The 57,671-nt window shown below is 37.5% G+C and carries 58 protein-coding genes, 1 other RNA gene and 3 pseudogenes (1 of these 62 running past the window's edge); 52 read left to right on the top strand and 10 right to left on the bottom strand.

The annotated features are described in order from the left end of the window. Positions 1-55 precede the first annotated feature (55 nt). From CP352_RS07720 to tsaD, 20 genes and pseudogenes are all read left to right on the top strand, one after another. Positions 56-502: pseudogene (locus CP352_RS07720) on the top strand (ion channel); the annotation flags it as partial. A gap of 5 nt (positions 503-507) precedes the next feature. Then, a complete protein-coding gene (locus CP352_RS07725; RefSeq protein WP_005720447.1) occupies positions 508-1,128 on the top strand; it encodes a class I SAM-dependent methyltransferase in 621 nt (206 codons plus the stop codon). 127 nt (positions 1,129-1,255) lie between these two features. After that, on the top strand, positions 1,256-1,438 hold the full coding sequence (locus tag CP352_RS07730) for a hypothetical protein (RefSeq protein WP_005720449.1): 183 nt from the start codon (positions 1,256-1,258) through the stop codon (positions 1,436-1,438). 74 nt (positions 1,439-1,512) lie between these two features. Then, positions 1,513-2,013, top strand: coding sequence for a tRNA adenosine(34) deaminase TadA (gene tadA, locus CP352_RS07735; protein ID WP_005728621.1), 501 nt, complete (start codon positions 1,513-1,515; stop codon positions 2,011-2,013). A 51-nt stretch (positions 2,014-2,064) separates the two neighbouring features. Continuing rightward, positions 2,065-2,162, top strand: an RNA gene (ffs, locus tag CP352_RS07740) — signal recognition particle sRNA small type. Positions 2,163-2,218: 56 nt separating this feature from the next. Then, positions 2,219-4,024, top strand: a complete 1,806-nt coding sequence (gene dnaX / locus CP352_RS07745; RefSeq protein ID WP_089146148.1) for a DNA polymerase III subunit gamma/tau — start codon at positions 2,219-2,221, stop codon at positions 4,022-4,024. Positions 4,025-4,127: 103 nt separating this feature from the next. Further along, positions 4,128-4,783: pseudogene (locus CP352_RS11360) on the top strand (GT-D fold domain-containing glycosyltransferase). A 15-nt stretch (positions 4,784-4,798) separates the two neighbouring features. Beyond that, positions 4,799-5,134 carry a YbaB/EbfC family nucleoid-associated protein gene (locus CP352_RS07760; RefSeq protein ID WP_005720596.1) on the top strand — a complete coding sequence of 112 codons (336 nt, stop codon included), beginning with the start codon at positions 4,799-4,801 and terminating at the stop codon, positions 5,132-5,134. Then, positions 5,135-5,734, top strand: a complete 600-nt coding sequence (gene recR / locus CP352_RS07765) for a recombination mediator RecR (protein WP_005728617.1) — start codon at positions 5,135-5,137, stop codon at positions 5,732-5,734. Beyond that, positions 5,734-5,973 (top strand): YaaL family protein, encoded by a 240-nt coding sequence (locus tag CP352_RS07770; protein ID WP_005720594.1) that lies wholly within the window; start codon positions 5,734-5,736, stop codon positions 5,971-5,973. Before recR ends, CP352_RS07770 begins: the two co-directional genes overlap by 1 nt. Before the next feature lie 102 nt (positions 5,974-6,075). Then, a complete protein-coding gene (gene tmk / locus CP352_RS07775; RefSeq protein ID WP_005728616.1) occupies positions 6,076-6,714 on the top strand; it encodes a dTMP kinase in 639 nt (212 codons plus the stop codon). Positions 6,715-6,726: 12 nt separating this feature from the next. Further along, positions 6,727-7,047, top strand: a complete 321-nt coding sequence (locus CP352_RS07780; RefSeq protein ID WP_005728615.1) for a cyclic-di-AMP receptor — start codon at positions 6,727-6,729, stop codon at positions 7,045-7,047. Continuing rightward, complete coding sequence (locus CP352_RS07785; protein WP_013085853.1) at positions 7,047-7,904, top strand: DNA polymerase III subunit delta; 858 nt, start codon at positions 7,047-7,049, stop codon at positions 7,902-7,904. Before CP352_RS07780 ends, CP352_RS07785 begins: the two co-directional genes overlap by 1 nt. A 9-nt stretch (positions 7,905-7,913) precedes the next feature. Further along, a complete protein-coding gene (yabA, locus tag CP352_RS07790; protein ID WP_005721578.1) occupies positions 7,914-8,264 on the top strand; it encodes a DNA replication initiation control protein YabA in 351 nt (116 codons plus the stop codon). Continuing rightward, positions 8,264-9,115, top strand: a complete 852-nt coding sequence (gene rsmI / locus CP352_RS07795; protein ID WP_013085854.1) for a 16S rRNA (cytidine(1402)-2'-O)-methyltransferase — start codon at positions 8,264-8,266, stop codon at positions 9,113-9,115. The genes yabA and rsmI overlap by 1 nt, the downstream gene beginning before the upstream one ends. A gap of 2 nt (positions 9,116-9,117) precedes the next feature. Continuing rightward, the gene (locus tag CP352_RS07800; protein ID WP_061204444.1) at positions 9,118-9,852 is read left to right on the top strand and encodes an acyl-[acyl-carrier-protein] thioesterase; all 735 of its coding nucleotides are present in this window, start codon (positions 9,118-9,120) and stop codon (positions 9,850-9,852) included. Positions 9,853-9,906: 54 nt separating this feature from the next. Next, entirely contained in the window at positions 9,907-10,425 is a 519-nt protein-coding gene (locus CP352_RS07805; protein ID WP_013085856.1) for a folate family ECF transporter S component, read from the top strand. A gap of 29 nt (positions 10,426-10,454) precedes the next feature. Then, entirely contained in the window at positions 10,455-11,189 is a 735-nt protein-coding gene (tsaB, locus tag CP352_RS07810; protein ID WP_089147390.1) for a tRNA (adenosine(37)-N6)-threonylcarbamoyltransferase complex dimerization subunit type 1 TsaB, read from the top strand. Continuing rightward, positions 11,173-11,745 (top strand): ribosomal protein S18-alanine N-acetyltransferase, encoded by a 573-nt coding sequence (gene rimI / locus CP352_RS07815; protein ID WP_013085858.1) that lies wholly within the window; start codon positions 11,173-11,175, stop codon positions 11,743-11,745. The genes tsaB and rimI overlap by 17 nt, the downstream gene beginning before the upstream one ends. Then, positions 11,742-12,791, top strand: coding sequence for a tRNA (adenosine(37)-N6)-threonylcarbamoyltransferase complex transferase subunit TsaD (tsaD, locus tag CP352_RS07820; RefSeq protein WP_098034904.1), 1,050 nt, complete (start codon positions 11,742-11,744; stop codon positions 12,789-12,791). Before rimI ends, tsaD begins: the two co-directional genes overlap by 4 nt. 239 nt (positions 12,792-13,030) lie before the next feature. Here the strand turns inward: tsaD and CP352_RS07825 are convergent, their stop codons facing one another. Further along, entirely contained in the window at positions 13,031-14,257 is a 1,227-nt protein-coding gene (locus CP352_RS07825; RefSeq protein ID WP_087284763.1) for an IS110 family transposase, read from the bottom strand. Positions 14,258-14,523: 266 nt separating this feature from the next. On the opposite strand from CP352_RS07825, the pseudogene CP352_RS07830 reads away from it, so the two are divergent. Next, positions 14,524-15,694, top strand: a pseudogene (locus CP352_RS07830) (IS3 family transposase). Between the two features lie 47 nt (positions 15,695-15,741). On the opposite strand, the gene CP352_RS07835 reads toward CP352_RS07830, so the two are convergent. Then, entirely contained in the window at positions 15,742-17,664 is a 1,923-nt protein-coding gene (locus tag CP352_RS07835; RefSeq protein WP_098034905.1) for an ABC-F family ATP-binding cassette domain-containing protein, read from the bottom strand. Between the two features lie 174 nt (positions 17,665-17,838). On the opposite strand from CP352_RS07835, the gene CP352_RS07840 reads away from it, so the two are divergent. Further along, complete coding sequence (locus CP352_RS07840; protein WP_005720571.1) at positions 17,839-18,474, top strand: redox-sensing transcriptional repressor Rex; 636 nt, start codon at positions 17,839-17,841, stop codon at positions 18,472-18,474. A gap of 37 nt (positions 18,475-18,511) precedes the next feature. On the opposite strand, the gene CP352_RS07845 is transcribed toward CP352_RS07840, so the two are convergent. Continuing rightward, a complete protein-coding gene (locus CP352_RS07845) occupies positions 18,512-19,498 on the bottom strand; it encodes a LacI family DNA-binding transcriptional regulator (protein WP_013085865.1) in 987 nt (328 codons plus the stop codon). 15 nt (positions 19,499-19,513) lie between these two features. Further along, positions 19,514-20,971, bottom strand: a complete 1,458-nt coding sequence (locus CP352_RS07850; protein ID WP_089142860.1) for a sucrose-6-phosphate hydrolase — start codon at positions 20,969-20,971, stop codon at positions 19,514-19,516. A gap of 211 nt (positions 20,972-21,182) precedes the next feature. Here CP352_RS07850 and CP352_RS07855 point away from each other — a divergent pair, with 211 nt between their 5' ends. The 20 genes from CP352_RS07855 (at position 21,183) to trxA (ending at position 45,610) form a co-directional block, all read left to right on the top strand. Beyond that, complete coding sequence (locus CP352_RS07855; RefSeq protein ID WP_005720565.1) at positions 21,183-23,132, top strand: sucrose-specific PTS transporter subunit IIBC; 1,950 nt, start codon at positions 21,183-21,185, stop codon at positions 23,130-23,132. A gap of 155 nt (positions 23,133-23,287) precedes the next feature. Continuing rightward, a complete protein-coding gene (locus CP352_RS07860; RefSeq protein ID WP_081307130.1) occupies positions 23,288-24,256 on the top strand; it encodes an NlpC/P60 family protein in 969 nt (322 codons plus the stop codon). Positions 24,257-24,301: 45 nt separating this feature from the next. Further along, complete coding sequence (locus CP352_RS07865; protein WP_089142861.1) at positions 24,302-24,817, top strand: hypothetical protein; 516 nt, start codon at positions 24,302-24,304, stop codon at positions 24,815-24,817. A gap of 181 nt (positions 24,818-24,998) precedes the next feature. After that, on the top strand, positions 24,999-25,283 hold the full coding sequence (gene groES / locus CP352_RS07870; protein ID WP_005720560.1) for a co-chaperone GroES: 285 nt from the start codon (positions 24,999-25,001) through the stop codon (positions 25,281-25,283). A 53-nt stretch (positions 25,284-25,336) separates the two neighbouring features. Then, complete coding sequence (groL, locus tag CP352_RS07875; protein ID WP_005720558.1) at positions 25,337-26,962, top strand: chaperonin GroEL; 1,626 nt, start codon at positions 25,337-25,339, stop codon at positions 26,960-26,962. A 258-nt stretch (positions 26,963-27,220) separates the two neighbouring features. After that, positions 27,221-29,797, top strand: a complete 2,577-nt coding sequence (gene mutS / locus CP352_RS07880; protein WP_089142870.1) for a DNA mismatch repair protein MutS — start codon at positions 27,221-27,223, stop codon at positions 29,795-29,797. Beyond that, complete coding sequence (mutL, locus tag CP352_RS07885) at positions 29,797-31,722, top strand: DNA mismatch repair endonuclease MutL (RefSeq protein ID WP_089142862.1); 1,926 nt, start codon at positions 29,797-29,799, stop codon at positions 31,720-31,722. Before mutS ends, mutL begins: the two co-directional genes overlap by 1 nt. After that, a complete protein-coding gene (gene ruvA, locus CP352_RS07890) occupies positions 31,722-32,309 on the top strand; it encodes a Holliday junction branch migration protein RuvA (RefSeq protein ID WP_013085870.1) in 588 nt (195 codons plus the stop codon). Before mutL ends, ruvA begins: the two co-directional genes overlap by 1 nt. Positions 32,310-32,348: 39 nt before the next feature. Further along, positions 32,349-33,368 (top strand): Holliday junction branch migration DNA helicase RuvB, encoded by a 1,020-nt coding sequence (gene ruvB / locus CP352_RS07895; protein WP_013085871.1) that lies wholly within the window; start codon positions 32,349-32,351, stop codon positions 33,366-33,368. Positions 33,369-33,427: 59 nt separating this feature from the next. After that, positions 33,428-33,820: a preprotein translocase subunit YajC gene (gene yajC, locus CP352_RS07900; protein WP_013085872.1), complete on the top strand. Its 393-nt coding sequence runs from the start codon at positions 33,428-33,430 to the stop codon at positions 33,818-33,820. Between the two features lie 103 nt (positions 33,821-33,923). Next, a complete protein-coding gene (gene zwf, locus CP352_RS07905; RefSeq protein ID WP_023488879.1) occupies positions 33,924-35,375 on the top strand; it encodes a glucose-6-phosphate dehydrogenase in 1,452 nt (483 codons plus the stop codon). Next, on the top strand, positions 35,368-36,486 hold the full coding sequence (gene dinB, locus CP352_RS07910) for a DNA polymerase IV (protein WP_005720544.1): 1,119 nt from the start codon (positions 35,368-35,370) through the stop codon (positions 36,484-36,486). Before zwf ends, dinB begins: the two co-directional genes overlap by 8 nt. A 63-nt stretch (positions 36,487-36,549) precedes the next feature. Continuing rightward, on the top strand, positions 36,550-37,506 hold the full coding sequence (locus tag CP352_RS07915) for a bifunctional oligoribonuclease/PAP phosphatase NrnA (RefSeq protein WP_023488881.1): 957 nt from the start codon (positions 36,550-36,552) through the stop codon (positions 37,504-37,506). Beyond that, positions 37,499-38,860, top strand: coding sequence for a DEAD/DEAH box helicase (locus CP352_RS07920; RefSeq protein WP_005720540.1), 1,362 nt, complete (start codon positions 37,499-37,501; stop codon positions 38,858-38,860). The genes CP352_RS07915 and CP352_RS07920 overlap by 8 nt, the downstream gene beginning before the upstream one ends. A 242-nt stretch (positions 38,861-39,102) precedes the next feature. Then, positions 39,103-41,742 carry an alanine--tRNA ligase gene (alaS, locus tag CP352_RS07925; RefSeq protein ID WP_089142863.1) on the top strand — a complete coding sequence of 880 codons (2,640 nt, stop codon included), beginning with the start codon at positions 39,103-39,105 and terminating at the stop codon, positions 41,740-41,742. 60 nt (positions 41,743-41,802) lie between these two features. Next, positions 41,803-42,060 carry an IreB family regulatory phosphoprotein gene (locus CP352_RS07930; RefSeq protein ID WP_003549189.1) on the top strand — a complete coding sequence of 86 codons (258 nt, stop codon included), beginning with the start codon at positions 41,803-41,805 and terminating at the stop codon, positions 42,058-42,060. Then, the gene (gene ruvX, locus CP352_RS07935) at positions 42,060-42,488 is read left to right on the top strand and encodes a Holliday junction resolvase RuvX (RefSeq protein ID WP_005720532.1); all 429 of its coding nucleotides are present in this window, start codon (positions 42,060-42,062) and stop codon (positions 42,486-42,488) included. The genes CP352_RS07930 and ruvX overlap by 1 nt, the downstream gene beginning before the upstream one ends. A 1-nt stretch (position 42,489) precedes the next feature. Further along, the gene (locus tag CP352_RS07940; RefSeq protein ID WP_005720531.1) at positions 42,490-42,801 is read left to right on the top strand and encodes a DUF1292 domain-containing protein; all 312 of its coding nucleotides are present in this window, start codon (positions 42,490-42,492) and stop codon (positions 42,799-42,801) included. A gap of 57 nt (positions 42,802-42,858) precedes the next feature. Further along, on the top strand, positions 42,859-45,216 hold the full coding sequence (locus tag CP352_RS07945; protein ID WP_098034906.1) for an endonuclease MutS2: 2,358 nt from the start codon (positions 42,859-42,861) through the stop codon (positions 45,214-45,216). A gap of 82 nt (positions 45,217-45,298) precedes the next feature. Further along, positions 45,299-45,610: a thioredoxin gene (gene trxA / locus CP352_RS07950; protein ID WP_005720529.1), complete on the top strand. Its 312-nt coding sequence runs from the start codon at positions 45,299-45,301 to the stop codon at positions 45,608-45,610. A 53-nt stretch (positions 45,611-45,663) separates the two neighbouring features. Here the strand turns inward: trxA and mscL are convergent, their stop codons facing one another. Together mscL and CP352_RS07960 are read right to left on the bottom strand one after the other, a co-directional pair. Beyond that, on the bottom strand, positions 45,664-46,038 hold the full coding sequence (gene mscL, locus CP352_RS07955) for a large-conductance mechanosensitive channel protein MscL (protein ID WP_005720528.1): 375 nt from the start codon (positions 46,036-46,038) through the stop codon (positions 45,664-45,666). A gap of 78 nt (positions 46,039-46,116) precedes the next feature. Next, positions 46,117-46,539, bottom strand: coding sequence for a YslB family protein (locus CP352_RS07960; RefSeq protein WP_005720527.1), 423 nt, complete (start codon positions 46,537-46,539; stop codon positions 46,117-46,119). Between the two features lie 76 nt (positions 46,540-46,615). On the opposite strand from CP352_RS07960, the gene murI reads away from it, so the two are divergent. Beyond that, the gene (murI, locus tag CP352_RS07965) at positions 46,616-47,422 is read left to right on the top strand and encodes a glutamate racemase (protein ID WP_065990000.1); all 807 of its coding nucleotides are present in this window, start codon (positions 46,616-46,618) and stop codon (positions 47,420-47,422) included. Beyond that, a complete protein-coding gene (locus tag CP352_RS07970) occupies positions 47,422-48,042 on the top strand; it encodes an XTP/dITP diphosphatase (RefSeq protein WP_089142865.1) in 621 nt (206 codons plus the stop codon). Before murI ends, CP352_RS07970 begins: the two co-directional genes overlap by 1 nt. A gap of 55 nt (positions 48,043-48,097) precedes the next feature. On the opposite strand, the gene CP352_RS07975 is transcribed toward CP352_RS07970, so the two are convergent. After that, positions 48,098-48,943, bottom strand: coding sequence for a mechanosensitive ion channel family protein (locus CP352_RS07975; protein ID WP_089142866.1), 846 nt, complete (start codon positions 48,941-48,943; stop codon positions 48,098-48,100). A 108-nt stretch (positions 48,944-49,051) separates the two neighbouring features. Here CP352_RS07975 and CP352_RS07980 point away from each other — a divergent pair, with 108 nt between their 5' ends. Together CP352_RS07980 and CP352_RS07985 are read left to right on the top strand one after the other, a co-directional pair. Further along, positions 49,052-49,477, top strand: coding sequence for a DUF948 domain-containing protein (locus tag CP352_RS07980; protein WP_005720512.1), 426 nt, complete (start codon positions 49,052-49,054; stop codon positions 49,475-49,477). Between the two features lie 17 nt (positions 49,478-49,494). Further along, positions 49,495-49,863, top strand: coding sequence for a hypothetical protein (locus CP352_RS07985; RefSeq protein ID WP_005720511.1), 369 nt, complete (start codon positions 49,495-49,497; stop codon positions 49,861-49,863). A 58-nt stretch (positions 49,864-49,921) separates the two neighbouring features. Here the strand turns inward: CP352_RS07985 and CP352_RS07990 are convergent, their stop codons facing one another. Beyond that, positions 49,922-51,028 carry a Xaa-Pro peptidase family protein gene (locus CP352_RS07990; protein ID WP_005725547.1) on the bottom strand — a complete coding sequence of 369 codons (1,107 nt, stop codon included), beginning with the start codon at positions 51,026-51,028 and terminating at the stop codon, positions 49,922-49,924. A gap of 150 nt (positions 51,029-51,178) precedes the next feature. Here CP352_RS07990 and CP352_RS07995 point away from each other — a divergent pair, with 150 nt between their 5' ends. Further along, positions 51,179-52,180 carry a substrate-binding domain-containing protein gene (locus tag CP352_RS07995; RefSeq protein ID WP_013085886.1) on the top strand — a complete coding sequence of 334 codons (1,002 nt, stop codon included), beginning with the start codon at positions 51,179-51,181 and terminating at the stop codon, positions 52,178-52,180. A gap of 41 nt (positions 52,181-52,221) precedes the next feature. Here the strand turns inward: CP352_RS07995 and CP352_RS08000 are convergent, their stop codons facing one another. Then, positions 52,222-53,592 (bottom strand): glycerophosphodiester phosphodiesterase, encoded by a 1,371-nt coding sequence (locus CP352_RS08000; RefSeq protein ID WP_089142867.1) that lies wholly within the window; start codon positions 53,590-53,592, stop codon positions 52,222-52,224. A 113-nt stretch (positions 53,593-53,705) separates the two neighbouring features. On the opposite strand from CP352_RS08000, the gene CP352_RS08005 reads away from it, so the two are divergent. From CP352_RS08005 to CP352_RS08025, 5 genes are read left to right on the top strand one after another with little or no spacing between them, the layout of a single operon-like run. Continuing rightward, the gene (locus CP352_RS08005) at positions 53,706-54,026 is read left to right on the top strand and encodes a hypothetical protein (protein WP_005720507.1); all 321 of its coding nucleotides are present in this window, start codon (positions 53,706-53,708) and stop codon (positions 54,024-54,026) included. A 15-nt stretch (positions 54,027-54,041) separates the two neighbouring features. Beyond that, positions 54,042-55,424: a bifunctional UDP-sugar hydrolase/5'-nucleotidase gene (locus tag CP352_RS08010; protein WP_005726619.1), complete on the top strand. Its 1,383-nt coding sequence runs from the start codon at positions 54,042-54,044 to the stop codon at positions 55,422-55,424. Continuing rightward, a complete protein-coding gene (locus tag CP352_RS08015; RefSeq protein WP_005720505.1) occupies positions 55,417-56,007 on the top strand; it encodes a YutD family protein in 591 nt (196 codons plus the stop codon). Before CP352_RS08010 ends, CP352_RS08015 begins: the two co-directional genes overlap by 8 nt. After that, the gene (locus CP352_RS08020; protein WP_013085888.1) at positions 56,007-56,777 is read left to right on the top strand and encodes a TIGR01457 family HAD-type hydrolase; all 771 of its coding nucleotides are present in this window, start codon (positions 56,007-56,009) and stop codon (positions 56,775-56,777) included. The genes CP352_RS08015 and CP352_RS08020 overlap by 1 nt, the downstream gene beginning before the upstream one ends. After that, positions 56,774-57,382 (top strand): TIGR01906 family membrane protein, encoded by a 609-nt coding sequence (locus CP352_RS08025; RefSeq protein ID WP_005721551.1) that lies wholly within the window; start codon positions 56,774-56,776, stop codon positions 57,380-57,382. The genes CP352_RS08020 and CP352_RS08025 overlap by 4 nt, the downstream gene beginning before the upstream one ends. Positions 57,383-57,393: 11 nt before the next feature. Here CP352_RS08025 and CP352_RS08030 read toward each other — a convergent pair whose 3' ends face one another. Beyond that, a protein-coding gene (locus tag CP352_RS08030; protein ID WP_005724245.1) for a VTT domain-containing protein crosses the window boundary here: on the bottom strand, positions 57,394-57,671 show its 3' end. The gene runs 373 nt beyond the window's last position; 278 of the gene's 651 nt are visible here — the last part of the coding sequence; its start codon lies beyond the right edge, outside the window — the gene reads right to left on this strand; the stop codon is at positions 57,394-57,396.

Raw genomic sequence — 57,671 nt, forward strand, 5'->3', positions numbered from 1 at the left:
TCCCGAAAGGCATCCTAAATCTCACAGCCGTTTACACAAGAATTTATACTGAACCATCTTTTTTACAATTACATTTTTGTTGGTAGGAGCGGAAGCATTCGCAATCACTGAACATGTAACGCTGGATACTGCTTTTTGGTGGGTCATTTCAACAGCTTCTACTGTCGGTTATGATGCAATTTTTGGCAAAACAATTCCACCGCATAGTATTGTAGGAAAATTCGTTACATTAGTAATGATGCTTTTAGGAATTGGAATAGTTGGTATGTTAACGTCATCGATTACTTCGTATTTGATGAGGAGAACGAATGGCGCGAATACGTTAAAAACGCATGATAATATTCAATTAATTTTGAAAAAGCTTGATAATTTAGAAAAGCAAAACAAGGATTTGGCTGATCAAAACAAAAAGATGCAAGCACAGATTAATGAATTGAAAGATGTACAGAATACAACGGAGCTGCATAAGATAAAAGAATGGTTTGAGAAAAAGAAAGGTTAGTTAAAATGAGTGAAGAAAAAAATCAAATGTATTTTGCGACTGATCCTACTGCCAAGCATGATCAACATGTTGTTGATTATCATGTGGATAATATTGATTTGAAATTCACAACAGACGCAGGTGTCTTTTCTAAAATGAGGGTTGATTATGGCTCAGGCGTATTGATCAAGGCAATGAAAGATGTTGTTTTTCCTAAGGATAATATCTTGGATGTTGGTACCGGTTATGGTCCGATTGGTTTATTTGCGGCTAAGTTTTGGCCTGATCAAACTGTAGATATGGTTGATGTAAATGAGCGTGGATTAAGCTTGGCAAAGCAGAATGCACAAGTTAATCACATAGATAATGTAAATATCTATTCCTCTGATTGTTATGAACATGTGGATAATGATAAAAAGTTTGGTCTAATATTAACAAATCCGCCTATTAGAGCAGGAAAAAAAGTGGTTAATGAGATTTTACTGGGAGCAAATGAGCATTTGGTTAATGGCGGTATCTTATTAGTAGTTATTCAGAAAAAGCAGGGAGAACCTAGTGCGCGTAAGCTGATGACCAATACATATGGTAATTGTGAAATTTTAACAAGAGATAAAGGCTATTATATCTTAAAATCAACTAAGAAATAACTAAATAAAAAATGCTTGAAAGTACTATTAAATAAGCATTAGACTTTATAAAAGTGCTTTCAAAACTGGATTTATCCTCGTATAATAATCTTGTAAATATCAAGAGTATGTGAAGAGGATAATTATTATGAAAAAGGCTTGGAAATACATTGTTGCAGTATTGATTGTAATTGTTGGTGTGTTTATGTTAGGTATGATTTCCGGTGATAACGAGACTGCTGCTCCAGCTGGAATTGCTGCATTATACTTGATCTTGTCAGGAATCTTTTTCTACCACAACTTTAGAAATCGTAACATTGAACCATTGTAAAAAGTAAGCAGCTAGTCGCAAATAGCTGCTTTTTTGATACAATAAATAAAAACGATGAATTGAGAAGTGATAAAATGCTGTCTGGCGAAGATAAAAGGAAATACATGCAATTAGCCATTGACCAGGCAAAAGAAGCTGAAAAGCAAGGAGAGGTGCCGATAGGGGCAGTTGTTGTTGATCCTGATGGCCGCGTAGTTGGTACTGGATATAACAGGCGTGAACTTGATGAAGATGCTACCCAACATGCAGAAATGATTGCGATTAAAGAAGCTTGCAGTAAGTTAGGCATGTGGCGCTTAATTGACTGCAGCTTATTCGTGACTTTGGAACCATGCCCGATGTGTGCAGGGGCAATTATTAATTCTAGAATAAAAGACGTTTATTTCGGTGCACTTGATCCAAAAGCCGGAGCTTGTGGATCAGTTGTGGATTTATTTAGCGTAGAAAAATTTAATCATCATCCGCATGCAATTCGTGGACTGTATCGTGATCAATGTGCACAAATGCTAAAAGATTTTTTCAGAGCGATTCGTGAGAAACAAAAAGCAGCTAAATTAGCTCAAAAAGAAGTATAAAATCAGTAATTTTTAAAACAAGATGCTGGTAATATTTACTGAAATACGTTAACATAGTTGTTGGGCAATGTTTGACCTCTGAATTGTGTCAGGACCGGAAGGTAGCAGCACTAAGGTTGTTCAGGCATGTGCCTTTTTTGTTAGAATATTAACAGCTCTTAGCTCTTCGAGAGCTAGGAGCTTTTTTACTTAGGAAAGAGAATTTATGGCTTATCAAGCGCTATATCGTAAGTGGCGGCCGCGGACTTTTGACAGTGTGATTGGTCAAGAAGCGATTACCGATACCTTAAAAAATGCGATTAAACGTGGTAAGGTTTCCCATGCGTTTCTTTTCGCAGGACCCCGCGGAACTGGTAAAACATCTTGTGCTAAGATTTTTGCTAAGGCATTGAATTGTACTAATTTGCAAGATGGTGAACCATGCAATGAGTGTGCTAACTGTATTGCAGCTGATCAAGGTTCAATGCCAGATATCATGGAAATTGATGCCGCTTCAAATAATGGGGTTGATGAAATTCGTGAAATTCGCGATAAGGTAAAATATGCTCCAACGGAAGGTAAATACAAGGTATATATCATCGACGAAGTTCATATGTTGTCGATGGGAGCTTTTAATGCTTTGCTGAAGACATTAGAAGAGCCACCAGAGCATGTAGTATTTATTTTAGCAACGACTGAATTGCAAAAAGTGCCTGCGACAATTATTTCTAGAACGCAGCGCTATAATTTTAAGCGAATTTCCAAAGAAGACCTTGAGAAGAGAATGAAATACATTCTTGATCAAGAAAATATTAAATATGAAGATAAAGCTTTAGCAGTCATTGCTCAAGTAGCCGATGGTGGGATGCGGGATGCTCTTAGCATTTTGGATCAACTGTTGAGTTACGAGAAGGAAAGCGTCAACTATGATGATGCTTTGCAGATTACAGGCTTTGCAGATCGAGAAAATATTGAAAAAATTCTTTTAGCTTTGTTAAATCAGGATGCAGGTCAAGCCTTGCAGCTTACACAAGATGAGTTGGCTAAAGGAGCTAGTTCAAAAAACATTTTAGATGAAATCATCGATCTAACTACTAAGAGTTTATTAATCGTCAAAACCGATGAAAATAAACAGGAAACTTTTTTAACAAAAGACTTTATTGAAAAAATAAAGAGCGTTTCTACAGATAGTTATTATCGACTGATTAATTTGGCTAATAATGCCTTGAATGATTTACGCTATACTAATCAGCAACAGATACCACTGGAAGTGTTCTTAGTAGAAGCAAGTAGTCCTGCACCAGTGCAGACAAGCGCTGCCCCAGCTAAGACAACACCAGCTCAACCTGCACAAGGTAATACTGATTTGCAGGCTGAACTAGCAGCGTTGAAGAAGCAAGTCGTTGATTTAACACAAAAACTTAGTGAAGTATCCAATAAGCCAAGTTTATCAACAAATCAGGTATTTCACTTGGATACTGCGGTACCTAAAGTGGCTCCTAACCCTGCTGTTAAACCAAAAGAGAAGCAAACTAAAAAGCCGGTTAGAAAAGTCAAAAAAACTACGGCAGAAAATCGCAAACAAGTATATCATGTTCTTGAAAATGCTACTCGAAACGATTTAGAGACAATTAAGAATGTCTGGCCTGATTTACAATCTGTTTTAGCTGTCTCTGAAAAAGCACTGCTTGATGTATTAGAACCAGTGGCTGCTAGTCCTGAACAAGTTGTCATGAAATGCAAATATACTTTATGGTTTGAAAATGCGAGCGCAGATAATGATCTGTTAGGGCGCTTAACGGACTATATTGAAAAGTTTGCTAAACATTCTTACGGCATTGTTTTGGTGCCAGATAACGATTGGCTGGCAGTTAGAAAAGAATTTGTTGAAAGCCATAAGGATGAGCTACTTGCTAAGAAAAAGCAACAGATTGAGATTCAAGAAGAAAAGTCAGATGAACCAGAAGTTGATCTAGAAGTGATTAATAAGGCAAAGGATCTTTTTGGGGATGCAGTCAATATTAAAGACTAAAGTACTATGAGCAATGATTATAATATTAAAGTTTTAAATAAAGAAACAACATTACAGATCTTACTAGAAGATCATAATTCTAGCTGGTTCGCTAAAAGAGCTCCTGTTAGAAGGCAGCAATCGCCGTTTATTAGTAGGATTATCTGATGTTTTTGAAAAGTTAGATCGCTATAATGATTATTGCCGTAATTTTTATCAAAATAGTTTCTTCCCGAATAATCATGACTTGTTAAGAGAAGTTGAATTGCAATACAATGTATACGTTTCTACTTTCTTTTCACGGCCATATATTGATTTAGTAGATAAAAGTCACGCTAAAGATTATTTTGCTAAAATGAAACAGCTTTGGCAGGATCATGATCTTTTAATTGTAGAAGGTAAATATAGTCGCTCAGGCGAAGGCATGACTTGTTTTCTAATGCTAGATCAATTAGTAGACTCATTTGTCCGCCAACTAATGCATATAGTCGCAAAAAAGTTATTGAAGATGAAATTATTAAAAATGCAGCTAATAGGTTGATTTTACTGATGTTAAGTCCTACTGCAAAAGTGATTGTGGCTGATTTGATAGCTCAGCTTAATAATCAAATGATTGATATAGGGCACATCGATTCAGAATATGAATGGATGAAAATGGGCGTAACTAATAAGGTGAAGATACCGCATAAGCATACTGCTGAGTTTAATTTTGATGATAAACAAGTTAAACTAGAGAAAGACGACAATTTTGATAAGCAGATTATTAGTATAATAGAATAATAAAGGAGAAAAATTATGAGTAGAAGACCTAATTTTGGTGGTATGGGCATGGGCGGCATGAACATGCAACAAATGATGAAGCAAGCTAAGAAGTTGCAAGCACAAATGGCAGAAGAGCAGGAAAACATTACTGCTCAAGAATTTACTGGTAAGTCTGCCGATGATTTAGTAGTAGCTACCTTTACTGGTGACCGCAAGTTGAAGGACATCAAGATTGATAAGGAAGCAATTGATCCAGACGACCCAGATATGTTACAAGATTTGGTAATTGATGCGGTTAACAAGGGCTTGGCCAAAATTGATGAGGCAACTCAGGCAAGCTTAGGTAAATACACGAAAGGTTTGATGTAATTGCAATATCCATTACCAATTGCTCATTTAATTGATGCTTATATGAAGCTACCTGGAATCGGTGAAAAAACGGCGACTCGGTTGGCTTTTTATACGATGGATATGCCTGATCAGGATGTCGATGATTTTGCTAAGTCTTTAGTTCAAGTAAAAAAAGACATTCATCAATGTCCGATCTGTGGCAATATTACCGAAAAAGATGTCTGTGATATTTGCTCTAATCCTAATCGCGATCAAACAACTATTATGGTAGTTGAACAACCAAAGGATTTGATGGCTTTTGAGGAAATGGGCGAATATGACGGACTTTATCACGTGCTTCATGGTGTTCTTTCACCAATGGATGGAATTGGACCAGAAGAGATCAATATCAAGTCTTTAATTACGCGTTTGCAAAAAAATGATGCTGTTAAAGAAGTGATTTTGGCGCTTAATTCAACTCCAGAAGGCGAATCAACTGCGATGTATATCAGCAAATTAATTAAGCCAGCTGGTATTAAGGTAACCAGATTGGCCGCTGGTTTGTCAGTTGGTAGTGACATTGAATATGCTAATTCCATTACTTTAAAGCGCGCAGTGCAAGGAAGAACGGCATTATAATGGCTAATAAAAAGCAAGCAAAGATCAAAGCAATGGGTGATCAAAAGTTGGTAGCCGAGATTGAAAAGCTACAAAATCAAATTGCATTAGAGCAAGATCTCGATCAAACAACTTTAGATTTATCCGAAGATAATTATGTGCAAAATCGAATCTTAAAGGCAAAGTATACTTTTTTGTATAATGAAGCTCGTCATCGAGGCACAAGATTTAGTGGTATTACTAATGCTATTACCCAGTAGAAAAAGACCGAATATTGGTCTTTTTTTATTTTGAATAAATAAAAAATAGTAGGACTGTTAATCTCTATGAAACTTCTGTAGAATAGACATATGGAGGATTTTATGAGAGGTTATTTTGTTAGTTTTGAAGGCCCTGATGGCGCCGGGAAAAGTACAGTTTTAAAAGAAGTATTGAACCAAATTGGTTCAGAGCTTAAGACACAATATCTTGTGACGCGTGAACCAGGCGGTTCAAAAATTGCAGAAAAAATTCGCGACATTATTTTAGATCCTGCTAACGACAAGATGGACAATAAGACCGAAGCGCTTTTATATGCTGCATCACGTAGTCAGCATGTGGAAGAGATTATTCGTCCAGCTTTAAAGGAAGGCAAAGTCGTATTTTCAGATCGCTATGTCGATAGTTCTTTAGCTTATCAAGGAGCGGGACGTGATTTAGGAATTCAGGAAGTTAAGCAAATTAATGATTTTGCAACGGATAAATTAGATCCTGATCTTACTTTTTTCTTAGATCTTGATCCTGAGGTAGGGTTAAAACGAATTGAAAAGCTGCGTCCGGGTCAGGAAGATCGTTTGGAACAAGAGAATCTTGCCTTTCATAAAAAGGTTTATGCCGGTTTTCTCAAGGTAAAAGAGACGTATCCTGAACGCTTCGTAACTGTTGATGCTACGCAGCCAATTGATCAGGTAGTTGCTCAAGTTATTGCAACATTAAAGCAAAGAATGCCAGAGTTATTTTAAGGATTGATTTAGATGAAGTTAGTAATTGCAATTGTGCAAAAAGAAGACTCTAATGATTTACAACGGGCCTTTGTTCAAAATGATTTTCGTGCTACTAAGTTAGCAACTTCAGGTGGTTTTTTAAGTCAAGGAAATACTACCTTTTTAGTAGGTTGTGATGACGATAAAGTAGACGATGTATTAAAGATTATTAAGGAACAGTCCCGAGCAAGAGAGGAAATTGCAACACCACATATGGTTTCAACTGGGTATGAAATTACACAGCCTTTGAAAGTGACAGTCGGTGGTGCAACTTGTTTTGTTGTTCCAGTTGATGAGTTTAAACGCTTCTGATGATTGATCTTAGTAATGTTGGGAAAAAGCAAACCCAATTTTTAAAAAGAGCATATGACCAAAAAAAGTTAGCTCATAGTTATCTTTTTGTTGATAGCGATGAGGCACGGGCATTGAATACTGCATACTGGCTAGCTTGTTTGTTTAATTGTACTGGTGAAAATAAGCCGGATGGCAGCTGTCAAAATTGTCGGCAAATTTTGTCAGGTAACCACCCAGATGTATTGCTAGTAGCGCCTGATGGAAAACAGACTCTAGGGATTGATCAAATTCGTCCCTTAAAAGAAGAATTAGCCAAAAGCCCAGTTGAAAGTACTCGCCGTTTCTTCTTTATTAATGAAGCACAAAAGTTAACTTTAGCTGCAGCAAACGGTTTATTAAACTTACTAGAAGAACCAGTAGCGCCAGTAGTTACGATTTTGATTACTAACAATAGTGATCAGATTTTACCAACGGTGCGTTCACGGACCCAGATCATTAATTTTGACAATGGTGAGAGAGCTAGTGGTAGGACTGCAGTCTTACTGGAGAATGGTTTTTCAAAAGCAGAGATTGAGGAACTGGGTAATCTTGATAAATGGAATCAGGCAATTAAATATTTTTATCAAGAAATGCTGGAACACAACAGCTTAGCACTTGTCAGTGCACACAAGCTAGCTGCTGATGCTAAGCTAGTGTCAGAGCAGGGTTACATCTTGCTTCAGTTAAAATTATTGGCCGAGCAAGATTTGCGTAATCCTGCTAAAAGAATAATGGCGGCGACAATGCTTAAGAATTTAATTGAAATAGACAAAATGCGTTTGAGTAACGTAAATTTACAAAATGCGTTAGATTATCTCGCCTTAAAATGGAAGTAGGTGTTTAGATTGGATCCATATTCAAAACTGAAAAAGATTGAAGAAACAACAGAAAATATGACCAAGACGATTGCCAGCTTGGAAAATGATATTTTAGAAACATTAAAAGAAAACACGGAGTTGAAGGTAGAAAATCAATTACTCCATGAGAAGCTGGACAAGTTAACGGCAAATCAGCCTGCACCTGAGACTAAAACGCAGAGTGGCTTGGAATCATTGAAGAAGATTTATGATTCAGGGTATCACATTTGCAATATGTACTATGGCTCGCATCGTGATCCAAGTGCAGATTGTATGTTTTGTCTTGATATTTTGGACAATTTTGGCGAAAAAAAGGGCAAGAAAAAGGACGGTAGATAATGAAACGTCAAAGCAGTTATGCAAAAGATGAAGGAAAGCTTTATTTAGTGCCAACTCCGATTGGTAACTTGGAAGATATTACTATTCGTGCTAAAAAAGTTTTAACTGATGCAGATTATGTAGCCGCAGAAGATACAAGAACTAGTGGGATTTTACTGGAAAAAATTGGGGTTCATAATAAAATGATCTCTTTTCATAAGTATAATTCCAAAGAGCGGGCGCCGGAATTGATCAAGTTGATGAAGGAAGGGGCTGTGATTGCCGAGATTAGTGATGCGGGGATGCCAGTGATTTCTGATCCAGGTTATGTGTTGGTGCAAGAATGCATTAAGCATGATATTCCGGTTGTACCACTTCCTGGTCCAAATGCTTTTTCAACTGCTTTGATTGCTTCCGGTTTTAATCAGCCATTTACTTATTATGGCTTTTTACCAAGAAAATCGTCGGAACAGAAGACATATTTTGCACAGATGCGCGATAATAGAGCAACATCAATTTTTTATGAAGCCCCGCACCGTCTAGCAAAAACCCTCAAAACATTGGCTAGTGTGCTACCAAAAGATCGTCAAATTGTTGCTGCACGTGAATTGACCAAAATCCACGAAGAGTTTATCCGGGGTAGTGTGGAAGAAGTCACGAATTACTTCAGTGAGAATGCTCCACGCGGGGAATTTGTGATTCTAGTTTCACCTAATACAGAAGCGCCTCAGCAACTATCTTGGACAGAATTAATTGACTTAGTTAATGACTTGGTTGAAAAAGGTGAATCCAAGAAAGATGCAATTAAACAGGTAGCCAAGCAGCATCATGTTTCTAAGAATGAATTGTATGATCAATATCACCAGGATTAATTATGAAGTATACCGAAGAATATCAAATTGAATTTAAAGATTGTGATGAAAATCGGCGTTTAAAATTACCAGCACTAGTTGAGTTAATGATGCAGGTTTCTGAGCATCAATTAAGTCAAGGCGGTGCCGGGACCGATGATTTGGTCAAGCGCGGTCTCGGCTGGGTCGTAACGCAATATCATTTTGAGATTAGTGACCTACCTAAACCCGGTGATCAAGTTATCTTGAGTACTGAAGCTAGTGGCTATAACCGCTTTTTTGAATATCGTGATTTTGGCGTTAGTACGGCAGACGGCAAGCCATTAGTAACTGTAAAAAGTCAGTGGGTAATGCTTGACTTGAAGAAACGGCATATGGTGCCAGCCGATACTAAAATGATGGAAGATTGGGGTGCACTACTACTTAAAAAGATGCCGCGTTTTCCACGTTTGCGTGCGCGCGACAATTATGAACATATTCGTCCGTATCGCGCACGCTATGATGATTTGGATACCAATCATCATGTAACTAATAGTCATTATTTCAGTTGGTTTGTTGATATGTTGGATCGTAACTTTTTAAAAGAACATATCGTTACAGCAATTGATATTAAATTTGATAAAGAAGTTCATTATGGTGAGAGTATAAATTCTTGCATGGACTTGGTTCAAGATGATATTGTTACTACATATCATGCAATTGAAGCAGAAGATGGGACAGTTAAGGCTGTCTGTGAATTAAGTTGGCGTAAGATATAGTAATAACATGACGCTATTAGTCATGCTTTTTAATTAGGGGGAGGAATCGGTCGAATGAATACAAAGAAAATTTTACGAACGGATTTACAGCAACTAGTCTTTTTAGGTATTGTTGTTGCAATGAAAATTATTCTAAGTCAATTTTCTTTTGGTCCAGTCATGGTTAAAGTAGGACTGGGGTTCATTGGGAGTGTGCTATTAGGATATCTCTTTGGTCCGCTCTGGGGAACAATTGGCGGTGGAATTAGTGATTTAATTTCATCTGCACTTTTTGGCAATCAAGGTGGCTTTTTCATTGGTTTTACTTTAACAGCAATGGCAGGCCCATTTATTTACGCCCTGTTTTTATATAATAAGCCAGTTAAAATTTGGCGGATTATTGCTTCTACTATTCTGGTGACTGTAATTGTCAATATTGGCATGAATACCTTATGGCTACATATTATGTATGGTATGAATTTCAATGCGGCTTTGATCCAACGTTTACCTAAGGAGACGATCGTTCCTTGGATTCAAATGGTTATCAGCTACTTTGTTTTACAAGCAGTTTCTCGTGTTAAAATAAAAAAGTGATTTAAAGCGAAAAGAGAAAAATATATAAAATGAAAATTTTAAGTGTTTCGACAGCTACTAATCATTTGAGCGTGGCCTTGAATGATGGTCAACAAATTATTGTTGAGAAAAATGAACGAGATGAGCGTAATCATAGCGAACATCTTGATCCTTTGATTGATGAAATCTCAAAAGATAATGATTTAAGCTTAAAAGATATTGATCGTTTTGCAGTTGCTATTGGGCCAGGTTCTTATACTGGACTAAGAATTGGAATCACTACTGTTAAGATGTTTGCCAGCATTTTAGATAAAGAGGTTGTAGGAATCTCAACTTTACAAGCTTTGGCTAAAGGCGTTCAAGAAGACGCTTTGGTAATTACTGGTTTAGATGCAAGAAATGACAATTATTTTGCGGCCGGTTATTTAAGCGGTGCTGTACCAGAGAATGTCATTCCAGACGGTCATTACAATATCGACGTTTTAGTTAAGGTGATTCAAGATTATGCGGCCAAGCATGAAGTTAAGAAAATTGTTTTTGTGGGCTCAGGTCTTGAAAAGCAAGATGAAAAATTTAAAGCTTTGAATATTCCATATGTTTATGGAACTGAAGAAGAGAATGTCATCCATGCTGGGCTAATTGGACAATTAGCTGAAAATGCGGTTCCAGTTGATCCAGATAAATTATTGCCACGTTACTTGCGTCGAACTCAGGCTGAAGTAGACTGGCATAAAAAGACAGGCAAACCATTCGAGCCAGATAGTCATTATGTTGAAGAAGTTTAATCAATTTTTCCATCAACAGTTAAATCGGATTGATATGAGTTTTACCCCGTTTATTGCGAATGTAAACGGTAAGAGACTACAAATTATGCAAGCTACAGATGACAATATTCCTGACCTGCTTGTATTAGAGGAGCAAGTTTATTCAGGTCGGACACCGTGGAATAAGTTTTCATTTGAGCGAGAACTAGAGAAGCGGCATAATTGTCTTTATTTGGTAGTGTATTATGAATCGATGCTAGTTGCATTTATTGGTGCGCGTTTTACTCCAGAAGAGACGCATATTACTAATATTGCAGTAGCGCCGGCTTTTCAAAATATGCATATTGGTCGTTACTTAATGCAATTGATTATTGATCGGGCGCGTGAAAATGACAGTGATTGCGTTAGTCTAGAGGTAAGAGTAGATAATGAGATTGCCCAAAAGCTATATCGTTCCTTAGGTTTTGAAGGTACCTTCATTCGTAAAAACTATTACCATGATACTCATACCGATGCTATGAACATGGTTTTATGGTTAAAACCACATCAAATTAAAAGAAAGAAGTTTACGTTTTGAGTGAAAAAAAAGATGTTCGCATTTTAGCTTATGAGAGTTCTTGTGATGAAACTTCCACTGCTGTCATTAAAAATGGGCGTGAGATTGAAAGCTTAATCGTAGCAACGCAGATTAAGAGTCATCAACGCTTTGGTGGTGTAGTCCCTGAAGTTGCTAGTCGTCATCATATTGAAGTGGTTAGTCAGATTACTAAAGAAGCTTTGGCTGAAGCTAATTGTACTTGGAAAGATATCGATGCAATTGCTGTGACTTATGGCCCTGGCTTAGTTGGTGCTCTTTTAATTGGTGTAAGTGCAGCTAAGGCTGCTTCAATGGCAACGGGTATTCCTTTGATTGGTGTTGATCATATTATGGGGCACATTATGGCAGCTCAACTAAAAGATGAGATTGAATATCCAGCTCTTGCATTACAGGTTTCAGGTGGACATACTGAAATAGTTTTACTTAAGGATCCTGTTCATTTTGAAATTATCGGTGATACGCGCGATGATGCTGCTGGCGAAGCATACGATAAGATTGGTCGTGTTCTTGGGGTAAACTATCCAGCAGGTAAAACTATCGATGCCTGGGCTCATGAAGGCAAGGATACCTTTAACTTCCCACGAGCAATGATGGAAGATGATGACTATGACTTCTCATTCTCAGGTTTAAAGTCAGCTTTTATTAACACTTGTCATCATGCTGATCAGATTCATGAAAAGTTGAATAAGTATGATCTGGCTGCAAGTTTTCAAGCAGCAGTAATTGATGTTTTGGCTCATAAAACAATTCGCGCAATTAAGCAATATAAGCCCAAGACCTTTATCATGGGTGGCGGAGTTGCTGCTAACCATGGCTTACGTGATCGCATGAGTGCAGAAATTGCTAAACTACCTAAGGCAGATCAACCAAAGTTGATTTTACCAGATATCAAGCTTTGTGGTGATAACGCTGCGATGATTGGTGCTGCTGCATATAATCTTTATAATGATAATCAATTTGCGGATTTGACTTTGAATGCTGATCCATCATTGGAATTGCCATATGCTAAGAGCATGTTGGAATAATTGGATATATTGTTAAAAAATGTTTATCTTTGATTGATATGAACTGAGACCTAAAAGTTAGACACTTTTAGGTCTTTTTCTACGTAAAGTCAAGCGTAATAAGAAGTTTGGCTTCATTTTTTGTTTAAATTTCAACTTAAACATCTTTTAGTGTCGATTTATTTTTTTAGTTAGACACGACAAATAAGCCCAGATCCATATCTGATTTTTGGGCTTAGCGTTATAATGTACTTGATCAATTAATTACGACTAAAGTCTTTTTGATTATGTGTGGCTACGTTGTAATCATATGGTTGATCATTGATAATCAGGGCATAAATGGTTCTGATTAGTTTATGAATTGAAGCAATAGCTATCTTTTTGAACCCTTTGGTTTGAGAGGATAGCTTTTTGCTTTCATAATAATCTGCTATATGACACGGATTTGTCTTAGCTGCATTATCAATTTGTCCAATAGCTCGATAAAGCAACTTACGTGCGACTGCATTGCCATGTTTAGTAATACTTAAATTAGAGTCCATTTCTCCTGACTGATATCTGCCTGGATCAATTCCGATAAAAGCATTGATTTTATTAGGATTACTAAATCTGCGTAAATCTCCTAACTCTGCTAAAACTCTGACAGCAGTGGTCTGTGCAAAGCCTGGAATGCTTTCTAGGTTTTCTAAGTCATGATTAGGCAAAGTTTTGGCGAGTTTAACCATTTTTGTAATTATACGTTGACGTTGATTGCTTAGATTAAGCAGTCTTCGGGCATAATATTGTGCTTGCTGGACTTCTATGTCAGAGCAAGAAACAACTGGATAAGCTAAATGAGCTAATTCAATTAGTTTATCTGTTGTCCTTTGTGCATGATTAAAAGCGATGCCTTTCAATTTCATCAACCAGTTAATAATTTGCTTTTTATCATCTTTTCTTACTAAATCACAATGAGGGTAATGATTAACTATTTGCCAGTAATTCTTGCCTTTAGCAGCAGAAAATAAGTTTTCAATTTCAGGAAAAGTCGATTGTAAAGCTTGATGAAGTCTATTTTTAGCCATTACTAAGTCAGCTGTTAACTGGTTGTAGAAACGACTCAATGAATTAAGCTGCTTATAAGTTTGAGATTGAAGTTGATTAATTGGATGATGATATAGTCTTTGAATTAAGGCTAAATGATAAGCATCAGTTTTATCAGTCTTGTTATGACGCAGTCCCATATCCATTTCTTTTTTAGCTTTAAGAGGATTAATAATTACATAATCATAACCATAGTCTTCCAAAAAAGATTGTAGTCTGCGTGAATAAACACCGGTAGCTTCAAAAATAATTTGTGGATGTTTAGAAAAAGCAGTTAATTCATTAAGCAATTGAATAAAACCAGGACGATTATTAGTAATAGTTAGTTCATTTTTGCTTTCACCAATTAGTTCACAAACAGTAGAAGTAGACTTGCTTACATCAATTCCAAAAGTAACTTGCATAATATAACCCCCTAAGCTCAAGTAGTAAAACGTATTTACTTAAGAAATCAGATCTAATTTTCTAAACTCGACATCTAAGTGTCCACATTCTTCGAAGAGACTCCTGAAAACTCAAGCAAAACTGCCAGTTTTTAATACGACATCAAGTGTCTAAAGGAGCCAGGACATATAGTTTTACTACTACTTAAATTCTACAAGAGAATAAAAATAGTGAATCAATTATCCCGTCGGATAACTAATTCACTATTTAGCTTAGAATGTTTACTATGTCTAAATTTAATAAAGAACAAAAAATAGAAATTTATCATAAATGGAAAGATGAAAATATCTCAATCAGTCAATTGGCTAAAGCGTACAGAATGAATCTAGCTAATTTAGACTATATGCTTAGATTAATTGATATGCATGGAATAGAAATTTTAACTACTAAAAACCAAAGCTATTCCAAAGAGATCCAGCAGCTGAAAGAAGAAAACTTGCGATTGCGTATTGTGAACGAATACGTAAAAAACTAAGTGCCTTGGATCAAGAAGATCAGAAGAAATAGCTAGGGTGATTACGGATCTAAGGCAAGAATTCAAAGTTAGTTTAAATTATGTATTAGCTGCGATTGCAGAGCACCCTGAGCTACCTATAATTGCCGGAAGCTCATACTACAAGATTATCAAACGACAGCCCGTCAAGCCTAAACGGTCAAAGCTTATTGCTAGAATCCATGAGATTTTTAATCATCATCAAGGCCGCTATGGATATCGCAGAGTAGCTTTGCAGTTAATCAGAGAGGGCTGGAAAGTTACGGAGAAAACCGTTCGCTATTGGATGCATAAATTAGGTCTTAAAGGCATCAGGCGCAATAAGCGCAAATATTCAAGCTATAAAGGTACTATTGGCAAAATAGCTACAAATTTAATTCATCGTGATTTCTTCGCAGCCCTGCCTAACACAAAATGGTATACTGATATCACTGAATTTCATCTTAATAATGAAAAGCTTTATTTATCGCCTATTCTAGACGGCTGCGGTGGCGATATAGTTTCTTATACTATCTCCAAACATCCAGATATGGATTTAGTAATGACAATGCTTGACAAGGCTTTTGCCAAAGAAACAGCTCTTAATAACTGCATTTTTCATACTGATCAGGGCTGTCAGTATCAAAGCCCTCGTTATCAGCGAGCTTTAAAACTCCATGGTATTACTCAAAGCATGTCCAGAAAGGGCAACTCCATGGATGATGGGCTAATGGAGAACTTCTTTGGCCTGCTCAAAACTGAAATGTTCTATGATCAAGAATACAAGTATCATAATCTTCAAGAATTAACTCAAGCAATCGAGGAATATATCGAATACTGTAACAACGAAAGGATAAAGAGCAGATTAAAAGGCTTAACCCCGAAAGAGTATCGAAGTCAAGCCTGTATTAATCCAATATTTTAATTGTCTACTTTTTACGTCTCAGTACATAGAACTTACTTATTATACTTTTATTCAAAATTGTCCATTTCTTCGATTGCCTTTTCCCAGGCAGAATTTGCTTCATCTAATTTCTGTTGTACATCAGAAAGCTGTTCTTGCAGTGGCCCCAATTTATCAAAGCTTGAAGCAATTTCTGGATTGGCCATTTCGGTTTGGATTTCTTGCTCTCGTTCTTCAAGCTGTTCAATTTGTTTTTCTGCATTATCAATTGCACGCTGCAACTTTCTCTTTTGAGAATCACGTTGCTTTTGCTCTTGGTAAGAAAGTTTTTGCTGGCTAATTTGTTTGCTTGGCTCGACTTCTGGCTCAGCGGCACTATTTTCAGCCATAGCTGCTTGTTTTGCCTTCTCATCAAGATAATAAGAATAATTGCCATCGTAGACTTTAGCATGCCCATCGCGAACTAAAACAATCTTATTAGCTAGTTGATTAATAAAGTAACGGTCGTGGGAAACAAAGAGCAGGGTACCATCAAAGTCTTTTAAAGCTTTTTCCAGTACTTCTTTTGCTTCGATATCTAAGTGGTTAGTTGGTTCATCCATCAGTAAGAAGTTATCATGCTCAAGTGATAAAACAGTTAAAGTTAACCGTGCTTTTTGTCCACCAGATAGTTGACCTACGGTCTTATCAATGTCTTTAGCTGTGAATAAAAAGCTGGCTAAGATTGACCGTACATCGCGTTCAGGCATGGTCTTATGACGATCCCAAACAGTATCCAATACAGTTTTAGATGGATCTAGTCCTTGTAATTCTTGGTCGTAATAACCAATCTCAAGGGATGCGCCATACTTAATTGAGCCACTCTTGGGCGTTAATTGCTTCATAATAGTCTTAAGCAGGGTAGATTTACCGATTCCATTTGGTCCAATGATCGCGACGCGATCTCCTTTATTAATCTGGAAGGAAATATCTTTAACCATGGTTTTATCGGGATAACCAATCGTCAAATCTTTGAAAATTAATACTTCCTTGCCAGAAGGATGATCGCTTGAAAAATGAATCCGTACCTTATTTTTATGTTTAGGTGGAGTAATCCGCTCAATTTTTTCTAGTTTTTTACGCCGACTTTGTGCACGCTTAGTGGTAGTTGCTCGAACCAAGTTTTTTTGGATAAATTCTTCATCTTTTTTGATTTCAGCTTGTTGCTTTTCATAAGCGGCTTCTTGGTCCTTATCACGTTGCTCGCGCTGCATGACATAGGCTGAATAGTTGCCCTTAAAAGCAGTTAATTTACCAAATTCTAGTTCAAAAATTTGGGTTGCTAAATGATCTAAGAAATATTGGTCGTGGGATACTACTAGTATTGCGCCACTATAGTTCTTTAAAAATCCTTCTAGCCAGTCAAGCGTATCTAAGTCTAAGTAGTTAGTCGGTTCGTCCAATAGTAAAAGGGCAGGTTTGCGCAAAAGCAACTTAACAAAAGCTAACCGTGTTTTTTCACCACCGGATAAACTACCAATCTTTTTCTGCCAAGTACCTTCAGGAAACTTAAATCCATTTAAGATACTCTTGATATTAGATTGATAAGTATAACCGCCTTTTTGTTCAAAGTTGAATTGCTTTTGATCGTATTGCTTAAGCAATTCTTGATCTTCAGGATGATCTGCAATTTTTTCTTGTAGTTGGACTAAGCTTTTTCCTTCCCTTATTAAAGGAGCGAAAACGGTTTCCATTTCATCCCAAATGGTTTTACTTTCATCTAATGCATTTTCCTGAGCGATATAACCAACATCAATGCCTTTATTAACTGTAAATTCGCCGTGAGTTGGTTCTTGCTCACCAGTCATTATTTTTAACAGGGTGGTTTTACCAACCCCGTTAGGGCCAACCAATCCGATTCGAGCGTTTGAATCGATTGAAAAAGTAACGTTTTTAAATAATGTATTGGCCCCAAATTGTTGTTCTAAATCGTGTCCTTGTGCAATAATCATAATTTTTCACCTAACCACTATTCTACCATATAGCGCAAATTGTTTGTTTTTAAGTTAAATATGTGAAAAAATGATGATTTGTGAAAAAGATACTTGCATAAGTACTATCATAGCAGGTATGATAGTAGTGCTTGATTGTACATTCACAAACATTTAAGTTTGGAGGGTTCCTATATGGAAAAAATAAAAATCCCAAAAGCAACGGCAAAAAGATTACCATTATATTACCGTTATTTGATTATTTTAAATGAAGAAGGCAAAGATAAGGTTTCTTCAACTGAGCTGTCAGAGGCAGTTCAAGTAGATAGTGCTTCAATTAGAAGAGACTTTTCATATTTTGGTGCGTTGGGAAAACGTGGCTATGGATATGATGTAAAGAATTTATTGAGCTTCTTCAAGAAAATTTTGAATCAAGATACTTTAACTAATGTTGCTTTAATAGGTGTAGGTAATCTGGGACGGGCGCTGCTTAATTACAACTTTAAGCGCAGTAATAATATTCGAATTTCCTGTGCTTTTGATATCAATAAGGAGATTACTGGTCGTATCTTAAGTGGTGTCCCTGTTTATGATATGGACGACTTAAAGCAACAACTAAGTGATCAACAGATTACAATTGCAATTTTGACAGTTCCTTCAACAGCTGCTCAGAAAACTACAGATGAAATGGTTGATGCGGGTGTAAAGGGAATTATGAACTTTACTCCGATTCGTTTATCAGCTCCAGCTGATGTGCGAGTACAAAATGTAGACTTAGCAACAGAATTGCAAACGTTGATCTATTTCTTAGATAGTGACAAAGAAAACTAAATTTGAGTAAAAGAAAAAGCCGATTTTCGGCTTTTTTTCATGCAGTTGTTTCACTCTTGATTAATTTGACAGGCAAAATATAATTCTTTTGGCGCAATTTTTCGTCGGGATTGGAAATTCGGGTAAGCAATAACTTAACCAATAAAGTTGCAATATCATGAATTGGCTGAGCAATTGTGGATAGTTCCGAATGGTAAGTTTGAATTTGCTTTGTTCCGTCAAAACCAATCACTTTTAATTCCTTAGGCACTTTAATGCCTAATTTTTTTGCTTCTTGTAAAACTAAAACTGCAGTTAAATCATCTGTGCAGACGACGCCATCAGGATGATCATTGACTAACATGTCATGAATTTTCATATTTTTAATGTTGGAAGAATCAGAAAAAGCAACTGAACGAATGTGGGCTGAAAAGTGACATTCCTTTGCTTCATCAAGATAAGCTGCTAGTCGTTCGTCAGTCGGATTACCTTTTCTGTGTTCATTGCCCAGAAAGTAAATTTTGTGACAACCAGCTTGAACCAAGTCATGTACTGCCAACTTGATGCCTTGATAATTATCACAACTAACAATTGGAACATTATCAGATAGCTTTCGGTCGAAAGAGACAATTGGCAAACCTAGTTGTTGGTATTCATTGATACCTAGATTGTGCGCACCAGCGATAATGCCATCAACTTGATTAGCCTGAAGCATGCGCAGATATTCGCGTTCTTTTTCTTTGTTTTGTCCTGCATTGCATAGGATTACTTTATAGTTTTGTTGGAATAAAGTGGTTTCGATATCCTGTACTAATTCCGCAAAAAAAGGATTAGTGATCTCAGGAAAAATCAAACCGACTAATTTCATTTTCTTTCCTTGTAATGAGCGGGCAATAGAATTGGGACGATAATTTAATTCCCGCATTGCGGCAAAAACTTTATCTTTAGTTTTTTGACTTAAATAGCCATGGTTGTTGATTACCCGCGAAACGGTAGTTACAGAGCAACCGGCTTTTTTGGCAACGTCGCTTAATTTTGCTGCCATAGTATCACCTGATGTTTAAAGAATTGTTTGCATTTGCCAAAGCTTGCCAGTGTAGTCAATGTCTTGAGCAAACGCAATTTTTTTGTTGGTCTGATCGGCAAAGTAGCGTCCAGTCAATACCTTTTCACCATCATTAACGAATACTTCAATTAATGAATGATCAACAAAGATATCAAGCTTGAGGTCATGATTTGGTGAAAGCGTAATAGCTCGACTTTCGCCATAATCAACTGCTACTTTTTGCCCAGCATGAGCACGATCTAATACTAATTTACCATTTTTGGTATCGAAATTGAGCTGTAAACTGTTACTTAAGTCATTATTTGCAGCTAAATGTAAAGTGCCACTTTGGTTAGCCTTAATTGTTAATTCAAGTTCAAATTGTTGGCCGGCTTGATCGCTGACTACTTGATTAGATACGCTTGCTTCGTTTTTGCGGATACTGCTTATTGCCTTAACTGGCGTTTGAATTAACTTGTCACTCTTTAGGTGGAGTTCCTTCACTTGACTCAAGCAGTTAGCCCAGTTTTCATCATCAGTAGGGTAAGTAGTGTCAGGCAAGCCAACCCAACTGACTTCGTAGGCATTACCATCTGGGGCGTTAAAGGCCTGAGTGGCATAAACATCGAACCCGTGATCCAAATTGTGTAATTTACCTGGATTAATTAACTTATGATTTTCCCAGTCAATATCATCAGCAATAACGTACATATTTGGGTAAATGTCATCATAAGCTGCTACTTTTTTGTCTAAACCCTGAGGACAGAAAATGACCACGACTTTGCCATCAACACGGACGATGTTGGGACACTCGATCATGTAGCCCATGTCTTCGTTGGTAAAGTCTAAGAAGCCCAATTCTTCCCAGTTCTTTAGATCCTGAGACTTCCAAACGTCAATGTGACCGTGTTTTTCCTTTTTATCTTGGGCACCTAAAATTGCGTAGTAAGTGTCATTTTCTTTGATAATTTGGGGATCGCGAAAATGTTCGGTGATGTGATCTGGATTCTTAAATAGGATGGTTTTGTCTGAAACTTTATTATTTTTATCCATCCAAGCACCGATTTGATAAGGAGTACGTACCCAATTTTCATCGCGGTGGTTACCGGTATACATGATGAAAAGCTTACCATCGATTTCGCGAGCAGAGCCAGAATAAGCTCCATGTGAATCAGCCATTGTGTCTGGTTCAATACCTAAGCCTAAGTTTTCCCAGTGAACCATGTCAGTTGATTTGAAGTGCCACCATGACTTTAGACCGTGAACTGCGCCGAATGGATATGATTGATAGAAGAGGTGGTAAGCACCATCAAAGTAGGAAAATCCATTAGGGTCATTAATTAAGCCAGAAATAGGATGCAAATGATAGCGCATTTGGTAAGGGGAGTTTGCGGCTTGTGCTTGCAAATGCATTAATGTATCAGCGTCCCAATCTTGATAAGGTAAGTAACGTTTTTCTCTTGTCCATTCCATAAATATACCTCCATGAAAGCGTTGTCTTTTTACATGTATTTTAAGTTAGTCTGAAAAATATGTCAAACGTTTAACAGAAAGGAAAATACTTATTAATTCATAAGTAAATAAAAGAAATAAAGAATTTTATGTCAAACGATTGACATATTTTTTGAATGCGTTATCATAATTAGTGAATTGAGAATAAAACGTTTACATAGGAGGAATCAATATGGACCACAGAAAAGTGGCTGAACGAGTAATTAAAGACGTCGGCCGTGACAATATTATTGCCGGTGCCCACTGTGCTACTCGTCTGCGTTTAGTATTAAAAGATGATTCAAAAGTCGACCAAAAAGCATTGGATAATGATCCAGATGTTAAGGGTACTTTTAAAACCAATGGTCAATATCAAGTAATTATTGGGCCAGGAGATGTTAATGACGTTTACGATGAGTTCATTAAAATCACTGGTTTAAAAGAATTATCAACCGATGATTTGAAGAAGGTTGCTGCAGAAGGTAAAAAGAAGAATCCAGTAATGGATTTCATTAAACTTTTGTCTGACATCTTTGTTCCAATCATTCCAGCCTTAGTTGCTGGTGGTTTGTTGATGGCTTTGAACAACTTCTTGACTTCACCAGGTCTGTTTGGACCAAAGTCAGTTGTTCAGATGGTACCGAATGTTGCTGGTATTTCAAGTATGATTCAAGTTATGTCAGCAGCTCCGTTTATTTTTATGCCAATTCTAGTCGGAATGTCGGCAGCTAAACGGTTCGGTGCTAACCAATTCTTGGGTGCTACAATCGGAATGATTATGACGACACCTGGACTCCTTGGTGCAAATCACTTCTGGGACATTTTTGGCTTGCATGTTGCGCAAACTAACTATCAATACCAGGTTATTCCAGTTTTAGTAGCTGTTTGGGTATTGTCAATTTTGGAAAAGTACTTCCACAAGCACTTGCCATCAGCTGTTGACTTTACCTTTACGCCACTTCTTTCAATTATGATTACTGGCTTTTTGACTTTTACAATTATTGGGCCAGTCTTCAAAGGCGTATCAGATGGTATTACCAATGCTATCGTTTGGCTATATGACACTACTGGTGCCTTTGGGATGGGTGTCTTTGGTCTTACCTATTCAGCTATTGTTACTACTGGGCTTCATCAAAGTTTTCCAGCGGTTGAAACTCAGCTTTTAGCAGCCTTTGCTAAGAATCCAGCCAGCTCTGGTGACTTTATCTTTGTTACCGCATGTATGGCTAACGTAGCTCAAGGTGCCGCAACTTTCGCTGTTTACTTCTTAACTAAGAACAAGAAGATGAAGGGCTTGGCTAGTTCATCAGGTGTTTCAGCACTTCTTGGTATTACTGAACCAGCACTTTTCGGTGTTAACTTGAAGTATAAATTCCCATTCTTCTGTGCCTTAATTGGTTCAGGTGTAGCTGCTGCTTTTGCGGGTTTGATGCATGTTACTGCAGCCGCTCTTGGTTCAGCTGGTTTCTTAGGCTTCCTTTCAATTTATCCTAAGACTATTCCAATGTGGGTTGTTTCCGTATTAATTAGTTTTGCTGTTGCCTTTATCCTTACTTATGTTTATGGTAAGGGTCATTTGAAGGAAGAAGTTGCTGAACAAGATGTTCCAGTAAACGACGCAACTGATTATGCTGAAGAAACTCAAAAGGCTGAAAAGCTTGGTAAGGAACAAATGGCATTAAAGGATGAAGTTATTGCTTCACCAGTTGATGGTACTCCTGAGAGTTTAACTAAAGTTAATGATCAAGTATTCTCTGCTAAGTTAATGGGTGATGGTGCAGCCGTTATTCCAAGTGATGGTACGATCTATTCACCAGTTACTGGTACTGTGACTATTGCTTATGAAACTAAGCATGCTTATGGCATTAAGTCAGACGATGGTGCAGAAGTATTGATTCACATTGGTCTTGATACTGTAAACCTTAAGGGCGAGCACTTCGAAAGTTTCGTTAAGCAAGGTCAAAGAGTTAACAAGGGCGATAAGCTCGGCACAGTTGACTTAGATGCTGTGAAGAAGGCAGGCTATGATACTACTGTCATGGTAGTAATTACTAACACTGCCAACTATGCAAATGTTTCAAGAATTACTGATGCGGGTGACAAGCACGGCGACAAGTTGATTGCTGTTACTGCACACAATTAGTTTCTTCTACTCCTCTAGAAAAAATTAAAACAATTAGAATAAAAGACGCTAAGAAAGATTGTTTCTTGGCGTTTTTTAGTACTAAGTGTTGCACTTCAATTTTAAGTTTGAGTAAAATGTTCTCTATAAAGAAAAACAAAGTGAGGGTATGTTTTATGAAGTTAAAAAGTGGAGTTATTGGAGTATTAGTAACTGGATTAACTGTCTTTAGCATTAATCTAACTAGCTCTAAAATAAAGGCAGCGATAACAGTGCCTAATCCTAAGACAGATTATGTAGTTAAAACTACTTCTAATGTGTATAAGAGTAATGGTAAGAGAACCAGTTTTAAGACACGTGGTCAGATACAAACCGGTAATGTTCCAGTAATTGAATCACAACTATATGAAGGCAAGTTCATTAATGTGCAAGGAACTAAGACGATTAATGGTACTGCTTATTATAAGATCGGTCCTAACGCATACATTAAACAAAATAATGTTTTAAATTATGCTCAAGAAAAAGCAAAGCTTGAGGCATATCAGGTACAAGATGATGTGAATGATGATTCAGATCAGTCAACAGAATTAAGCTCTGATGATGTGAATTTTGACATAGCTTGGTATGACAATATTAATGAGGATCCATCTCCAGCGATGTTCGATGATTCAGGATATCATAATAGAGTGATTAAGAATGCTCGTAAATTATTAGGCTATTTCACTTATGGAACAGGTGCATACCGAACTAATTTTGGCAGTTGGCGTCATCCTAATAAAAACGGTTCAACTGATTGTTCAGGATTTGTGTGGATCGTAATGAAGAGAGCAGGATATCGTGTAGGAAATGCTCCATTTTTTACTCTGCCAATGGAACGAGATGCTAAAAGTACTCATGGCTATTTGAAGAAAATTTCTGCCAAGAATATTCGCCCAGGTGATATTGTGATTGTTAATACTGGCAATGGTGTTGGTCAAAACGGACATGCAGCAATTGTTGATGGCAAATATGATGGTTGGGACACGCAAATTATTGAAGAGGGCGGCAACTTAGGTGTAGATGATGTGCACCGCTCTAGTTTAGGTAGCTCACTGAGCGATAAGCTGGCCAAAGGTCGAATCACTTATGCTCGCCCCGTTAAATAGTATGCTCTATGCTATAATTTTGCTAATCAATAAAGGATAATAAGAATGAAAAAGAACAGCACGCTTAAACATGTCTGGATTATGACGGCTGTCTATTGGGTAGTAGGTATTCTAAGTATTTTCTGGGGTAAGCTTGATCATACTTTTGCGTCCCAATTAAAAGAGATCAATAATATTTACGTGTTAGTTTTAATAATTATCTTAAGCTTGCCGCTACTTTTATCGCTGTTATTGTCGGTTAAAGTAAAAATGCCACGTTTGATCTGCAATCCACTAGTTGCTGTAATTTATCTATTAGTGGTAATTGCAGCAGGTGTAGCATATAACTTACAAAATATTATTGGCTACTTCTTCCCAATCATTCTATTCATTATTATGGCGCTAGTTGCTGTTTTCTATGCTTTGGTTAAGACTTTTAGCAGCAGAAAAAGTGGTAAATATTTTTTTATTGATGGTAAAGATAAGAAAGAATGCCATGATTTCTGGGATGCTTATAGGAAGTACTATGTAATGGGATTAACTTACGGCATTATTGATGGTTTGATTACTGTAATTAGTTAAAAAAGTTAAGAAAAATCAAAATTAGCACTCAATTGAAAAAAGTGCTAATTTTTTCTTGCTTTTTTTCACAAAACAGTTTATTATCATATTTGTAAGTTAGCACTTAGCAAATAAGAGTGCTAATGATTAATAAAGTAATAAAAAATATAATGAAGAAAATTAAACATAAGGGGGACTAAACGTGTTACAACCAATTGGTGATCGCGTGATCGTTAAAGTTAAGAAAGAAGAAGAAGAAACTGTTGGTGGCATCGTTTTAGCATCAAATGCTAAGAAGAAGCCAACTGAAGGCGAAGTTGTAGCTGTTGGTGAAGGTGCTTACGCATCAAACGGTGAAAAGATTCCAATGGCTGTTAAGAAGGGTGACGTAGTTCTTTACGATAAATACTCAGGCACTGACGTTGAATACGAAGGTGAAAAGTACTTAGTCCTTCACGAAAAAGACATTTTAGCTATTGCTAAGTAATTTAGTTAAAATTTCCAACGATAATTAAGTAAATTAAGGAGCATAGATAATCTATGGCAAAAGATATTAAATTCTCAGAAAATGCAAGACGTTCTCTTTTAAAGGGTGTTAATAAGTTAGCTGATACTGTTAAGACTACTATTGGTCCTAAGGGTAGAAACGTTGTTTTGGAACAAAGTTACGGCAACCCTGACATCACTAACGATGGTGTTACCATTGCAAAGTCCATCGAGTTAAAGGATCACTACGAAAACATGGGTGCTAAACTTGTTGCTGAAGCTGCTCAAAAGACTAATGATATTGCTGGTGACGGTACTACTACCGCAACTGTTTTGACTCAAGCAATTACTAATGAAGGTATGAAGAACGTAACTGCTGGTGCTAACCCAGTTGGCATTCGTCGTGGTATTGAAAAAGCTACTGAAGCTGCTGTTAATGAATTGCACAAGATTAGCCACAAGGTTGAATCAAGAGACCAAATTGCTAACGTAGCTGCAGTTTCATCATCTTCAAAGGAAGTTGGTAACTTAATCGCTGACGCTATGGAAAAGGTTGGTCACGATGGCGTTATCACTATTGAAGATTCACGTGGTATCAACACTGAACTTTCAGTAGTTGAAGGTATGCAATTTGATCGTGGTTACTTATCACAATACATGGTAACTGACAACGATAAGATGGAAGCAGATCTTGATAATCCTTACATTTTGATCACTGACAAGAAGATCTCAAACATTCAAGATATCTTGCCACTTCTTCAAGAAATTGTTCAACAAGGTAAGTCATTATTGATCATTGCTGATGACGTTACTGGTGAAGCTCTTCCAACACTTGTATTGAACAAGATTCGTGGTACCTTCAACGTTGTAGCTGTTAAGGCTCCTGGCTTTGGTGACCGTCGTAAGGCTCAGTTACAAGATATTGCTGCTTTGACTGGTGGTACTGTGATTACTGATGACTTAGGTCTTGAATTAAAGGACACTAAGATTGATCAATTAGGTCAAGCTCGTCGTGTAACTGTAACCAAGGACTCAACTACTATTGTTGACGGTGCTGGTTCAAAGGATGCTATTCAAGAACGTGAAGATTCAATCAGAAAGCAAATTGAAGAATCAACTTCAGACTTTGACAAGAAGAAGCTTCAAGAACGTCTTGCTAAGTTAACTGGTGGTGTAGCTGTTATCCACGTAGGTGCTGCTACTGAAACCGAATTGAAGGAACGTCGTTACAGAATTGAAGACGCTTTGAACTCAACTCGTGCCGCTGTTGACGAAGGTTACGTTGCTGGTGGTGGTACTGCTTTAGTAGACGTTGAGAAGGCTATCAATGATCTTAAGGCTGATACTGCAGATGAAAATACTGGTATCCAAATCGTATTAAGAGCTTTGTCAGCACCAGTTCGTCAAATTGCTGAAAACGCAGGTAAGAATGGTGAAGTTGTTTTGAACCACTTACTCAAGCAAGAAAACGAAATTGGCTACAATGCTGCTACTGATACTTGGGAAAACATGGTAGATGCTGGTATCATTGACCCAACCAAGGTAACCAGAACCGCTTTGCAAAATGCTGCTTCAATTGCCGCTCTTCTGCTTACTACTGAAGCTGTTGTTGCAGAAATTCCTGAAGAAAAGCCAGCTAACCCAGCTCCACAAGCTGGTGCACCAGGAATGGGTATGTAATTATATATCTTAATGCTTTAGCATTTAGATATATAATTCTTGATTACGAAGTAATCAAGTTCATTTACAGTGCTTTAGCACTAAACTTATGCACAAACTCTCACTCTAGTTCAAAAACAAATATAATTAAAATGACTTCGAAGTTAAACAATCAGTTCAGCTTCGAAGTTTTTCTTTTTGTAGCGTATAATATTGTACGTAACTCTATCTAAAATACGAAATAGGAAAGAGACATAAATGACGGAAAAAACAACTCCAATGATGGAGCAATATTACGAAATTAAAAAACAATATCCTGATGCCTTTCTTTTTTATCGCGTCGGAGACTTTTACGAACTGTTTGAAGATGACGCAGTTAAAGGTGCACAGATTCTTGAATTGACTTTAACGCACCGATCAAATAGAACTAAGAATCCAATTCCAATGGCAGGTGTGCCTCATATGGCTGTGGATACTTATGTAAATACTTTAGTTGAAAAGGGTTATAAAGTAGCACTTTGTGAACAACTTGAGGATCCTAAAAAGGCCAAAGGCATGGTTAAACGGGGAATTATTCAATTAGTGACGCCGGGAACCATGATGAATGAAGGCCCAAATGATGCTAAAGATTCAAATTACTTAACATCAGTAATTACCACTAAGAGTGGCTTTGGTTTAGCCTACAGTGATTTATCCACTGGTGAAATTTATGCTACTCATTTAAAGAGTTTCGATGCTGTTTCCAATGAGCTCTTGTCACTTCGTACTCGTGAAGTTGTGTATAACGGCCCATTAACTGAACAAAACAAGGACTTTATGCACAAGGCAAATATTACGGTTTCAGCACCTACACCAATTGAAGGCGAGCATGCGGAAATTTCGTATGTTGAACAGAATTTGACTAATGGGGCTGAAAAAGAGGCTACCCGTCAGTTAGTTGGCTATTTGCTTTCAACTCAAAAGAGAAGTTTAGCGCACTTGCAGATTGCCAAAAGCTATGAAGTAAATCAATATTTGCAGATGTCACATACTGTGCAGAATAATTTGGAATTGGTTGCTTCTGCCAAAACTGGCAAAAAAATGGGTTCACTTTTCTGGGTTTTGGATAAAACACACACTGCCATGGGTGGACGCTTGCTTAAGCAGTGGCTAGCTCGTCCATTATTAAACATGGATGAAATTAACCATCGTGAAGAAATGGTGCAGGCCTTGCTTGATGGCTACTTTACACGAGAAAATGCAGTTGATGCCTTAAAGGGTGTTTACGACCTGGAGCGTTTAACTGGTCGAATTGCTTTTGGTAACGTTAATGCGCGCGAATTACTACAATTATCACGTTCTTTGCAGGCCGTTCCAGTTATTTTAGATGCTTTAGAGCAATCAGATTCAGATATCTTGGTCGATTTTGCTAAAAAAATTGATCCATTAAAGGGCGTTGCCGAAATGATTACTTCCACTATCGTGAAGGATCCACCTGTGTTGACTACTGAAGGTGGCCTGATTCAAGGTGGGGTTGATCCGCAGCTTGATCGCTATCGGGATGCCATGAACAATGGAAAAAAATGGTTGGCTGAGATGGAAGCAGATGAGCGGCAAAAGACAGGTATTGATAACTTAAAGGTCGGTTATAACAAGGTCTTTGGCTATTATATTCAGGTTTCTAACGGTAACAAGTCTAAGGTGCCACTTGATCGTTATACGCGTAAACAAACTTTGACTAACGCTGAGCGTTATATCACACCGGAACTCAAGGAACATGAGAATCTAATTCTTGAGGCACAGACACGGTCAACTGACTTGGAATATGATTTATTTGTTAAGCTGCGTGAGGACGTTAAGAAGTATATCCCTGCTTTACAAAAATTAGGTGGGCAACTAGCAGCGCTGGATGTTTATTGTGGTTTTGCGACAGTAGCTGAACAAAATAATTATTGCCGGCCAACTTTTCACGCAGATAATCAAGATATTAATGTGACTAACGGCCGTCATCCAGTTGTGGAAAAAGTAATGACGGCTGGTTCATATATTCCTAACGATGTCAAAATGGATGAAGGAACCAACATTTATTTAATTACAGGTCCTAACATGTCTGGTAAGAGTACCTATATGAGACAAATGGCTTTGATTGCGATCATGGCTCAAGTAGGTTCCTTTGTGCCAGCTGATAGTGCTGATTTGCCAATTTTTGATCAAATTTTTACAAGAATTGGAGCAGCTGATGACTTAATTTCAGGTCAAAGTACCTTTATGGTAGAGATGAGTGAAGCTAATGAAGCCTTGCAGTATGCTACTAAGCGCAGTTTGGTTCTCTTTGACGAAATTGGTCGTGGTACGGCTACTTACGATGGAATGGCTTTAGCTGGTGCAATTGTTAAGTACTTACACGACAAAGTTGGTGCTAAGGCATTATTTGCTACGCACTATCATGAATTGACAGTGATGGATGAGACTCTGGATCATCTGAAAAATATTCACGTTGGTGCTACCGAAGAAAATGGCAAGTTAATCTTCTTGCATAAAATCCTACCTGGACCTGCTGATCAAAGTTACGGAATTCATGTAGCTCAATTAGCAGGTTTGCCGCGCAACGTTTTGCGAGAGGCAACTAAATTATTAAAGCGGCTTGAAGCACAAGGCAGTGAACTAGCACCAGTTTCGCAGCAATTAGATTTATTTGCAGAGCCTGTGGAAAACAGTGTTGAAGAAACTGAAACACAAAATGACAAGCCCGCAATAACTGATGCACAACAAGATATACTTGATGATATTTCTAATCTTTATTTAGCAGATAAGACACCGTTGCAGGTTATGCAAATGGTAGCTGATTGGCAAAAAGATTTAAAGGATGACGATTAATGAGCAAAATTCATGAGTTATCGGAAACTTTAACTAATCAGATTGCAGCCGGAGAAGTAATTGAGCGCCCAGCTAGCGTAGTTAAGGAATTAGTAGAAAACTCGTTAGATGCTGGTGCTACTCGAATTCGCGTTGATTTTGTAGATGCTGGTTTGAAACAGATTGTAGTTCAAGACAATGGGACGGGGATTGCACGTGATCAAGTTGATCTAGCCTTTACCCGACATGCGACAAGCAAGATTGCCAATGAACACGATTTATTTAAAGTTTCCACTTTAGGCTTCCGCGGAGAAGCATTAGCTTCGATTTCTGCTGTTAGCCATGTGGAAATTCTGACTGCAACTGAAAACGCAATTGGTATTCGAGCTAACTATAGTGGAGGCAATAAAAAAGGCCAAGAAGATGCAGCGGCTCGTAAGGGAACAAAAATTACAGTCAAGGATTTGTTCTTTAACACGCCAGCCAGATTAAAGTATTTGCGTAGTCCAAGAACTGAAATTATGAAGATTGTGGATATTATTAATCGACTTGCGTTAGGTTATCCACATGTGTCTTTCACTTTGTCAAATACTGGCAAAATTTTATTAAGAACGCCAGGAAATAATAATTTAAAGCAAACAGTTGCTAACGTGTATGGTCGTCATATCGCAGAAAAAATGGAAAAATTTGAGGCAAAAGACAGCGATTTTAAGATTACAGGTCTGATGTCTAAACCGGAATTAACACGTTCTACACGCAATTTTATTTCGATTCTCTTAAACGGCCGCTATATTAAAAATTTTCAATTAAATACTGCGATTCTGGATGGCTATGGCTCAAAATTAGCAGCGCGGCATTATCCGATTATTGTGTTAGCAATTAAAGTAGATCCTTTGTTAGTGGATGTTAACGTGCATCCCACTAAGCAGGAAGTTCGTTTATCCAAGGAAAAAGAACTGGGTCGTTTAATCACCAGTGCAATTAGTAATACACTTGTGGAAAAAGTTGAACAAATTAGCGCTTTTGCTAATTTGGAAAATAAACGTGATACGCTAGTTGATCAGCTTAGTTTTAACTTAAATCAAGATGTTGTAAATACAGCTCGTAAAAAAGAACCGGAAATTCGCGAACAAGAAAAGCCAAAATTTTTAACGACTGAATCTGATGATTCAGAAGATAATATTCAAAATGAGGCGGTAAAGCAGGATAGTGTAAAGAAATATGTTGATCTTAATCAGCCACGTGAAGATGATCAATATATCGTTACTAAGACTTGGAAACAAAATGTTGCTCTGCAGCAAGCACTAACGCCATTTCCTACAACTAGGACTAATCAGGAAGTCATTTCAAGTGGGGATGAAACTTTAGCTAATAATCTGCCTCGCTTGGTTTATGTTGGACAGACCGATACTTATTTACTTGCCCAACATAATGGCGACCTATTTTTAATTGATCAGGTTGCTGCTAGACGAAGGTTAAAATTTGAGCAAATTTTTCACATGATAACTGCCAAAAAAGTAGTACAACAAGGTTTGTTAACACCAATTATTTTAGAATTTGGTAATCTTGATTTTATGCAAATTAAGGATCAAGTAGAACAGATTAAGCAGGTTGGAATCTATTTGGAAGATTTTGGACAAAATAGTTTTATTGTTCGTTCGTATCCAACTTGGATTCACGATAATGTCGAAGATTCAATTCGGAAGATTTTAGATGGTTATTTGAATGTGGATAAAGGAAAGGCAAAGAACCTGTTTAGCCGGATAGCAGCAATGCAAGCTAAGCGAGAAATTACTGGCAAGATTAAATTATCTGCAGCTGAAGCTGAGCAAATTTTACTTGATTTACGCAAGTGTACTGATCCATATCATGATGCAGATGGACGGATAATTTTGGTTAGAATGAGCCAAAATGAATTGAGAAAAATGTTTAAGAAGGATGAATAATGTACGAATATTTTGAAGGTGTGATTACTGTGGTTACACCAAGCTATGTTGTAGTTGATGTCGGGGGCGTTGGCTACAAGGTCTATAGTCCTACACCTTTTGCCTATACTCAAGGCCAAAAAGCTAAGGTCTTTATTGAGCAAGTGGTGCGTGATACTGGCATTACTTTATATGGTTTTCAAAGTCAAGATGATAAGGGCTTGTTCTTAAAACTACTTAGTGTTAGCGGGATTGGTCCTAAGAGTGCAATGGCAATCATGGCAGCTGAGGATAGTAATTCTTTGGCGGAAGCGATTGAACAAGGTGAAGTTAAGTACCTAACTCGTTTTCCAGGTGTGGGTAAAAAGACGGCTTCACAAATTGTGCTTGATTTAAAGGGTAAATTAGGTGATTATGTTGCTCGGCTTGATCGTCCAGACAATGGTGAGGATGTGCCGCCAGCATTAAATGATGCACTGCTTGCTTTAATTGCTTTGGGTTATACCCAAAAAGAAGTGGATCGGATCACGCCTAAACTGGAGAAAGTTGCTGCAAATACTGCAGATCAATATATTAAAAAGGGCTTAGCATTACTGCTTAAAAAGTAGATCTTGGTATAATAGAACAGATGATTATTTTTTAAGGAAGTGAAACTGGTGGCAGAAGATCAAGTAACTTCAGGTGATATTGAGAATCCTGAAGAACAACAAATGGAACTTTCTTTGCGGCCGCAAACGCTCGACCAGTACTTAGGTCAAAAGCGGGTCAAAAAAGAAATGAGCATTTATATTAAGGCGGCGCGCCAACGTGATGAAGCATTAGATCACGTTTTGCTTTATGGACCACCGGGGTTAGGAAAGACAACTTTGGCTTTCGTAATTGCCAATGAATTGGGAGTTCATTTAAAGAGTACAAGTGGTCCGGCCATTGAAAAGTCAGGCGACTTGGTGGCACTTTTGTCCGACTTAGATCCTGGGGATGTTTTGTTCATTGATGAAATTCACCGTTTAGCTAAACCAGTAGAAGAAGTACTCTACTCTGCAATGGAAGACTACTATATCGATATTGTGATTGGCGAGGGGCAGACTACTCATGCAGTTCACGTGCCGCTGCCACCATTTACTCTAATTGGGGCAACGACTTTGGCTGGGCAATTGTCAGCACCTTTGCGTGATCGCTTTGGCATCGTAGAGCACATGCAGTATTACACTATCGATGAGCTAGAACAAATTGTTTTGCGTTCAAGTGATGTTTTTCACACTTCAATTGCGCCTGAGGCGGCCCATGAATTGGCACGACGCTCGCGTGGTACACCTCGTGTTGCCAATCGCTTACTTAAGCGGGTGCGTGATTTTGCGGAAGTTAAGGGAGAAAAAACAATTTCGCTCGAGACTACTGAAGGCGCGTTAAAACAATTGCAGGTTGACGATGAGGGACTTGATCAGACAGACCGCAGATTATTGAGAACGATGATCGAAGGATATAATGGTGGTCCTGTTGGTATTCGGACTTTGGCAGCTAATGTTGGTGAAGATATGGAAACGATTGAGTCACTATATGAGCCATATTTGTTGCAGCATGGTTTTATTTTACTCACGCCGCGTGGCAGAATGGTGACGGATAAAGCATATTTACAGTTAGGATTACCAATTCCAGGTGATAAATAGTCCCATTTTCTGTATAATGGTTATAATATCTAGAAAATAATTTTAATGAGGTGGAAATTTTGAACATTTTATTTTTAGCAAATGCTGGTGCTGCAGCAAGTAGCAACTGGATGATGATCGGTTTATTTATTATTTTGATCGCTTTCACTTACTTTGGTATGATTCGTCCTCAAAAGAAGCAACAACAACAAAGAATGCAAATGATGGACAAATTGAAGAAGGGTGACGAAGTCATCTTAGTTGATGGTTTGCATGGTAAGGTTGACAAGATCAACAGTGATAAGACTATCGTGGTTGATGCAGATGGCATTTACTTAACTTTTGAAAGAATGGCTGTCCGTCGTGTGATTCCAGTTGCTGCACCAGCAACTCCTGCAGCTGAAACTAAGGCTGAAGCTCCAGCAGAAAAGCCGGAAGAAAAAGCAGACGAAACTAAAAAAGAGGATAAGTAATCATATTACTTAAGAGCGTCATTTTAGGCGCTTTTTGTTTTGCTAAAAAAATCCTTGTTGTAAAATAGAAGTGACAATTTTAGTTCAAAGAAAGGGATCTGAAATGAAGAATATTCCCGTTGTAATGATTATTTTTGGTGGTAGTGGTGATTTGGCTCACCGCAAGCTTTATCCAGCTTTGTTTAATTTGTATGAACAAGGCTTAATTCACGATAACTTTGCAGTAATTGGAACTGCTCGTCGTCCTTGGTCACATGAGTATTTGCGTGAGCAGGTTAGTGATGCTATTCATGAAACGCACGATACTGTTGATGAAAATGAGTTGAAAGCTTTTGCAAGTCATTTTTATTATCAATCACATGATGTAACTAATGTGGAACACTATGAGATTTTGAAAAACTTGGCACAAGAGCTCGATGATCGTTATAGTGCACAAGGCAATCGTCTCTTCTACATGGCTATGGCACCAAGATTCTTTGGCACAATAGCAACGCATATTAATGACCAAGACTTGACTGGTAGTGGCTTTAATCGAATTGTAGTTGAAAAGCCATTTGGTCATGATTTGGCTTCAGCAGAGGAATTAAATAAGCAAATCACGGCTTCATTTGATGAAAATGATATTTTTAGAATTGACCACTATTTAGGTAAAGAAATGGTTCAAAATATCATGCCAATGCGTTTTACTAACCCAATGGTTCAAAATATTTGGTGCAGCAAGTATATTAAGAATATCCAAGTTACCTTGGCAGAACGTCTTGGCGTGGAAGCACGTGGAGGTTACTATGATACTTCAGGTGCTTTGCGTGATATGGTACAAAACCATATTTTTCAAATTATTACTCTGCTAGCAATGCCAGAACCTAAGGATCTTTCTTCTGCTAGTGTTCACCAAGCCAAGCAAGATTTGCTTAAGAGTTTAATTATTCCTACGCCAGATGATGTCAAGAAATACTTTGTTCGTGGTCAATATTTGGGTAGTGATACTACTTTTGCTTATAAGCAAGAGCCAAATGTTGATCCAGAGTCAACTACTGAAACCTTCGTTGCAGGTAAAGTTAAGTTTAATGAGGGACCAATTGCTGGCGTACCAATTTACTTTAGAACGGGTAAGGAATTCAAAGAAAAGAAGAACCGGATTGACATTGTTTTAAAGCATATTAATAATCCATATGGGCAAGCTCATTCTAACAATATTACGATCGTGATTGACCCAACTAGTGAAATCTACTTTACTATTAATGGCAAACGAATTGACCAACCAGGAATTCGCCGTGAAAACTTAACTTATGAATTTTCAAAAGCCGAAATGGCTAAGGTACCTGATGGTTATGAAAGATTGCTTCATGATGTTTTTGTCAATGATTCAACTAACTTTACGCACTGGAGCGAATTGAAGCGTTATTGGGAATTTATCGATGCAGTTGAAGATGCTTGGCAGAAGGAAAATGAAGCAGGCAATCCAGCCATTGCACAATATTTGCCATACAGAATGGGGCCAAAGGAAGCTAATACAATCTTTGAGTCACCAACTGAACATTGGATTTATGAATAAAGAAAATTTATTACCACAAAATGACATCCATCGTCGGATTATTCATCTGGACATGGATGCTTTTTACGCTTCGGTTGAAATGCAGGAGCATCCCGAATGGAAAAATAAGGCATTGATTGTTGGGCAAGATCCACGACAAAATGGTGGACATGGAGTAGTGGCTACTTGCAATTATGTAGCTCGTAAGTATGGCGTTCATTCAGCTATGGCCGCAATTCAAGCAGTACGTTTGGTTCCCAAGGAGCTAATAGTTTTTACTAGACCACGATTTGATAAATATCGTGCAGTGTCAGCTAAAATCCATTCTTTTATGCATGATGTGACAGATCAGGTTGAATCAGTGGCTTTAGATGAAGCTTATCTAGACGTGACACATCCAAAGATAGAGCAGGAGTCTGCAGTTCAAATTGCTTTAGATTTACAGAAAAGGATTCGGCAAGAAGTAGGCTTAAACTCGTCTTTTGGCGTTTCCTATAATAAGTTTTTAGCTAAAATGGGATCAGAATACGCCAAACCGTTTGGTCGAACCGTAATTTTGCCTAGTGAAGTGCAGAACTTTTTAGCAATGCAAAAGATTGAGAAGTTTCCTGGTATTGGACCGAAGACGCAAGAAGAGCTGCATCAGATAGGTGTTTATACTGGGGCAGATTTAGAAAAAGTTGAGGTTTTAACCTTAATTAAAAAATTTAAGAAAATGGGGTATATTTTAGCCCAACATGCACGTGGAATAGATTTAAGACCTGTTGTTACAGACTCAGAGGCTAATCGAAAATCAATTGGCATGGAGCGGACTTACGAGCCTGCAATTTATACTGAGGATGAAGCCCTAACCAATATTCGTAACTATTGCAATCATTTGGAAGCAGCATTAAAAAAACGCAATTTTAAGGCAGGTACTGTTGTTATTAAAGTAAGAAATAATAATTTTGATACGGTAACCAAGAGAAAAAAGTTGAAAACACCTTCTGATAGTCACTTAGATTTTTATGATGTGGCTCGTGACTTGTTCGAAGCAACAAGTTCATTTTTAGATGACGGAATTCGTTTATTGGGAGTCACTGTAACTGACTTTGAAAAGAAAAAATATCAATCAATCAGTTTGTTCGACTAATAAATAAAGCTATTTTTCTGGTAAACTAGATACAGATATTTTTACAAGATGAGGAGATTAAAAATGAGTAGTTTTGATGACATTTATGAAAAAATCTTGCAATATCCTACAATTATCTTGCACCGCCACACTAGTCCTGATCCAGACGCAATTGGTTCACAAGCTGGTTTAGCTAGAGCATTAATGGAAAAATTCCCGGACAAGCGCATTCTTTGTGCTGGGGAAAACGATGAAGGCGACTTAGCTTGGATTAACCACATGGATCAAGTCAAGGCAACTGATTACGAAGGTGCTTTGGTAATTACTACTGATACCGCTAATACACCAAGAATTTCTAATAAGTTGTATGATAAGGGTGACTTTTTAATTAAGATTGACCACCACCCAGATGTTGATCCATATGCTGATATGAGTTACGTAGATCCAGATGCTCCAGCAGCATGCCAAATCATTGTAGACTTCTTGAATGAAGAGGGCTTTAAGATTACCAAGGAAGTTGCTTATCCACTTTATGCTGGAATTGTAGGCGATACCGGTCGTTTCATGTATCCAGAAACTTCAGAGCATACTTTTAAGGTGGCTGCTCAATTAGCTTCTACTGGAATTAACATTACTGAAATCGCTCGTAATATTGCTGATGTAACTTTTGATGAGGCAAAATTGCAAGCCTTGGCAATGGACAAGATGGAAATTGATCCCGTTGGTGCAGCTTATACAATTTTGATGCAGTCAGACTTGAAGAAGTTAGGTTTGACTGATGATCAAGCAAATGTTGCTGTATCTACTCCAGGACGTATTAAAGATGTGCTTGCTTGGAATGTTTTTGTTGAAAAACCAGATGGTACTTTCCGCGTACATTACCGTTCAAAGGGCCCTGTAATCAATGAATTAGCTGCTAAGCATGATGGTGGTGGTCATGCATTAGCTAGTGGTGCTAACGCTAAGGATATGGACGAAGTAAAGCAGGTATTTGCGGAAGTCGTTGAAGTAACTAAGAAGTTTAAAGAAGATCATGAATAATATTTTTATAGATTCAAGAATTAAACCAGCTATTCAGGCTGGTTTAAAGAAGATCCATTTTGAAAAGCCAACTAAGGTGCAGGAGAAAGTTATTCCTGCTATGTTGTCTGACTTGAGTGTAGTAGTGCAAGCAGCAACTGGTTCAGGAAAAACGCATGCTTATTTAGTACCAATTTTTAATGAAATTGAAGAAGATAAACGCTATGTTCAAGCAATCGTTACTTTGCCTAGTCGTGAATTAGCCGATCAGCTTTATCAAGTAGCACGGCAGCTCCGTGATGCGGCAGGGATGCATTTTTCAATTGCACATCTTGCGGGCGGAACTGATCGTGAACGTCAATTAGAAAAGTATCAAAATAATACTCCACAATTGGTGATTGCAACTCCAGGACGTTTGTTAGACTTTGTTCAAAAGAAGGTTTTTGCAGTTGATCAAGTAAAAACTTTTGTTATCGACGAAGCTGACATGACCTTGGACATGGGCTTTTTGAACGACATTGATCAAGTTGCTGCTAAATTGCCGAAGGATGTCCAAATTGCTGCCTTTTCAGCAACTATTCCAGTTAAATTGTCTAACTTTTTACGCAAATATATGGCTCATCCTGATGAGATCGTTATTGATAATCCTAGTGTTATTGCGCCAACGATTAAAAACGATTTGCTTGATATTGGCTCAAAGGATCGCAAGAATGTCTTGTACAAATTGTTAACTATGGGACAACCATATTTGGCGTTGGTTTTTGCTAACACTAAGCAAAAGGTTGATGAGTTGACTAATTATTTGCAAGATCAGGGTTTGAAGGTAGCTAAAATTCACGGTGGGGTAACTGAACGTGAAAGAAAGCGTACTCTGCGTCAGGTTGAGCAAGGACAGTATCAATATGTGGTAGCTAGTGACCTAGCTGCTCGTGGCTTAGATATTGATGGTGTTAGTCTGGTTGTCAATTATGAAATACCACGTGATATTGAGTTCGTGATTCACCGGATTGGCCGGACGGGGCGTAATGGCTTATCTGGTCATGCGATAACTTTAATTCGTGAAGAAGAAATGAACCGAATTGAAGAATTGGAAAAGATGGGTGTTCATTTTGACTTCGTTGAAATTAAAAATGGTGAATTAGTGCCACGTAAACACTATCGCAGTCGTGAAAATCGTCAAAGCAAGAATCGTAAGCTTGATACCAAGCTGGTGGGTTACGTTAAAAAAGAGAAGAGAAAGCGTAAGCCAGGTTACAAGAAGAAGATTAAGCGTGCGATTCAAGAGGATAATCGTCAAAAACGTAAGTTGGAACAGCGTCATGAGGTTCGTAAGGCAAAACGTTTGAGAAAGCGCAAGCGTGAACAAGGGCTTTGACAGAAGCGGATTTTGTAGTACAATTATTTCAGCTTAAGATATGTTTTTTGATCAATTATTTCAAAGAGAGAGCCAGTTAGATGAGAATGGCTTAATAATAGTCAAAAAATGCTCCTTTAAGTTTCATAATTAAGAATATCAAGAGGTAACAAACACTGTTGCAATCAAGGTGGTACCGCGCGCGGAGCGTCCTTGAAGAAAGCAATAGTGTTTTTTATTTATTTTTAGGGAGATTTATTTTAATGAAGAAACTAAATAGTTCAGAGTTTCGCCAAATGTTTTTAGACTTCTTCAAGGATCATGGTCACATGATTATGCCAAGTGCATCATTAATCCCACAAGATGACCCAACTCTTCTTTGGATTAACTCAGGTGTTGCTACCATGAAGAAGTACTTTGATGGCTCAGTTGTACCAAAGAATCACAGAATTACTTCATCTCAAAAGTCAATCAGAACCAACGATATTGAAAATGTTGGTAAGACTGCACGTCACCAAACTTTCTTTGAAATGCTTGGTAACTTTTCAGTTGGTGACTACTTTAGAGATGAAGCTATTCCTTGGGCATGGGAATTCTTAACTAGTCCTGATTGGCTTGGCTTGCCAAAGGAAAAGCTTTACTGTACTGTTTATCCAAAAGATGAAGACTCATTTAATGTTTGGGTAAAGGCAGGGATGCCAGCTGATCATATTGTTAAGTTGGAAGATAACTTCTGGGATATTGGTGAAGGTCCATGTGGTCCTGATACCGAAATTTTCTACGATCGTGGTCAAGAAAACAACGACGTTGCTGAAGATGATCCAGAAAACTTCCCTGGTGGTGAAAATGCACGTTACCTTGAAATTTGGAACATCGTATTTTCACAATACAACCACTTGCCAAATGGCAAATATGTCGATCAACCACATAAGAACATCGATACTGGTATGGGACTAGAACGTGTTCTTTCAATTTTGCAAGATGCTCCAACAAACTTCGAAACCGACTTGTTCTTGCCAATCATTCATACTACTGAAGAAATGACTCCAGGTAAGAAGTACGGTGAAAACAAAGAAGACACTACTGCATTTAAGATTATTGCCGATCACGTTCGTGCCGTAAGCTTTGCTATTGCTGACGGTGCTCTTCCATCAAACTCAGGCCGTGGTTACGTTTTACGTCGTTTGATCCGTCGTGCTGACTTGAACGGTCAACGTTTGGGCATCAAGGGTGCTTTCCTTTACAAGCTTGTTCCAGTTGTAGGTAAGATTATGGAAAGTCACTACCCAGAAGTAATGGACCAACGTGGCTTTATCGAAAACGTAATCCAAAACGAAGAAGAAAGATTCCAATCAACTCTTGATACTGGTTTGACTTTGCTTGATGACTTGATTGACAAGGCTAAGAAGTCAAAGGACAAGACTATCTCAGGTAAAGATGCCTTCAAGATGTTCGATACTTACGGCTTCCCATATGAATTGACTTTTGAATCAGCACAAGATGCTGGCCTTAAGGTTGACAAGAAGGGCTTTGACGCAGAAATGGCTGCTCAAAAAGAGCGTGCACGTAAAGCTCGTGGTGACCTTCAATCAATGGGACGTCAAGATGTAACTTTAATGAACATTAAGGATAAGTCAGTCTTTGAACGTGATACTTACGAAGAACCACATGCAAAGCTAGTTGACATTGTTGTTGATGATAAGTTGGTTGATAGGGCCGATGGCGAACATGCTACTTTAGTCTTTGACAAGACTCCATTTTACGCAGAACGTGGTGGTCAAGTTGCTGATCATGGTAAGATTTATAACCAAAATGGTGAATTAGTAGCTGAAGTTACTGACGTCCAACACGCACCTAACGACCAAAATTTACACTTTGTTGACCTTATTTTGCCAGTTGAAAAGGGTCAAGAATACGTATTGAAGTTAGATAAGGAACGTCGTGAAGGGTTACGTCACTCTCACTCAGCAACTCACCTTCTTCACGCTGCTCTTCGTCAAGTCTTAGGTGAACACACTCACCAAGCTGGTTCATTAGTTGATCCTGACTACTTAAGATTTGACTTTACTGCAATGGAACCAATGACCAAGCGTGAGCTTAAGACCGTTGAAGAATTGGTTAACCAAAAGATTTGGGAAGCTATTCAAGTTAAGACTACTATCACTACCCCTGAAGAGGGTGAAAAGATGGGTGCTTTAGCCCTCTTTGATAGCAAGTATGGTGATAAGGTTCGTGTTGTTCAAATGGGTGACTTCTCAAGTGAATTCTGTGGTGGTACTCACGTGGACAATACTAACCAAATTGGAATCTTCAAGATTACTTCAGAATCAGCTGTCGGTGCTGGTATGCGTAGAATTGAAGCTGTAACTTCTAAGAAGGCTTATGAATACTTGGCAAACCGTTCAGACTTACTTGATGATATTCAAGAAGAAGTTAAGGCAACCAAGCCAGATAACATTGTCGATAAGATTGATTCACTTGAAAGTGATTTGCACGATGCTCAAAAGCAAGTTGAAACTTTGAACAAGAAGATCAATGCTGCTAAGGCTGGTCAAATCTTTAATGACGTTAAACAAGCTGGTGACTTGACTGTCATTGCTGCTACTGCAGATGTTAATGGGATGAATGACTTGCGTGAACTTGCTGATAACTGGAAGAGCGGCAACAAGTCTGATGTTTTAGTTTTAGCTGCTGAAAATGCTGGCAAGGCTAATATGATTATTGCCTTAGGCCAAAAGGCATTAGACAAGGGCCTTAAAGCAGGTAACTTAATCAAGATCGCTGCCCCAATCTTTGGCGGTGGCGGTGGCGGCCGTCCAAACATGGCTCAAGCCGGTGGTAAGAATCCAGCAGGCTTGAATGATGCTATTAAGGCAGTTATTGACGAAATTTCTAAGAACTAAGAATTAATTAATTGTGTTTAAGCTTTTTTTCAAGTAAAATTGTTGACAGGAGGAATAAATATGAGTTCGCTAGATAAGACTATGCATTTTGACTTTAATCAGAACAAAGGAAAAAATGTTTATGATACTCTGCAAGATGTTTACAATGCGCTTGAAGAAAAGGGCTATAATCCTATTAACCAGATTGTAGGTTACTTACTTTCTGGCGATCCTGCTTATATTCCACGGCATAACGATGCCCGTAATTTGATTCTTAAGCACGAACGTGACGAGATTATTGAAGAACTTGTTAAGAGTTATCTTGGTAAGAATAAATAATGCGTTTATTAGGTTTAGATGTAGGTTCTAAAACTGTGGGAGTAGCAATTAGCGATGAGCTAGGAATTACTGCCCAGAAGTTGGAGACTATCCAGATTGATGAAAGCAGATATAACTTTGGTATGCGTCCATTGAAGAAGCTAGTCAGACAATATGAAGTTGACGGTTTCGTATTAGGTTTACCTAAGAATATGGATGGTACTTCTGGTAGTTCCGTAGCTAGAAGTAAGGCATACGGCAAACGACTAGAGGAAAAGTTTGGTTTACCTGTACATTATTCTGATGAGAGATTGACAACAATTGAATCACGACGAGTACTTGTTGAGGATGCAGGGATCCATGATCGCAAGAAGCGTAAACAAGTAATTGATCAGATGGCAGCGGTGCTCATCTTGCAAAATTATTTAGATTTACACCGAAAGGATTAAAATGGCAGCACAAGTTAATGGTGACGATCAAGATCGTCAAATTACTTTGATTGATGATCAAGGTAATGAAGAATTGTATGAGATATTATTTACTTTTCATTCAGATGATTATGACAAATCTTACGTGCTTCTTTATCCAGCCGCTGTTGGCGATGATGAAGATATTGAGGTGCAAGCTTTCAGTTATGATGCCGATGATGCCGGCGATGTAACAAGTAGCGATTTGCATGAGATTGAATCTGATGATGAGTGGGACATGGTCCAGGGAGTTTTAAATACTTTCTTAGATGATGACCGCTTGAGTGGTAAATAATAAAAAGAGGACTGGCTGTGGCTGGTCCTTTTTGTTAGTTTTAGAAAAAAGATAAAAATGAACAAGAAAATATTAGAGATTTTAGAATTTGGCGAAATTACTAAGCGCTTGAGTAAATTAGCGATTACTGGTCCCGCTAAAAAAGAAGCGGAGGAATTATTACCTAGTGGTGATTTTGAACAAGTACAAAATGAGTTAAAGCAGACTTTAGCTTTGACTAATTTGCTACGAATTAAGGGACAACTTCCTTTAACGGACTTTCAGGACGTACGTCCAAGTACTAAACGTTTAAGCATGAAAGCTAATTTAAATGCTAAGGAATTAGGTAATTTATTATTAGTATTAAGCTTAGCTCATGAAATTAATGACTTTTTGGCAGAAATAGATCCAAACAAACTGGATTTAACTGCAATTGATGAAATTTTAGATCAATTAGATGTGCCGGATCTTTTATTTAGAGAATTAAAGAAATCAGTTGATTATGATGGTGAGGTATTAGATACAGCCTCACATGAACTAGCTCGTTTGCGTCATGATATACGTTCTAATGAAGAGGAAATTAAGAATAAGATGGATGCTTATACTAAGGGCAATAGTAGTAAGTATTTATCTGAGCAAATTGTGACTATTCGTGATGACCGCTATGTTATTCCAGTTAAGCAAGAATATCGGGCAAAATTTGGTGGGGTAGTTCATGATCAAAGTGCCAGTGGTCAAACACTGTTTATAGAGCCGGAAGCCGTTTTAAACCTTAATAACCGCCAACAGAATTTAATTGCTCAAGAAAAACAAGAAATTCGTAATATTTTGAAGCACTTATCTAATTTGGCTCGTGAAGAAATTACTAGTTTGAATAATATTGCGGCTGCATTAACTGAACTAGATTTCTTGCAGGCTAAAGCCAAGTTAGCAAAAGAAATGAAGGCAAGTGAGCCTCGTCTGACACAAGACCATTCTTTGAACTTATTAAAAGCGCGTCACCCATTGATTGACCCAGAAAAGGTAGTACCTAATGACATTAGTTTAGGTGGTGAATTTGATACTATGCTGATCACGGGGCCTAACACCGGTGGTAAGACAATTACCTTAAAAACAGCAGGATTGCTTCAATTGATGGCACAGTCTGGATTATTTATCCCGGCTGAAGAAGGTAGCAAGGTTGGCGTCTTTAAGCAAGTTTATGCTGATATTGGCGATGAACAGTCAATTGAACAATCGTTAAGTACTTTTTCATCACATATCAATGACATTATTGCGATCATGAAGAATGTTGATTCTGAGACCTTAGTTTTAATTGATGAAATTGGTGCAGGGACTGATCCAGAAGAGGGTGCTAGTTTGGCAATTAGTATCTTAGACTTTTTGCGTAAAAAAGATGCTAAGATCATGGTGACAACGCACTATCCTGAATTGAAGCTTTATGGTTATAATCGGCCACGGACGACTAATGCCTCAATGGAATTTGACTTAAAGACCTTGTCGCCAACTTATCATTTGCAGATTGGTATTCCTGGTCATAGTAATGCCTTTGCCATTGCCCGCAAGCTAGGGATGCGTGAAGATGTTGTCAAAAATGCCCAGAACTTAATGTCAGATGAAGATTCTGATATTAATAAGATGATCACCAAGTTGAATACGCAAACCAAGGCAGCTACTGTGGCTCGTAATCGTCTGCAAACCAGTTTGGATCGGAGCCAAAAATTAGAGCAAAAGTTGCAACAAGCACTTGATTGGTATAACCAACGTGTACAAAAACAGCTTGATTTTGCACAAGAGCGAGCTAATGAAGTTGTTGCCAAACGCCGTAAAAAAGCTGATGAGATTATTGCCCAACTTGAAAAACAAAAGAACATGGGCGTCAAGGAAAATAAGATTATTGAAGCTAAAGGCGAACTCAACAGTTTAGAGCGTCAGGCTAATAATTTGGCTCATAATAAGGTCTTACAGCGTGAAAAACGTCGTCACCATGTAAGTGTAGGCGATCGAGTAAAGGTCCTCTCATATGGTCAGACAGGTACGATTACTAAGAAGTTATCTGAACATGAATATGAGGTTCAGATGGGAATTATCAAAGTTAAGGTTAGTGATCGCGATATTGAGAGGATTGAAAAGGGCGAAAGTACTAAGCCTAGACAAACTGTTAGAGCAACCAGTGCGGTTAGAAGAAGTAATGCTCATAGCGAGCTGGATTTGCGAGGCCAACGCTATGATGAAGCAATGACTAATTTGGACCGATATATTGATTCTGTTTTACTGGCAGGACTTGATACGGTTACGATTATTCACGGTATTGGTACTGGTGCGATTAGAAAAGGTGTTTGGCAATATCTCCGCAGCAGCAATCATGTAAAGAACTTTAATTATGCACCAGCTAATGAAGGTGGCAATGGTGCAACAATTGTACGATTAAAGTAAGCGTCTTACTTGCAAAAAGTAAGTATAATAGAATATACTTATAATATAAATAAATGAATTGAAAAAATGTGAGGTAATAATTATGGTTGAAGCAATTAATGATCAAAATTTTGAAGAAGAAACTAAGAATGGTGTAGCATTAGTAGACTTTTGGGCAACTTGGTGTGGTCCATGTAAGATGCAATCACCAGTAATTGATCAATTATCTGAAGAACGTCAAGACGTTAACTTCTACAAGATGGATGTTGACCAAAATCAAGATACAGCTAAGAATTTGGGTATTATGGCTATTCCTACTTTAATCGTAAAGAAGGATGGCAATATTGTAGACCGAATTACTGGTTACACTCCAAAAGAAAAGTTAAACCAAATTTTGGATCAATATACTGATTAATTTAAAAATCAAAAAAAGCTTGAGACGATGTTGCCTCAAGCTTTTTTGATATATCACTTATTTTGATTTACTTGCTTTTTTAGCAAGTCACGAATTTCTTCTAAATAGTCGGCCTCAGTTGGACCAGCTTCTTTTTCTTTCTTGGGCATTACTCTATTTAAAGCCTTGATCATTAAAAATACCACAAATGAAATGATCAAGAAGTTAATGACAGAATTGATGAAGCTGCCATATTTAAATGTAGCATCCCCAACCTTAAAAACGAGGTTAGAAAAATCAATTTTGCCGGCAAAGATCCCAAGTAGGGGGTTGATCAAGTTTTTTACTAAAGATTGTACGATAGCAGTGAAGGCAGCACCAATGATTACACCAACTGCCATGTCCATTACATTGCCACGTGAAATAAACTCTTTAAATTCTTTAATCATGCTCTACTCCTATATCTAATATATCTAAAAAAATGCGATTTTAACTAAAGTATATAGTTATAGTCTATCAACTTGCTTTTAACCGAAGCGAGCGATAAATTGAACTTTCTTTTCTTTATCTAAAATATTAATTTCACATTCGGTGGTTCGACCAGTTGATTTTTGAAATGCTTCCGCGATCATTCCGCCTTCAAGGGAGAATTCCTTGCTGGCGCTATTCAAACGATCAGTGACAGTTTGGCCACTTAATTCGTAAGTAGTAAATGATCGTCTTTCTTTAACTTTTTCTAGCTTACCAAATTCAGCCATGTTGAAGAATTCAACTAAATCATCATAATCACTTAAATCATATTTTCGCGCGATTCTCTTGCCAGCCCAATAAAGAATTGAGGCGTCATCATCGCCTAAAATAGTTGGCAAAAGGAAATCGCGGTAAAGTTGGTTAATAAAATATACGTGCTCGTTTGTGTTTTCTGTGTTTTCTGTCATAAACTTGTTCATCCCTTTTATTCTTTTTTATTTTACCGTAAACTAGTATAAGTAGAAAATAAATTTTTGATTTTAAGAGGGTTTTATTATGGATAATCGTCCGATTGGATTATTGGATTCAGGGCTAGGTGGCCTATCTGTTGCAAAAAAAGTAATTGAAAAATTGCCTAATGAATCAACTGTTTTTATTGGTGATAACGCTCATATGCCGTATGGCGATCGAACTAAAGAAGAGATTATTGAACTAGTTAGAAAATCAGTCCAATTTTTGTTAGATAAAAATGTTAAGCTGATAATTTTTGCCTGCAATACTGCGACAGCAATGGCTATGAGTACGATTCAAGCAGAAATTGATCCACAAATTATCGGAGTTATTCAGTCGGGGAGTTTGGCCGCTTCACGGACAACTAAGAATAAAAAAGTTGCGGTAGTTTCAACTAAAGCAACAGCAGAATCACATGCTTATGCTAAAGAGATCCGTTTCCGTGATCCAGAAATTCAGGTAACGGAATTAGCTGCCCCTAAACTTGCACCACTTGTGGAGGCTCAAAAAGATCATGAAACCAACTTAAAAGTAGTTAAAGAGAGTTTGACCCCCTTACAAGGAAAAGACTTTGACACTTTAATTATGGGCTGTACGCATTATCCATTGATTCAGAAAGAATTTAAAGAAGCAATTAATGATAAAAATGTTACTATCTTGGATCCTGCAGATCAAGTTGCACAGTATACGTTTAATGTGATGCGGCGCGATGGTTTGTTTAGTGATGGTAATGAAAAAGTCAGTCATGAATATTACACTACAGGCGATCCAACTAGTTTTGATCATTTAGCAAGGACATTCATGGATGATGCAACTTTAACATCTAAGCATGTGGATACGGAGAATGAATAATGGTTAAAGAAATTTTATTTGCGACTGGTAATCAAGGTAAAGCAAAAGAACTAAAAGAAGCCTTTAAACAAGCTGGGGTAGATATCGAGATTAAGACGAATGCTGACTTAGACAATCCGCCTCATCCGATTGAAAGTGGCCATACGTTTGAAGCTAATGCCAAGATTAAGGCCCATGAATTAGCTGAGTTTAGCAAGTTGCCTACGATTGCCGATGATTCAGGTTTAATAGTTGATGCCTTAAATGGGGAGCCTGGTGTTAGAAGTGCACGGTATGCAGGCGAAGCTCACAATGACGCAAAGAACAACGCCAAGTTATTAGCTGAATTAGGCGGTGTACCGGATGAAAAAAGAACGGCTAAATTTTGGACTACGATTGTAGTTTCGATGCCAGGTGAATTTGATAAAGACTTGGTTGTGTCAGGTACTTGCAGTGGTCGTATTTTGGCTGCACCACGTGGTGAAGATGGTTTTGGGTATGATCCATTGTTTTATATTCCAGAAAAAGAAAAAACTTTTGCACAGATGACTACTGATGAAAAGAATGAGATTTCTCATCGTGGTAATGCAGTGCGAAAATTGCTCCAAGAATTGCCAGCTTGGTTAGAACAGTTTGATTAGATAAAAATAGCTCAGTTCGGGTCATTCGTATGATTTGAACTGAGCTATTTTTTACTTATTTTGCAGTAGTTTTTGCAGGTCGTTCTGTACTTGCAAAAACAATATTATTTTCTCTTAAAATTTGAATATATTTACTTAGATACAAATTTTTCACAGCAGCTTGCTTACCAGGCTTAACTTGAAAATGAATGGAATAAACAAATTTCTTTCCTGTTTGTTCGGTCACACCGACAATAGTAGGACCTGATACAATTGTCTTTTTCTCAGGCTGGATCTTACGATTGCATTCTTTGATTAACTTGTTAACTTCATCAATATCGTTTTTGGTATCAAGATCCAAATTAATGTCTAGTGCTACACCGCCATGGGCTAGGTTTTGCACAATGGTAATGTTGCGGTTAGGGATGAAAATAATTGAGCCATCTGAACCCTTGAGACGAGTAGTTCTGAGGCCTAGTTGCACGACGGTACCAACATTAGTGCCAATCTGAACTAAATCTCCAACATCAAATTGGTCTTCACTTAGAATAAAGAAACCGTTGACCAAATCACTAACAAAGCCTTGTGCGCCCATTCCTAAAGCTAGGGAAAAAATTCCAGCACTGGCTAACAAGGTGCCAACTGGTACACCTAGAATAGAGAGAATACCGAATAAATAGAAGAAGATAAGGGTATATTGAAAAACGCTGTTAATCAAAGCTGTGATAGTTCGAGTTCTTTTATTCTTAACTGTGTTATGCTTGGCTAAGTAATTATTAATTATTTTATGACCAAAATGGGATAAAAGGTAAAAAATGAGTGAAGTAATAGCTAATTGCCAAATAATTGACAATAAATTTTGGCTAATTTTACTCCAATCAATTTCAATTTTCTGTATATTTATGTGAGTAGGAATCTTCATTTGGTGTCCTTTCTATTGCTTACGGGTATAATTAAGAATAACAAGACATTAATTGAGAATAAAGGATATTCATGCTAAACTTTTTTTAGATGTTGATGGAGGTAGAAAATGACAATTTCTTATGGTGCTTTAGCAGGCTTAATTGCGGCGATTGCATTCTTAATTTTAGTATTATTTACGATTCCAATGCTAATTCGGACCGCGAAGTTGTTGAAAGAAACTAGTGCAACTATTCAAACAACTAACGAGTCAATGAAGAAAATTTCTGAAGATATGGATGGCTTGATGGATCAAACTTCGGATTTGTTAGATAAAACTAATGACCTAATGACCGATGTTAATGGTAAAATGAAGACGTTAGATCCAGTTGTTAAAGCTGCTGCAGATTTAGGCGAAAGCGTATCAGAATTAAACGATTCATCTAAAAAGATCGCTAAACGCTTTAGCAGCAATCATTTAAGCCGTACGGGTCTTATTTCTTCAATAGCTGCGACGGCATTTGCAAGACGCAAGCGTCGCAGAGGTGAAAATTAATAAAGGAGGAATTCACCATGAAAAAATTCGCAAGTTTCTTATTAGGTGCCGTTGCAGGATGTGCAGCAGGTTTTCTCGCAGGTTCACTTCTTGTTAGTGATGAACAAGTTGATGACGTTAAGAACAAGATTAAAGATAATGACAAGCTTCAAGATTTGAAGAAGAAGTATGACAATGGTACTGAAATCGTTAAGAATCAATTAGCATCATTCCCTAAGAATGTTGAAGATGATTCAGAATTGAAGGATTTTGACGACATCGTAATCGATGACTCAAATAAAGATGACGATGACAGTGAAAATGCTGAAGAGTCAGTTAACGATTTGAACAATGCTGAAAAAGATGATACTGATGCAGCATCTACTTCAGAAAAACCACAAGCTTAATTAAAGTCAAAAAGAAAAGGAGCTGGTCGTGATGATCAGCTCCTTTTTTATGACAAAATTAGTCTTTAAGTGGCAAAACTTTTAAGTCCTTGTCAGTGTGAGTAAAGGTTTCAAAGCCGTCCTTAGTAACGACACCACAATCTTCAATTCTGACACCAGCAAAGCCAGGGATGTAGATACCTGGTTCAATGGAGAAGCACATTCCTTCTTCAAGAACTAAGTCGTTACCTTGTACGATTGATGGATATTCATGAACGTTTTTACCAATGCCGTGACCTAGGCGGTGAATGAAGTATTCACCATAGCCAGCCTTAGTAATGATGTCACGAGCCACGCTATCTAATTCTTCAGCGGTGATTCCTGGCTTAGCAGCTTCGATTGCGGCTTGTTGAGCTTCACGATCAACTTCATAAATTTCGCGTTGCTTAGCAGTAGGTTCACCGTAAGCAACAGTTCGACTAGAATCTGATGCGTAACCATCGTGCATGGTACCTAAGTCGAATAAAACTAATTCATTTGGTTGAACAGTGTTCATAGTTGGACCAAGGTGAGGATTAGCGGCGTTTTTACCAGCTTGTACGATGGTTTCAAAACTTTCATGCATAACACCTTTTTGAATTTTTAGTTGGTAATCAATTTGTCCAGCGATGCTTCTTTCGGTGACGCCAGTTCTAATTGCGTCAAAGCCAATCTTAAAAGCAAAGTCTGCTTCTGCACCAGCGCCTTGCAACTTCTTGATTTCTTCAGGTGTCTTGTAAAGACGAAGTTTTTCAATAAAAGGTGAAACATCGTTAGTGAAACTAGCGTTAGGAAATTCACCACGTAAGAGCTGGTAGTGGGCAACAGACAAATCATCTTTTTCAATTGCCCAATTATGGGTATCGTGAGTTCTCTTTTTGACATTAGTTGCTATGATGTTCCAAGGATTTTCGGAATCAAGGTAGCCAATAACGTCGCCATCCCATGCGGAAGCTTTTGCTTCTTCTACATTTAAGGCAGGACAGAAGATAAAAGGTTCTGCATCCTTTAAAACAATTAAAGCAAAGATTCTTTCATGGGGCTCCATTGAGTAGCCAGTGAAGTAGGAAATGGTAATTGGATTAGAAATGTAAGCAAGATCATTATTGGAGTCTTGCAACCATTGTTGTAATTTATCTAAGTTCATATTGTCCTCTTTTCTTGCAAATTATGTTGACTGTAGTATATCATGATTTCTTAATGAAAAAATGAAAGAAAATCTGTAAACGTTTGCATTTTATGCAGCATCGTGATATCTTTAAGTGAAGAATTTTTTGGAAGGAATGAGAGATAAGAGATGCATAAACAAGAAGTTACAATCTATGACGTCGCTCGGGAAGCTAAGGTTTCAATGGCTACGGTTTCTCGTGTTGTGAATGGTAATAGTAATGTTAGAAAAGAGACACGTGACCGTGTTCTCGAAGTTATTAAAAGACTGCACTATCAACCAAACGCTGTAGCTCAAGGTTTAGCTTCTAAGCGGACTACTACAGTAGGGTTAATTGTCCCAGATTTAACTAATTTATACTTTGCAGAATTATCTAAGGGTATTGATGATATTGCACTTTTATATAAATACAACATCATTATTACTAGTATTGAAAACCGCTTGATGAAGGAAGACCAAGTTATTCAAAGTTTGCTGAATAAGCAAGTTGACGGTGTAATTTATATGTCTAACCGTTTATCAGATGAAGCAGCTGATGCCTTTAAGCGGACTGATACTCCTGTGGTTTTAGCAGGTACTAAAGATAATCGTGATGATTTTGCTTCTGTCACAATTGACTATAAGAAGGCTGATACTGAAGCATTAAATTTGATGTACCATGATGGTAAGAAGCATTTGGGAATCGTAGTTGGTGATCAAGATGCTGTAGTTAACAGCGAAAACAGAATCCCTGCTTATGAAGAATTCATGGAAGAAAATGATTTGGGCACTCCTCGAATCTATACTGATATTAAAGACTATTCAGATGGTTATAATTTATACCCACAATTAGTTAAAGATGGCGTTGATGGTGTAATTGTTACTCGCGATATTTCATCAGTTGGTATTTTGAATTCTGCGATGGATGCAGGTAAGAAAGTGCCAGAAGATTTGGAAATCGTGACCGCCAGTGCTACGCAGTTAGCTTCTGTTGTTCGTCCAGCTTTGACTACGATTAAGCAGCCACTTTATGATATGGGTGCCGTAGCAATGAGAATGTTGACTAAGTTGATGAACAATGAAGAAGTAGATGATACTCATATTGTTTTGCCATATGAATTAGTTAAAAAGCAAAGTACTTTAAATCAATAATTAAGTGAAGCAAAAAAGACCAGTTTACTGGTCTTTTTGTTTTAGTAGATAATTTTGTTAATCTGTTGAAGCTTTTGTGTAAAAGTGGTTGGCGCAATTGCTTGATTAGGATTATAGGGCAAAAGCACGAGATTAGTGTACTGACTGACCCGTGGTAAGGACTGATAATCTCTGAAATCGTCTTGACTAAAGAAGCCATAGAACAAGATATCTTTTGCCTTAACCCAACCTAGTTTGGTATAAATCCACATGTTTTTAGGACTACCATTAAAATTTTGAATTTTTAATAATTGATTTGCGGGTAATTTTTGCTGCGTTTTGGCTTGGTTATCAGGATAACGATAAATTGTAACTTTTTGGTTAGGTTTAGCGATAATTTTCTTATTTTGATAAGGAGCAATATCTCGCTTTGTTAAGTCAAAATTAACGAATTCTGCCGAAATAAAAGTTTTTTCAGCAATTTGATAAAATAAGCGATCATCTACACGGACGCCATAAGTGACATTGACTTTTTGACCTGGTTGCACGTACTTCTTTTCTTTGATGCGAACATACGGATTCATCATTGTAGCGGCTTTAGTTTTACCAAAATAAATTCCAGTTCTATTAATAGCGTACTTTTTAGTGCCACTTTTGGCTAATTTATATTTAAAACCAGTAGCGGGATAGTTGGTAACCACGCCATCAACATTCCGATTAATTAGCCAATGCCATAGGGCAGGCGATTCGTCCATTTCGGCCCAGACAAACAGTTGCTTATGTAATTTGTGAAGCCAGTGAATTAAAAAGGGATGCTCTTGCACAATATCAGAAGAAGCATTGATAGCATTAACTTGAGGTAAATTACTGAAATTAATGCGTTTCAGGCTGCCAACGATCAAAATTAGATAAGCTTCAGGCATAATTTTTCTAAAGTGAAAGAGACTAGCAGCGGAAAATGAATGAATCATGATTCTTTTCTGCATATGGTATTTTTTAACTATTTGTGCGATTCTATCCTCTAACTCATAGGACGGATTTAATCCATGATCAATTTTAGTCTCTAAGACAAATTTAGTGTTTGGTTTATTTTGATAATGCTTAAAAAGCTCACTGAGTGACATAACGTGTTCGCCATTGTCATATTGCAGTTGTTTAAGTGCTGTAAAATTATTTTGTGATACAATTGCATGTGTATGAGTAACTCGGAAGAGGTCATCATCATGTGCAATGACCGGAACTCCATCCTTTGAGAGCTGGAGATCGAGTTCAACGTAATCAGCACCAGAATTAAAGGCGGAATCGTCAGCCTGAATTGTTTCTTCAGGATATTTGATGGGATCACCACGGTGCCCTACAACTGTAAAACCACTATTTATGAAAAAGACTAAGCTAAAAAAAAGAACCCAAACGAGTCGGCTTTTAAATTTCATGTGTACACCTCTATCGCATACTTAACAATAGCATGGTTACACATTTTTTTCTATTTATAGTACTATTCTTTTATCAGTAATCGGTATGATTGAAATCTAAAGGATGAGATTTAATGGAACAATTGGACTTAATTGAAGAAGTTACCAGAAATGATGGCAGTCGATATTATGAAATCTCTAATATTGACCAAAATGGAATTGCAGAATTAGCTGCAGATCATGGCTTAATTAAAAAAGTCAAAATACTGCAGCTGAATATTCCTCGAACTAAGGCACTGATTGCTTATGAAAAATATATCAATGATACTTATGACTTGCAGACTTTGACTAATGAAAGTGATTGGAAAAATCCAAAATGGGTAGAATGGGATAAACCTAAGGGAAAAATTTTAGACGCATATAATATGATCTTAAAAGCCAATCGAATTGGTTAGAAAGTGGCATAAAAAATGGAACAACTGCGAATTTTACATACCAATGATCTTCATTCACATTTTGAACATTTCCCTAAAATCGGACGTTACTTGAAAAAAGCGCAGGCTGATCAATCGGTTGATGGTATCTACACTTTTGATGCAGGAGACTTTATGGATCGGTCTCATCCTTTAACTGATGCTACGGAAGGTCAAGCCAACATCAAATTGATGAATGGGTTTAACTATGATGCAATTACGATTGGCAATAATGAGGGAATTTCTAATCCACATTGGGTATTGGAACATTTATTTGATCATGCGGACTTTCCGACAGTTTTAGCAAATTTGCGTGAAGAAGATGAATCAATGCCTAAATGGGCAGTCGGCCATATGTTTTTAACTACTAAGAAAAAGACGCGAATTGCTTTAATTGGCCTGACTGCAGCTTATCCAATGACTTATGGTCCTAATCATTGGCATGTCAAGATGTTAGGTGACAGTATGGATCACGAATTAGCTCAAATTGAAGGAAAGTATGATGTCTTAATTTTATTGACTCATGTTGGATTAAAAATGGATCGCTGGTTAGCTAAACATTATCCTCAAATTAATTTAATTGTAGGAGGCCACAGCCATGATCTGATTGAACATGGTGAAAAAGTGGGGCATACTTGGATTACGCAAACAGGTAAATGGGGAAACTATGTGGGTGATATTCATCTAGAACTTGAAGATCATCACGTGATTAAGGTAGTACCTCGCACTATTTCTACTGCTTCGATGCCAGAAGAACCGGAAGATAAGGCAGTGATTCAGGGCTACTATGATGAAGGTAAGCGACTTTTATCAGAACGAAAAGTGGCTAATTTACCTGAAAAATTTGCGGATGATAAAGTAGCAGCCGTTCAAGTTTCTCTTGATGCGATTGCTGATTTTGCTAAAACAGATTTAGCCATTTTAAGCTCAGGCCTATTCTTGACCCCGTTTAAGAGTGGAATAATTACTCAATATGATTTACAAAATGCCTTACCGCATCCAATGCACGTTGTTCGTTCAACCTTGAAAGGTTATGATTTGTGGCGACTAGTGATGGAAATTGAAAAGAATCGGCATTACCTAGACCATTTTCCACTGCAAGGGATGAGTTTTCGAGGAAAAATTTTTGGTCAGATGTATTACAAAGGGATCAAGGTTGATATGCGTAGACGTGTAGTTTACGTCAATGGGCATGAAATTGATCCACAAAAAGAATATAAAATTGCCTGTTTGGATCATTATGTCTTAGTTCCATTTTTCCCAACTTTGGCTATTGTCGGTGAAAATGAGTTTTTATTCCCACAATTTTTACGTGAAGTTGTTGGTAAATATTTGGCTGAAAAATATCCTTTAACAGCGAGAAGTGAAAAAGATGACTGAAGAAAATAAATTTGAACAAGAACAGCCAATTAGACACCCACTTGCTGACGTGGTGCAAGATGGTAAGAGCATTAAGATTGGTGCGCAGCTTTATAGCATCATTGTCAATGAGCGAGACGCACTTGATTTAGAATCTTTGCGTAAAAAATATGATCCTTATCTTGACCAGTATGATTATCTGGTGGGGGACGTTTCTAGTGAACATTTACGCTTGAAAGGCTTTTATAAAGACGGTGCTAGAACCGCAATTGATAAAAAAGAAATGGCGATCGTGGATTATTTAACGGAATATTGTAATCCCGGCGGACCTTATTTTATCTTGGAATTAACGCATCCAGTACATTATTATCAGCATCAACGTACTAAAATACGGCGATCACGTGAACGACGCGAGCGCGATTTTGGTAAAAATGAGCGTTATCATGCACGACGTCGAAATTATCGGAAGAATAAAAATGAAAATAATCCGTTTAAGAAGCGGCGTGTTCATCAAACTAAATTTAAGAAAAAACAATCAATTGCAGTGAAAAAAGAATTTGGACGGCATCATTCATTTATTATTAAAAAGAGAAAGGGAAACTAGTGAAAGATTACCGGGTATTTTTAATTGACTTAGACGGAACTGTTTATCGTGGTAAGGAAACAGTTGAATCAGGAGTAAGATTTGTTCATCGTTTAGTTCAAGCAGGGAAAGACTATTTGTTTTTAACCAACAATACGACCAGAACACCGCAAATGGTAGTTGATAAACTAAAGGGACACGGTATCGAAACTGATACGGACCATGTTTATACGCCAAGTATGGCCACAGCTAGCTATATTTTACAAAGAGAACACAAGGAAAAGATCGGCTTGTATATTATTGGGCAGATTGGTCTCTGGCGTGAATTATTGCAACATCCAGAGTTTGAAATTAATGAAGAAAATCCCGATTATGTAATTGTCGGTATGGATACAGATCTGACTTATCATAAAGTACGAGTAGCTTCACGGGCGATTAGACGTGGAGCCACTTTTATTGGGACTAATGCCGATATGAATTTACCAGCAGAGGATGAGCTAATTCCAGGCAATGGTTCACAATGTGCATTCGTTGCTGCAGCAAGTGGAGTAGAGCCACTGTATATTGGTAAGCCTGAATCAATTATTGTAAAAATGGCTTTGGATAAAGTTGGCTATAGCAAAGATGAGGCACTTTTGGTAGGTGATAATTACGATACCGATATTAAAGCTGGCTTTAATAGTGGAGTAGATCAGTTGTTGACTTTGACAGGTGTGACGACCAAAGTGGATATTGCAGATAAACGTCAACCAACAATTTTAGTTAATAACCTAGATGAATTTGAATTATGATTACTAAAAACAATATTTTTTCGCTGATTTATCATTTTTTGTTTGCTGTTTCTAGCAGTGTAATTGGGGCAATTGTGGCTAGTTGGCCATTATTGTTTATTTTTATGATCGTACAAAAGACATATGAGACGGTTCACATGTCTTTGTTTAAGGTAATGCATAATTATAACCAGCTGATGTTTTATTTGCTCTGGCCCTTTAAAAAGCAGCTTAAAATGGATAATTTCCCTACATCTGCTAATGCGGCAGAACATTTTGCGGAATGTAAGCATTTATTTATTCTGACTCTATTAGTTTTTATTATCTGCATCATAGTGCACTTTGTTTTTAAACGACAAAAGAAAAAGCTACTGCTTAATTTGGATAAATCAGTAGCCCTTATTTTGCTATTATTGCCAATTATTATTTTTCCATTTGCAGTAACCAATTTCGACAGTTTCTTTGTGATTTTTCACCATATTTTGTTTAACAATAGTGATTGGCTGTTTGATCCTAATACTGACCCAATTATCAATGTGCTAACGGAAGGCTTCTTTGCTTCTTGTTTTGCCGTTGCTGGGGTTATTTATGAATTATATTTTGCTGAAAAATTATTACGTAAGTAAAAAAGAGTTCCTTAGTGGAACTCTTTTTTGAGTGATATTTTTTTCTTGATTGCGACAATTGCGATTGGCACAACTGATACTAAAATGATAGCAATTACGATCATTGAAAAATGGTCCTTTACAAATGGAATATTGCCAAAGAAGAAACCGATGATTGTGAACAATCCTGTCCAAAGCAAGCCACCCAAGATGTTGTAGGTGATAAATTTACCATAATGCATCTTACTGCCGCCGGAAATGAATGGGACAAAAGTACGAATAAATGGTATAAATCTACCTATAACGATCG

The sequence above is a fragment of the Lactobacillus sp. UMNPBX1 genome, assembly GCF_002554085.1.
Classification (GTDB): Bacteria; Bacillota; Bacilli; order Lactobacillales; family Lactobacillaceae; genus Lactobacillus; species Lactobacillus crispatus.

What these genes read in the sequence shown, in the direction of transcription:
- CP352_RS07725 (WP_005720447.1), top strand. Translation starts at nt 508, where the DNA reads ATGAGTGAAGAAAAAAATCAAATGTATTTTGCGACTGATCCTACTGCC.
- CP352_RS07730 (WP_005720449.1), top strand. Translation starts at nt 1,256, where the DNA reads ATGAAAAAGGCTTGGAAATACATTGTTGCAGTATTGATTGTAATTGTT.
- tadA (WP_005728621.1), top strand. Translation starts at nt 1,513, where the DNA reads ATGCTGTCTGGCGAAGATAAAAGGAAATACATGCAATTAGCCATTGAC.
- dnaX (WP_089146148.1), top strand. Translation starts at nt 2,219, where the DNA reads ATGGCTTATCAAGCGCTATATCGTAAGTGGCGGCCGCGGACTTTTGAC.
- CP352_RS07760 (WP_005720596.1), top strand. Translation starts at nt 4,799, where the DNA reads ATGAGTAGAAGACCTAATTTTGGTGGTATGGGCATGGGCGGCATGAAC.
- CP352_RS07770 (WP_005720594.1), top strand. Translation starts at nt 5,734, where the DNA reads ATGGCTAATAAAAAGCAAGCAAAGATCAAAGCAATGGGTGATCAAAAG.
- tmk (WP_005728616.1), top strand. Translation starts at nt 6,076, where the DNA reads ATGAGAGGTTATTTTGTTAGTTTTGAAGGCCCTGATGGCGCCGGGAAA.
- CP352_RS07780 (WP_005728615.1), top strand. Translation starts at nt 6,727, where the DNA reads ATGAAGTTAGTAATTGCAATTGTGCAAAAAGAAGACTCTAATGATTTA.
- CP352_RS07785 (WP_013085853.1), top strand. Translation starts at nt 7,047, where the DNA reads ATGATTGATCTTAGTAATGTTGGGAAAAAGCAAACCCAATTTTTAAAA.
- rsmI (WP_013085854.1), top strand. Translation starts at nt 8,264, where the DNA reads ATGAAACGTCAAAGCAGTTATGCAAAAGATGAAGGAAAGCTTTATTTA.
- CP352_RS07800 (WP_061204444.1), top strand. Translation starts at nt 9,118, where the DNA reads ATGAAGTATACCGAAGAATATCAAATTGAATTTAAAGATTGTGATGAA.
- CP352_RS07805 (WP_013085856.1), top strand. Translation starts at nt 9,907, where the DNA reads ATGAATACAAAGAAAATTTTACGAACGGATTTACAGCAACTAGTCTTT.
- tsaB (WP_089147390.1), top strand. Translation starts at nt 10,455, where the DNA reads ATGAAAATTTTAAGTGTTTCGACAGCTACTAATCATTTGAGCGTGGCC.
- rimI (WP_013085858.1), top strand. Translation starts at nt 11,173, where the DNA reads ATGTTGAAGAAGTTTAATCAATTTTTCCATCAACAGTTAAATCGGATT.
- CP352_RS07825 (WP_087284763.1), bottom strand. Translation starts at nt 14,257, where the DNA reads ATGCAAGTTACTTTTGGAATTGATGTAAGCAAGTCTACTTCTACTGTT.
- CP352_RS07835 (WP_098034905.1), bottom strand. Translation starts at nt 17,664, where the DNA reads ATGATTATTGCACAAGGACACGATTTAGAACAACAATTTGGGGCCAAT.
- CP352_RS07840 (WP_005720571.1), top strand. Translation starts at nt 17,839, where the DNA reads ATGGAAAAAATAAAAATCCCAAAAGCAACGGCAAAAAGATTACCATTA.
- CP352_RS07845 (WP_013085865.1), bottom strand. Translation starts at nt 19,498, where the DNA reads ATGGCAGCAAAATTAAGCGACGTTGCCAAAAAAGCCGGTTGCTCTGTA.
- CP352_RS07850 (WP_089142860.1), bottom strand. Translation starts at nt 20,971, where the DNA reads ATGGAATGGACAAGAGAAAAACGTTACTTACCTTATCAAGATTGGGAC.
- CP352_RS07855 (WP_005720565.1), top strand. Translation starts at nt 21,183, where the DNA reads ATGGACCACAGAAAAGTGGCTGAACGAGTAATTAAAGACGTCGGCCGT.
- CP352_RS07860 (WP_081307130.1), top strand. Translation starts at nt 23,288, where the DNA reads ATGAAGTTAAAAAGTGGAGTTATTGGAGTATTAGTAACTGGATTAACT.
- CP352_RS07865 (WP_089142861.1), top strand. Translation starts at nt 24,302, where the DNA reads ATGAAAAAGAACAGCACGCTTAAACATGTCTGGATTATGACGGCTGTC.
- groL (WP_005720558.1), top strand. Translation starts at nt 25,337, where the DNA reads ATGGCAAAAGATATTAAATTCTCAGAAAATGCAAGACGTTCTCTTTTA.
- mutS (WP_089142870.1), top strand. Translation starts at nt 27,221, where the DNA reads ATGATGGAGCAATATTACGAAATTAAAAAACAATATCCTGATGCCTTT.
- mutL (WP_089142862.1), top strand. Translation starts at nt 29,797, where the DNA reads ATGAGCAAAATTCATGAGTTATCGGAAACTTTAACTAATCAGATTGCA.
- ruvA (WP_013085870.1), top strand. Translation starts at nt 31,722, where the DNA reads ATGTACGAATATTTTGAAGGTGTGATTACTGTGGTTACACCAAGCTAT.
- zwf (WP_023488879.1), top strand. Translation starts at nt 33,924, where the DNA reads ATGAAGAATATTCCCGTTGTAATGATTATTTTTGGTGGTAGTGGTGAT.
- dinB (WP_005720544.1), top strand. Translation starts at nt 35,368, where the DNA reads ATGAATAAAGAAAATTTATTACCACAAAATGACATCCATCGTCGGATT.
- CP352_RS07915 (WP_023488881.1), top strand. Translation starts at nt 36,550, where the DNA reads ATGAGTAGTTTTGATGACATTTATGAAAAAATCTTGCAATATCCTACA.
- CP352_RS07920 (WP_005720540.1), top strand. Translation starts at nt 37,499, where the DNA reads ATGAATAATATTTTTATAGATTCAAGAATTAAACCAGCTATTCAGGCT.
- alaS (WP_089142863.1), top strand. Translation starts at nt 39,103, where the DNA reads ATGAAGAAACTAAATAGTTCAGAGTTTCGCCAAATGTTTTTAGACTTC.
- CP352_RS07930 (WP_003549189.1), top strand. Translation starts at nt 41,803, where the DNA reads ATGAGTTCGCTAGATAAGACTATGCATTTTGACTTTAATCAGAACAAA.
- ruvX (WP_005720532.1), top strand. Translation starts at nt 42,060, where the DNA reads ATGCGTTTATTAGGTTTAGATGTAGGTTCTAAAACTGTGGGAGTAGCA.
- CP352_RS07940 (WP_005720531.1), top strand. Translation starts at nt 42,490, where the DNA reads ATGGCAGCACAAGTTAATGGTGACGATCAAGATCGTCAAATTACTTTG.
- CP352_RS07945 (WP_098034906.1), top strand. Translation starts at nt 42,859, where the DNA reads ATGAACAAGAAAATATTAGAGATTTTAGAATTTGGCGAAATTACTAAG.
- trxA (WP_005720529.1), top strand. Translation starts at nt 45,299, where the DNA reads ATGGTTGAAGCAATTAATGATCAAAATTTTGAAGAAGAAACTAAGAAT.
- mscL (WP_005720528.1), bottom strand. Translation starts at nt 46,038, where the DNA reads ATGATTAAAGAATTTAAAGAGTTTATTTCACGTGGCAATGTAATGGAC.
- CP352_RS07960 (WP_005720527.1), bottom strand. Translation starts at nt 46,539, where the DNA reads ATGAACAAGTTTATGACAGAAAACACAGAAAACACAAACGAGCACGTA.
- murI (WP_065990000.1), top strand. Translation starts at nt 46,616, where the DNA reads ATGGATAATCGTCCGATTGGATTATTGGATTCAGGGCTAGGTGGCCTA.
- CP352_RS07970 (WP_089142865.1), top strand. Translation starts at nt 47,422, where the DNA reads ATGGTTAAAGAAATTTTATTTGCGACTGGTAATCAAGGTAAAGCAAAA.
- CP352_RS07975 (WP_089142866.1), bottom strand. Translation starts at nt 48,943, where the DNA reads ATGAAGATTCCTACTCACATAAATATACAGAAAATTGAAATTGATTGG.
- CP352_RS07980 (WP_005720512.1), top strand. Translation starts at nt 49,052, where the DNA reads ATGACAATTTCTTATGGTGCTTTAGCAGGCTTAATTGCGGCGATTGCA.
- CP352_RS07985 (WP_005720511.1), top strand. Translation starts at nt 49,495, where the DNA reads ATGAAAAAATTCGCAAGTTTCTTATTAGGTGCCGTTGCAGGATGTGCA.
- CP352_RS07990 (WP_005725547.1), bottom strand. Translation starts at nt 51,028, where the DNA reads ATGAACTTAGATAAATTACAACAATGGTTGCAAGACTCCAATAATGAT.
- CP352_RS07995 (WP_013085886.1), top strand. Translation starts at nt 51,179, where the DNA reads ATGCATAAACAAGAAGTTACAATCTATGACGTCGCTCGGGAAGCTAAG.
- CP352_RS08000 (WP_089142867.1), bottom strand. Translation starts at nt 53,592, where the DNA reads ATGAAATTTAAAAGCCGACTCGTTTGGGTTCTTTTTTTTAGCTTAGTC.
- CP352_RS08005 (WP_005720507.1), top strand. Translation starts at nt 53,706, where the DNA reads ATGGAACAATTGGACTTAATTGAAGAAGTTACCAGAAATGATGGCAGT.
- CP352_RS08010 (WP_005726619.1), top strand. Translation starts at nt 54,042, where the DNA reads ATGGAACAACTGCGAATTTTACATACCAATGATCTTCATTCACATTTT.
- CP352_RS08015 (WP_005720505.1), top strand. Translation starts at nt 55,417, where the DNA reads ATGACTGAAGAAAATAAATTTGAACAAGAACAGCCAATTAGACACCCA.
- CP352_RS08025 (WP_005721551.1), top strand. Translation starts at nt 56,774, where the DNA reads ATGATTACTAAAAACAATATTTTTTCGCTGATTTATCATTTTTTGTTT.